Origin of the sequence: Paracoccus pacificus, from assembly GCF_042680785.1 — a bacterium.
GTDB classification, from domain to species: domain Bacteria; phylum Pseudomonadota; class Alphaproteobacteria; order Rhodobacterales; family Rhodobacteraceae; genus Paracoccus; species Paracoccus pacificus.
Map to the genome: position 1 here is coordinate 191585 of NZ_JBHUEN010000006.1, position 56479 is coordinate 248063.

A 56479-nucleotide genomic window follows, 5' to 3' on the forward strand; every position below is an offset into this window, starting at 1 on the left:
GGGCCGATGATGGCGCGGATTTCGCCCTGCCGGATGTCGAAGCTGATATCCTTGATCGCGGTGACGCCGCCAAAACGCAGGGTGATGTTCTTCAGGTCCAGCATCACGCCGCCGATCTGGCGGCCATCTGCGGTGATGCGATCTTCGGCGCGGTCCAGCATCGGATCAGTTTCCCGCAAGCCAGCCGACCAGCGCGCCATAGACGGCGACGGCGGGGCCGTACTGGATCATCTGGGTCAGCGGCAGACCGGGCCAGACCCGGCTGGCGGCGGCGACGCCGAAACCGCCGGTGATGGCCCCCGCCAGAAGCCGGGTGATCACCACCGGCATGAAATCCGGCAATAGCCACGCCAGCAGCAACCCGACCAGCGCGATCAGCCCGCCGACGATATAATTGGGTTTATAGGTTATTATCGGCCGGTTCATCGCATGGCTCCGCTTGGCTCGGTGCAGTCATCGCCGGAACCCACCGGCTGGTCGCTTTCGGCGACAATCAGGTTAAGCTGATCCGGCGACGGATCGCCCAGCGAGATCACGAAACTTAACACGCCAAGGCGGCTTCCGTCGGCGGATGCCGGGCCTTCAAACACACGCATTTCCCGGATCGCCCCGCTGTCGCAACTGGCTTTCGGTTTGAAATCCGCGTCGTGAAGCTGGCCGGCAAGCACGGTGCTGACCTGTCCGAGATCGAAGCCCTGCGTCAGATCGACCGCCAGATCGCACGAAGTCATCCCCGCGCGTATTGTCTGCACACGCATCGACATTGGACCGTCGACATTGGCATAGGTGATGTCGCTGCCGGGCGTTCCCGGCGCGGGGCTGCCCTCTGCCGCCTTCAGCCCGCTGACATCAGGCAGTTTGCCGGCCCGCATCGGCTCAAGACAGCGCTGAATGAATGTGGTGATCACCAGCCCCTCGGTGTTGCGGGTGGCAAGGGCGGGCTGTGCAAAGGCCGATGCCGCGATCAGGGTGGGTAAAACGGCGCCACGCATCATTCCGCCGCCACCTTCTGCGCTGGCGCGTCGCCAAAGACCGGCGCGTCCTCGATCTTCAGGGTGGCCTTGATGCGGCCCTTGCGGCCGTCCTCATAGGTGACTTCGGTTTCGGTATAAATGCTGTCCGAGCCATCATAAAGCGCCGCGATCAGGTCGGCGTATTTGTCGGCGATCACGCCGCGGCGGACCTTGCGGGTGCGGGTGATTTCGCCGTCATCGGCGTCCAGTTCCTTGTGCAGGATCAGAAAGCGGCGGATCTGGCATCCCGCAAGCATCGGATCCTCGGCGACCGAGCGGTTCACCTCGGCGATATGGTCGCGGATCATCGCATAGACCTGCGGATGCCCGGCCAATTCCTGATAGCTGGCATAGGCGATGTTGTTGCGCTCGGCCCAATTGCCGACCGCGGTCAGGTCGATGTTGATGAAGGCGGTGCAATAGTCACGGCCGGCGCCCAGCACGACGGCCTCGAGGATGTTCGGATAGAATTTCAGTTTGTTTTCGACGAATTTGGGCGCGAACATGCGCCCGTCGGCCATCTTGCCCACATCCTTTGCCCGGTCGATGATGCGCAACTGGCCCGTGGCCGGGTCGAAGAAACCCGCGTCCCCGGTTGCGACCCACCCCTCGGCATCCTTGGTCGAGGCGGTGCTTTCGGGGTTCTTGTAATATTCGACGAAGGTGCCGGGGCTGCGATAGAAAACCTCGCCGTTTTCGGCGATGCGAACCTCGACCCCCGGGGTCGGCACACCCACGGTATCGGACCGCACCTGCCCGTCCGGCTGCTGGGTGATGAACACCGAAGCCTCGGTCTGGCCGTAAAGCTGTTTCAGATTGATGCCGAGGCTGCGGTAGAAATCGAAGATTTCGGGACCGATCGCCTCGCCCGCGGTGTAACCGACGCGAATCCGGCTGAACCCCAGCGTGTTCTTCAGCGGACCCAGCACGAGGACCCGGGCCAACCCATAGGCCAGCCGGTCGGCCGTGCCCACCGATTTGCCGTCAAGCAAGGCCGGACCGACCCGGCGGGCGATCTTCATGCCGCGATCGAACAGCCAGCGTTTCACGCGCCCCGCATCTTCCATGCGGATCATGACGCTGGTCAACTGGCCCTCGAACACGCGCGGCGGGGCGAAGAAATAGGTCGGCCCGATCTCGCGCATATCGGTCATCATGGTCTGCGCGCTTTCGGGGCAGTTGATGGTGAACCCCGACCACATCGCCTGCGAGACCGAGAAGATGTAATCCCCGACCCATGCCATCGGCAGATAGGCGAGCATATCCTCGGACGCGGTCAGATGGTCGAATGCGCTGGTCGAACGCCCGGTTTCGATGATGTTGCGGTTCGACAGGACCACGCCCTTCGGCTTGCCGGTGGTGCCCGAGGTATAAAGCATGACGCAGGTGCTGTCGTAATCCAGCGCGGCAACCCGGGCGTCGATCTCGGCCCCCAGATCCGGGCCGGCGCTGCGGCCCATGGCCTGAACATCCTCCAGCGCGGTCATCTGGCTGTGGTCGTATTTCCGCATCCCGCGCTTGTCGGTATAGACGATATGTTCGATGTCCGGCACGTTCGCCCGAACCTCGATCACCTTGTCGACCTGCTCCTGATCGCCGCAGATCACGAAACGGGCGCCGCAATGGCCCAGAACATAGGCCATCTCGTCTGCGACGGCGTCCTGATACAGCGGCACCGGGATCGCGCCGCACATCTGCGCGGCCAGCATCGACCAGTAATGCGCCGGGCGGTTGCGGCCGATAATGGCGACGTGGTCGCCCGGCGCCACCCCAAGCGAAAGAAGGCCCAACGCAATCGACCGGACTTCCGCAGCAGCTTCGGCCCAGGTCCAGCTTTGCCAGATGCCGAATTCTTTCTCGCGAAAGGCGGGCCGCGACGCGAGATCGCGCGCGTTCCGCGCCAGCAACGCGGGAAGGGACTGCAAATCGGCGGCGGCCGTTGCGTTGGAACCCATTCTTCCTCCCTGTCGGACGATCTTCGCCGTCCTCTGTTGCCTCTTTCCATGGGTGCGTAAGCCGTCGGTGAGGCCAGTTCACGATTGCGGGCAATGGTTGCGGTACTGTTGCGCGATTCCTACGAATTGTTACAGCGCTTTTCAGCGGGCCGCCGGTGATGATAGCTGAAGGGCTATGATCGACGACAAAACCCGCGCGGAACTGACCCGATCAGGGCTGAACCTGATCCAGCAGGCTATTTCGATCTTTGACGCCGATCTGCGGCTGGTGGTCTCGAACCGGCCCTATCAGGTGATGTTCGACCTGCCCGACGCGCTGACCCGAATCGGCACCACCTTCGAGGACACGATCCGCCACATGGTCGAGCGGGGCGAATACGGCCCGCAGGACGACCCCGAGGCCGCCGTGCGCTGGCGCGTCGATCAGGCCCGCGCCTTCCAGCCCCATTACATGGAACGCGACCGCCCCAATGGCCGAACCATCAGCGTCGAGGGCTCGCCACTGAAACAGGGCGGCTGGGTGACAGTCTATACCGACATCACCGGGATCCGGACCCAGCAAGGGTTGCTGCGTGCCCGCTCGGACGCGCTGTCCGAGCAATTGCTGGACCATGCCGAGCGGCTGGCGGCGGCGAACCGCGAACTGGCCGCAACCAACGCTGCGCTGGTCGAGGCACAGCGCGTGCTGACCGAATCCGAATCGCGGATGCGGCAGGTGACCGAAATGGTGCCGGCCCATATCGCGCGGATGGACGCGGACGAGACCTATACATTCTCGAATTTTCAGCTTCCGACCGTGATGCCGGGCACCCGGGCCGATGTGGTCGGCCGCACCGGGCTGGAGGTGCTGGGACCCGAGACATGGGCCCGGATCCGCCCGCATTACCGCGCCGCGCTGGCCGGTCGCCAACAGGTGTTCGAGATGACGCATCCGCCATCCGGTCGGCGGATCCGCATCGCGCTGACGCCCGATCGCGCGGGTTCGGGCATCTTCGTGCTGTCCGCCGATGTCACCGCCGAGGTGCAATCGCGCGAGGCGCTGACCCATACCGCGCGGCGTGCGCTGGGTGCGGCGCTGACCTCGGGGATGGCGCATGATTTCGGCAATCTTCTGACCATCATCCTGGGGATGCAGGGGCGGCTCGCCGCCGCCGATCTGCCCCCGGATCTGTCTGATCACGTGCAGGCGACCCTTGCCGCCGCCCGCCGGGGCGCGGGCATTCTGGGCCGCATCGCCGATATCACCGCGCCGCGCGTGCTGGACCCGCGACCGGTCGATCCGGGCCGGCTGCTGCACGAGCTTGCGGCGATGGTGCGCCCGACGCTGGGCGACAGTATCGTTCTGGACCTGATCACCGACCTTGGTTCCGGCGCGATCCTGCTGGACCCCGCGCCGCTTCAGGATTCGCTTCTGAACCTGATCCTGAACGCCCGCGACGCGCTTGGACCCGCGGGCGGCCGGATTCAGGTGGTCGCGCGCCAGCGCCCCGGCGACTGGCTGGAGATCGCGGTACAGGACGACGGCGCCGGTTTCACCGAACAGGCGCTGAGCCAGGCGACCCAGCCGTTTTTCAGCACCAAGCCGGGTCAGGGATCGGGGCTGGGGCTGTCGATGGTCTATGACCAGACGAAATTGGCGGGCGGGACCCTGCGGCTCGAGAACCGGCCCGAGGGCGGGGCGCGGGTGACGCTGCGCCTGCCCTTTGCGCCGGCGCCCGCGCAGGCCCCGCTGATGGTGCTGCTGGTCGAGGATGACGCCGACATCCGCGCCGCCACCCGCCAGATGCTGCGCGATCTTGGCCATTCAGTCATCGAGGCGGGATCGCGTGCCGAGGCCATGGCGCTGTTCGATCTTCCCGGGCTGGACATGGTTCTGTCAGATATTCAGCTTGGCGACGGCACCGGGATCGAGCTGATGGCCGCGCTGCCGCCGGGCATCGCGCGGGTACTGATGTCCTCGCTGCCCGCGACCCATGTCTTGCGGCTGGACGCGCCCTGTCCGGTCCTGCAAAAACCCTTCGATGTGGCCGCACTTCGGGCCATGCTCACGCAGGTGCTGGATGAGTGACGAACCGCTGATCGCCATTCTGGACGACGAGCCCGAGATCCGGCGGCTGCTTTCGGCGGCGCTGGAAGAGGCCGGGTTCCGCACCGCGTCATTCGCCCGCGCCACGGAATTCGAGGCCGCGATGCGGCGCATGACGCCCGATGCGGTGCTGATCGACCTTGGTCTGCCGGACCGCGACGGGCTGGCGCTGGTCAACCGGCTGGCGGCGGAATCGGGCGCGGCCATCATCATCATTTCGGGGCGCGCTCAGGTGCAGGACCGGGTGACCGGGCTGGAGCTTGGGGCCGATGATTACATCATAAAACCCTTTGAGCCCGCCGAGGTCGTGGCCCGGATCCGGGCGCGCCTGCGCCGCCCGGCACGCGGCGGATCCGACCGGCCGAACATGGCGCGTTTCGCCGGCTGGACCGCCGATTTCGACCGTTACCTGCTGATCGGGCCGGGGGGACGCGAGGCGCCGTTCTCGCATGCCGAGGCCGAAGTTCTGCGCATGTTTCTGGATGGCCCGCGCCGGCTGATCTCGCGCGCGCAGATGCTCGAGGCGCTGGGCGGATCGGCGGGCGACAGTTTCGACCGGGCGATGGATGTCCGCATCTCGCGGCTGCGGACCAAGCTGGACGAGGATCCGAAAAACCCGCGCCTGATCAAGACGATCTATGGCGCGGGCTATATCTTTCTGGCCGAGGTGGTCTGGGGCTGATCACCAGCCCCCGATCACCAGCCCCGGACGTGCCGGGCAATCAGGCGTCCACGGTGCCGTTCTGCCCGGCCTGGGGCGCGTCGGCGTCCCAGCCCGAAATGGCCTTGGCGTCCATGAACTCCTCGATCCCGAAATAGCCGCCTTCGCGCGCCCGGCCCGAGGCCTTGACCCCGCCGAAGGGCGAGCCCGCGCCACGGGATTCCCCGTTCATCTCGACCATGCCGGCGCGCAGCTTGCGGGCCAGCCGGTTGCGACGGGTGCCGTCCTGCGACTGGACATAGTTGGTCAGGCCATAGATCGTGTCATTGGCGATCTCGACCGCCTCATCCTCGGTGTCGAAGGGGATGATCGACAGAACCGGGCCAAAGATCTCCTGACGCGCAATGGTCATTTCGTTGTTCACGTCGGCAAAGACCGTCGGGCGCACGAAATAGCCGCGGTTGACGCCTTCGGGCAGGCCGGTGCCGCCGGCGACCAGACGGGCGCCTTCGTCGATGCCCTTCTGGATCAGGTCCTGAATCTTGTCCCACTGCTGCTTGCTGACCACCGGGCCGATGTGCTTGCCGGGTTCGCTGGCCGGCGCGACCTTGGTGGCCTCGGCGACCGCGCGGGCGGTTTCGACGGCCTTTTCATAGATCGGGCGTTCGACCAGCATACGGGTCGGCGCGTTGCAGGACTGCCCCGAGTTATAGAAGCAATGCTGCACGCCGCGCTTGACCGCGTTGTCATCGGCATCGGCAAAGACAAGGTTCGCACCCTTGCCGCCCAGCTCCAGCGTCACCTTCTTGACCGAATCAGCGGCCGCCTTGGTGATCGCGATGCCGGCGCGGGTCGAGCCGGTGAAGGAAATCATGTCCACGTCGGGGTGCACCGAAAGCTGGGTGCCCACGCCCACGCCATCGCCGTTCACCATGTTGTAGACGCCCTTGGGCAGCCCGGCCTCGTCCACGATCTCGCTGAACACCATCGAGGATAGCGGCGCGATCTCGGACGGTTTCAGCACCACGGTGTTGCCGGCCAGAATCGCCGGGATCACCTTCAGCGTGACCTGATTCATCGGCCAGTTCCACGGCGTGATCAGACCGACGACCCCGATCGGCTCCCATGCGATACGGGACTTCGGGGCCTCTTTGCTTAGCGGGCGGATCCACTCGAAGTCCTTCATCGCGGTGATGAAATTCTCGATGTGATAGGTGCCGGCCTCGGCCTGATCGTTCAGGCTCATGTCGGCGGGCGCGCCCATCTCGGTCGTGATCGCGGCGGCCATATCCTTGGCGCGGCGCTTGTAGACCGCCAGAATCTTCTCGACATATTCAAGGCGTTTGGCGGGCGGCGTTGCGGCCCATGCCGGGAAAGCGGCCTTGGCCGCCGCCACCGCCTTGTCGGTGTCGGCCTGATCGCCGACCGAGATCACCGCCACGGCTTCCTCGGTCGTGGGGTCAATGACTTCCAGATCGTTGGCCTTGACCGGATCGACCCATTTGCCGTCGATGTAGAATTTGCGCTTGTCCTCAAGATTGGCCATCGCATCCCCCTTTTGTTGCAGGCGGCGACAGCCTGTCACCCCGCGCGGGCCGGCGCAAGGCCGGAATCATGGGCAGTATGCCGCGCTGTGCCGGCATTTTGACGAACCGTCGCGGGCGCCCACGACGGGCGCGTGGACGGGCTGGCATTTGCCGGCAAAAACCCTATGTTCGCGGCGAAGAAACGCACGGAAAAAGGACGCTGACATGGCGCTGCGCATCAACGACACGGCCCCGGATTTCACCGCGGAATCCACCGAGGGCACCATCAAGTTCCACGATTGGCTGGACGGTCAATACGCGATCGTGTTTTCGCATCCCCGCGACTTCACCCCGGTCTGCACGACCGAGTTCGGCGCCGTTGCCCAGCTTGCGCCCGAGTTCGAAAAGCGCAGCACCAAGGTTCTGGGCGTGTCGGTCGACAGCGTCGCGGACCATCAGAAATGGAAGGCCGACATTGAAAAGATCGCCGGTGCGCCGGCGAATTTCCCGATGATCGACGACAGCGGGCTAAGCGTCGCCAAGGCTTATGACATGCTGCCCTCGGACACGGTGCTGCCGGAAAACCGCACGCCCGCGCATACCGCCACCGTGCGCACCGTCTATATCATAGGCCCGGACAAGAAGGTCCGTCTGACCATGACCTATCCGATGTCGGTCGGCCGCAACTTCGCCGAGATCCTGCGCGCGCTGGATGCCGTTCAGGCCACCGACGGCGTTCCGGTCGCCACGCCGGCCAACTGGGTGCCCGGTCAGGATGTGATCGTCGCCTTGTCGCTGAACGACGAACAGGCGCGCGAGAAGTTCGGCGAATTGACGATCGAGCTGCCCTATCTGCGCAAGGCCAAGCTGAAAGCCTGAGGCATGTCGGACCGGCCGCTGTCGCGCAGCGTGATCCGCCTTGGCTTTCAGCTGCTTGGGCGAGCCCGTGCGCATCGACAGGACATCTGGCCGGGGCTGAGCATCGAGCGTGATTCTGGCCGTGCCATCTGGCGCGGCCAGCCTTTTTTGACGCTTTCGCATGGTTACGATCTTCTGCCGCAAGGCGCGCCTATGCTGGCCGTGGTCGGCTCGGGTCCGTCCCTGAAGGCGCAGCGCATCGCCGCCTTGGGCGACGGCACCGCGATTCTGTGCAACGGCGCGGCGATTCTGGCCGATACCATTCGTCCGCTTGCGGTGGCAGTCGAGGATGAGCGTTTCGTCTTTCGCTATCACGCCATGCTGACCCGGCTGGACCCGGCCATCCCGTTCTTCCTGTCCGCCGCCGCCATGCGGGCGCTGGCCGAGCGTGGAACGGCGGTGTTTCAGAACCGCCGCATCTGTCTGATCGACAATCTGGCAAAGCCGGTGGGTGCCCCACGCCGCGATCTGTCCGATCCCGGTCTGACGCATATCGTCATGCGCGACGGCGATGCCGCGATCTCGGTCAAGCCCGACAAGGGTGTGGTGATCACCGGCACGGTCGCCTTTTCGGCCCTGCAATTCGCGCTGGCGGCCTCGCCCGATCGGGTGCTGCTGGCGGGGATCGACCTGTCCAACGACAGCCAGCCCCGGTTCTATGAAGGGGCGGACCGCGCGCCCTCGGGGCTGTCCGCCGGGTTGGACCGTATTTTGGTGGGGTTTGGACTCGCCTTGGCGCTTGCGGAAAAACGCGGCATTGCCCTAGGCTGTGCTTCGCCGGTCTCGGCTCTGCTGGGGCTTGGTTATCCTCTGACACCGTTGCCACCCGCCAAGGAACCCTAGCGTGCCCAACGCCGCTGTAGCCCGTCCTTCGTCGCACCGCGCGCTGGTGACCGGCCATTTTTCGACTGTCGGCGATATCGAGGTCTTGCGTCAGGTCGAGGGTATGCTGGGCGCGCTGGGCATCGCCTACGCCGTCTCGCCGCTTGATCAGGATCGGGTCGGCATGGAACCGGAATGGGTGGGCGCGGCGACGCTGAACCCGGCCGATTTCACCCATCTGATCGTCGTCTGCGGCCCCTATGTGCGGGACTATCCCGCCGAATACCCCGAGGTGCTGACGCGGTTCCGCCATTGCGTCCAGATCGGGGTGAACCTGACGATGGTGGCGCCATTGTCCGAGGCCAACCCGTTCGATGCGTTGCTGGAACGGGACAGCGACCGCATGGCGCGCCCCGATCTGAGCTTTCTGCATCAGCCGCCCCGCGTCCCGGTCATCGGCCTGTGTCTGGCCCGGCCGCAGCGTGAATACGGGTCGCGCCAGCGTCATGACATGGCCGAGGAACGGCTGCGCAAACTGCTTCGCGATGCCGGTGTCGCGGTGGTCGAGCTTGATACCGTCCTGCCGCGGGCCTCGAACGATCTGGGCATCGGAACCGCGGCCGAATACGAATCGATCTGCGCACGGCTGGACGCGGTGGTGACCACGCGGCTGCACGGCGCGGTGCTGGCGCTGAAGAACGGCGTGCCGGTTCTGGCGGTGGACGCGATTTCAGGCGGCGACAAGATCACGCACCAGACCCAGGTATTGGGCTGGGCCGAGAGCTATATTCTGGACCGGACCACGGATGAGGCCCTTGCCGATGCGCTGCGCCGCTGTCTCGACCCCGAGGCACGGCGACGGGCGCAGGATTGCGCGGCGCGCGCGCGGCGGCTGCTGGCCGGGTACCAGACCGAGTTTGCCGAGGCGCTGGAAGCTCAGGCCGATGTCACGCGCCGGCCGCTGATGGCCCCCCGGCGCGGCAGGTTAAGCCAGTTGGCGGCGCGTTATCGTAAGTGGAAGCGGCACCGGTTTCCGCGACCAAGCTAGAATGCGAGATCCAGATAGCGCGCATTGAAGGCGCGCAAGGCGCGCCGGTAACGTTGGATCTGCGGCCATCGGGGCCAGTTCTTCCGCCAGCCGAGCTTTTTCCAGGGCTTGTTGGGCCCATGATAATGGATGATCGCCAGATCCGACGGCGGCGCCATCGGCAGACCCGCCTTGGCCATCAGGGACCGCTGTCGATGCAGACGCCCCCATGAACAGTTCCATGCCGGATCAATCAGCGTGGCGCGGTTCTGGAACACCCGGTTCAGGTGATCCTGATCCCCCAGCGGATAGCCCGAGGCCGTCGCCACATCCTCAAGCGCCGCCACCAGCCCGGCATCGGCCCGGATCGCCGGCATGTCCATAAGGATGACGCCGGCATTGAAGTAACGCGCCGGATCGCCCGAATATTCGGCCCAGCGTCGCAGCTTTTGCAGTGCCGTCCGTCGCCGGAACCCGTTTCGCCGCGCGCACCATTTCTGCACGACGAAATCGGGGACCGCCGCGATGGGCTGGCCGGCCAGCGCCTGCGGTTTCAGCCGCGACAGATCGCCGGTCACCAGAACGTCGCCGTCCATATACAGCACCACCCCGTCCACCAGCCGATGCAGAAACAGCCGCGCGAATGTGGCCCGCGAGATATGGGCCGATACCGCGCCCGCGTCGCCAAGCTGGGAAATGTCAAAGTCGATGCGGGTCAGGATCGTCTGTGGGAAACTGGCGACCATGCGGTCCAGCCGCGCCCAGTCCGATGCCGCGAAATCAAGGCCCACCACGATCAGCTCGACCGGGCCGGTGGCGTGCGATAACGCGCTTTCAACCGCAAGTGCGGTCGGGCGCAGGGCGTTCGGGTCGCATATGACGGCCAGCCGCAGCAATTCCTGTTATCCGGTCAGATAAAAAGGGGCCCCCCGGAAGGGAGCCCCCGATCAGTTTGAAAATCAGGCGTCGGCCGATTGCTCTTTGGCTTCCGGCGCGATTTCCTCGCCGGTTTCCTGATCGACCATCTTCATGCCAAGGCGCACCTTGCCGCGGTCGTCGAAGCCCAGCAGCTTGACCTTGACCTCCTGGCCTTCCTTCAGGATCTCGTTCGGATGCTGAAGCCGCTTGTTGGCGATCTGGCTGACATGAACCAGACCGTCGCGCTTGCCGAAGAAGTTCACGAATGCGCCGAAATCGACCAGCTTGACGACCTTGCCGGTGTAGATCTTGCCTTCCTCCGGCTCGGCCACGATCGAATAGATCATGTCATAGGCCTTTTTGATCGAATCGGCATTGGCCGAGGCGATCTTGATGACGCCGTCGTCGTTGATGTCGACCTTGGCGCCCGAGGTTTCCACGATCTCGCGGATCACCTTGCCGCCCGAGCCGATCACTTCGCGGATCTTGTCGGTCGGGATGGTCATCGTCTCAATGCGCGGGGCATGGGCCGAGAATTCACGGCGGCCTTCCGACAGCGCCTTGCCCATTTCGCCCAGAATGTGCATCCGGCCGTCCTTGGCCTGCGCCAGTGCCTGTTCCATGATCTCGGGCGTGATGCCCGCAACCTTGATGTCCATCTGCAGGCTGGTGATGCCCTCGGCGGTGCCGGCGACCTTGAAGTCCATGTCGCCGAGGTGATCCTCGTCGCCCAGAATGTCGGTCAGAACCGCGTATTTGCCATCATCTTCCAGAATCAGGCCCATCGCCACGCCGGCGACCGGCGCCTTCAGCGGCACGCCCGCATCCATCATCGACAGCGAGCCGCCGCAGACCGACGCCATCGAGGACGAACCGTTCGACTCGGTGATCTCGGACACGACGCGGATGGTATAGGGGAAGTCGGTCGGGGCCGGCAGCACCGCCTGCAGCGCGCGCCATGCCAGCTTGCCATGACCGATCTCGCGGCGGCCGGGCGAACCCACGCGGCCAACCTCGCCGACCGAATAGGGCGGGAAGTTGTAATGCAGCAGGAAGTTCGAGCGGAAATTGCCATGCAGCGCGTCGATGATCTGTTCGTCATCGCCGGTGCCCAGCGTGGTCACCACCAGCGCCTGCGTCTCGCCGCGGGTGAACAGCGCCGAGCCGTGGGTGCGCGGCAGGATGCCGACTTCGCAGTCGATCGGGCGCACGGTGCGGGTGTCGCGGCCGTCGATCCGGGCCCCGCCCGAGATGATATCGCCGCGCAGGATCGAGGATTCCAGCTTTTTCAGGGCCGAGCCGAGATTCTCGTCGGCCAGCTCGTCCTCGTTCAGCCCGGCGATGATCTGCTCGCGTGCCGCCTGAATGGCGTCGCGGCGCTCGCTTTTGTCGTGGATCGCATAGGCCGCGCGCATCGGCGTTTCGCCCAGCGTTTTGACGCGGCCATAAAGCACGCTGTAATCGGGCGATTTGAACTCGAAGGGTTCCTTCGCAGCTTCCTCGGCGAAGTCGATGATCATGTCGATCACCGGCTGCATCGCCTCATGCCCGAACTTCACCGCGCCCAGCATCTCGGCCTCGGTCAGCTCATAGGCTTCCGATTCGACCATCATCACCGCTTCCTTGGTGCCGGCGACGACCAGGTCCAGGCGCTGTTCGGGGTTCGAACGCAGTTGGTCCATGTCCTGAACTTCGGGGTTCAGCACATATTCACCATTGGCGAAACCGACGCGCGCGGCGCCGATCGGGCCACGGAACGGCACGCCCGAGATGGTCAGTGCGGCCGAAGCGGCGATCATTGCGACGATGTCGGGGTCATTGACCAGATCGTGCGACAGCACCGTGCACATCACCAGCACTTCGTTCTTGAAGCCAGGGACGAACAGCGGGCGGACCGGACGGTCGATCAGGCGCGCGGTCAGCGTTTCCTTTTCGGTCGGCCGCGCCTCGCGCTTGAAGAAGCCGCCCGGGATCTTGCCGGCGGCATAGTATTTTTCCTGATAATGCACGGTCAGCGGGAAAAAGTCCTGCCCCGGCTTTTGTTCACGTGCGAAAGTCACGTTGGCCATGACGCTGGTTTCGCCCAGGGTGGCGATGACCGAGCCGTCGGCCTGACGGGCAACCTTGCCCGATTCCAGTGTCAGGGTTTCCTGTCCCCACTGGATGGATTTTCTAACTTCATCAAACATCTGATTTCCTCTGGGTCACGCCAGCCCTCTGGTCGTACCCGTGTCATATGGCGGCCCCATTGCCGCCGCGCCCCGATCCTTACGCATGTGCCCCGGGGCGGGCCTCACGTCACAGATTGGCGGGCAATACAGCAAAAGCGAAAGTTTGGAAAGTGGAACGTCGCGGGCAGACATGCGGCCGCTGGCTTAGCGGCCGGTATCCCCGGCGTCGTGGTTTTCGCGGTCATAGCGGGCTTTCGCAGCCTCGACCGTCTGCAACTCGCGCCCGATCCAGTCGGTCAGTCGCTCCATCACCGATAAAAGCCCCTGTCCACTTGGCGTCAGGCTGTAGCTGACCTTGGGCGGCACGGTGGGCTGCACATGGCGGTCGGTCAGGCCGTTCCGGCACAGGGTTTTCAGCGTGCTGGACAGAACCCTTTCGCTGATGCCCCCGACATCGTCGCGCAACTGCCGCATAGCGCGGCGAGGAAAAAGAAAAAGCCCGCCGTAGTGGATACGGCGGGCGCGGGAAGGTATGAAGCCGGATCGCCGGATCAGTTGGCGGCTTGCTCTTTCGTGCCCGACAGGTTCAGCGCGTCGCGCATGGTGAAGAACAGGTCGGTCTGATCGGTCAGGCCGGTGACATTCGCCGCACCGGGGCCATAGGCCGCGACGCGAAGCTGGGCGCCGGTGTGGCCCTGATCGTCGGCCGCGTCGGCATTGCCATAATTGATTGCCATGACCGTGTCGTCGGCGGTGTTGACCAACTGGCTGAAGCCCGGGGTTTTCGAGTCCGGATAGACGATCTGGCTGGAATGCGCATGGTCGGCGGTGACGATGACCAGCGTGTCACCCTTTTCGCGGGCATAGTTCAGCGCGACCTGCACGGCCTCGTCCAGATCCACCGTCTCGCCGATCTGGCCGCAGGGATTGGCCGAATGGTCCTGCTTGTCGATCGAGGCGCCTTCGACCTGAAGGAAGAAGCCCTTCTCGTTTGCGCTGAGCAGGCTGATCGCCTTTTCGGTCATCTGGGCCAGCGTCGGCACTTCGGCGCCACGCTCGGGGTTGGGCTCGCAGGTGACGGCGGCCTGTTCCTGAATACCGTTCAGCACCGCCTGCGGGCCTTTCCAGCGCACCGGCATGTTACCGGCCGAGAACAGACCCAGCACCGGCTGCGCGTCATTGGCGCCGTTGATGGCATTCAGCTCGGTCAGCGTCTCGACAACCTGGAAGCCGCGCTCGCGGGCCTGGTCGATCAGCGGCTTGTCCTTCCACTCGCCGGCACGGGCCACGTCGTCGAAATACTTGCGGCCGCCGCCCAGCGTGACGTCGGGGCGGGTGTTCAGCAGCTGCTCCGAGATCGAGCCGAGGCCGCCGTTTTCCAGCGCGTTATCGGCGCATTTTTCCGCCGTCGAGGTCGGGTCATAGCATTTGCGGCCGGTCACATGGGCAACCTGAACCGCCGGGGTTGCGTCCTGAATTTCGGCGGTCGAGACATCGCCCGTCGCCAGACCGGCCTCCTTGGCCATTTGCAGCAGGGTCTTTTGCGGCGCGCCCTTGATGTCGACCGAGATGGCGCCGTTATAGGTCTTGGTGCCCGTGGCCCATGCGGTGCCCGAAGCGGCCGAGTCGGTGACGTAGTCCGGCTTGCCATCCTTCGTCAGCGCGTAATGGGTGTACTGGCCGGTCACCGGCAGCGCGTCCAGCCCCTTGAAGGCGCCGCCCGCGCCCACGGCCACGTTGCGCGCGATGGTGATTTCCGAATCACCCATGCCGTCGCCGATCAGCAGGATCACGTTCTTGGCCGGACCGGCCTTGATTTCCTTCAGGAAAGCCTCGGTAATGTCGCCGGAAAGCCGGCGCGCGCCGCCATTTTCGACGACATTGCCCTTGAGCGCGCGATCAAGAAGCGCCGCGTCATCGGCGGTCTGGGCGAAGGCACCGCCGCCAATCGCGACGGCGAAAATCGCCGAGGTTGCAAGCAAGCTGCTGAGCTTATGGGTCATGTGAATATCTCTTCCGATGTGATCGGGTTGAAGCCCCGTCGCGGGGGCGCCGCCAGCCAATGACGGTCGCCACGCGGATACGCCCGGCGCAAGACGCTTTGACGACAGAAATCTGATCGTTTCGTGACAGCGGCGCCGCGATGGACAGTCCCGCCCGGCGATGACAGGATCAGAGGCGAAAGGAAGCAACACCATGACCACAGACAGCTTCAGGGCCGGTGCTTTTTTCGCCAAGCGGACCGACTGGCGGGATGAGCTTCTGGCGCTTCGCAAGATCCTTCTGGATGCCGGGCTGACCGAGGATTTCAAATGGTCGTCGCCGGTCTATACCTATGACGGCGGCAATGTCGCGATCCTCTGGGGTTTCAAGGACCGCGCGGCGCTGGGATTCTTCAAAGGCGTGCTTCTGAAAGATCCTGATGGATTGCTGGAGCTGCCGGGCGAGAACTCACGTTCCGCGAAAGTCATGAACTTCACCGGACTGGACCAGATCGCGGCGGCCGAAAAGGCAATCAGCGGGTTCATTGCCGAAGCCATCAAGAACGAAAAGGCGGGGCTGAAGGTCGATCTGCCCAAGGATGATCTTGAATATCCCGAGGAACTGGTGTCGCGGCTGGACGGCGACGCGGCATTTCGGCAGGCATTCGAGGATCTGACGCCCGGTCGGCAGCGGGCGTGGGTTCTGCATTTTTCGGGTGCCAAACAGGCGAAAACCCGCGAAAGCCGGATCGACAAGGCCACTCCGAAGATCCTTGACGGCAAGGGCATGAACGACCGCTAGGACTCGTGGCGTCCGAATGCGGCCCGAAACCGCAAAATCCTCCGCGCCGGTTGTTGCGAAACCTTAACCGCCGACGCCCGGCCTTGGCTCGGCGGGCGCCGACGGTTGGTCGTCCCGGTCATCGCGAAGCCGCCGATCAGCTCTGCTGAAGGGTCCCGATCGGCTCGACGAACGGCTTGCCGTTCTTGGCGTGCCGAGCCGCCAGCTTACGCGCATCCCGACCCGACAGCGCCAAGCGCGCCGTTTCACGCTGATGGTTGCGCTCCAGTTCCGGGAAAATCGAAAAGATCTCGGCACGGGCGGCGGGACCGACGGATTTCAGGGCTTCCGCTCCGGTATGGAGAGTTTCGGCGGGCGCGCCGTTCGCATAAACAATTTCGTGCCGGTCGAGAAGGAAATGGACATAGGTCACGCCTTCAAGGTCATCCACCACCTCGACACCATCTTTGACAAGAAGATGCTTTACCCCGGCCAGCACCTCATCCGTCGCAAATATGCTTTGCGAAATTTTTGATCGTATGAGCACGCGGTGCTGCGGTGAGACGACAAGATCGCTGGACGGAATCCCTGTTCCAAGCGCTCCGGCGCGAATGCGCACGGGCCGCAGGTCGGGATCGTTCTTCAACTCGGTTGCGCCGAATGTGCGTCTGCCGATCCACCGGATGGGCTGATATCCGTGATCCTGCGTGCGGACCAGATCGCCGACCCGCAAAACCCCGGCACAGACCTGACCATGATCGGTCTCGATCAGTGTCGCGTCGGAAAAGCAGATGATGGGCGTCTTGGTATAGGGAAATGTCCCATCGGCATTATACGCGATATAGGCCGCGTTATCCGGTCGCACCGCGGTATAATAGGTGGCGGTCGGATCGAACGTGCCGTTCACCTGCTCGATCACGATTAAATTCGTATGGGGTCCACCGGCGTCCACTGCCGCTCCGGGCTCGGTAACCTGAAGATATGAAATCCACACCGACGACCCGTCGGCCGCCTCGACATATACCTTGCAAATGGGGTGCACGCGATTTCCGGCGGGAATCGTCGTCGTCGAGAATGTCGTATCGGCCGCCACGGTCTGGTTGGTGTCGTTATAGCCGGGGCGCTGCGGGTCATTAAAGAACGCATCGTCGTCCGACACTGACAGATACTTGCCTTGCGCCCCCGAGAAGTCGATGGGAATGCCAAAGTTGTTGTCGTTTTCCTGACTATTCAGGATAAGAGGATAGAAATACGATGGATTTGCAATGTTCGTGTTGCCGAAATCCATCACCAAAATATTAGGCATAGTGACACTCGCTACTCGTTACTCTACGACAACAAACTATAGCTATGTCGCTGACAAAGAAAAGCAAATTTTAACGAAAACGCACCTATGCTGCCGGCGCGGGGGCGCTGCCAGTACTGACGCGACGCGAGCAACGAATACCAGTCGCAGAGAGGACGGGATTTTTCTTTGGCGTTTTTCCCCGCTCCCTCACCCTCCGCCCGGACCGCGCCGCCGTTCCGCGAACCTGCGCACCCGGGGCAAGACCAGTGCCGCGCCGAAGGCCACAATGAGGACGCGCAGAAGATGCATGCCAAAGACGAACATCGTCTCGATCTTCAGGGTATAGGCGATCAGGCTCATCTCGGCGAGGCCGCCGGGGGAATATGCCAGGAGCATCGCGGTAAAGCCATAACCGCTGATCCGCCCGACGATGCCGGCAAACAGCGCGGTTATCGCCAAAAGGATCACGACGGCGCCAAGGCTCATGATCCCGATGCGCAGAACCTCGGCCGGGGCGACACCGCGAAAGCGGCAGCCGATCACCGTTCCCAGCACGACCTGCGCGGCACCGGCGGTCCAGCCGGGAAGGTTGAAATCCGTCACGCCGGTCGCGTGCAGAACGGCGCTGAACAACAAGGGCCCCAGAAAGAACCGGATCGGCAGCCGCAGCAATATCCCGACCGCACTGCCGCCGACGACGCACAGCAGCACCCAAAGCAGGTCCGTCATATCCGGCGTTCCGGCGGCGACCGGCATGGTGCTGCTGACCGGGGCGCCGGTGAAAAGGCGGATCGCGAAAGGCAGGATCATGATCACCAACAGGACACGCAGCGCATGAACCAGCGACACGGTATGGGCATCGGCCTTGTTGGCCTCGGCCATCAGGACCATTTCCACAAGCCCGCCCGGCATGCCCGCGAAATAGGCCGTCTTGAGGTCCAGCCCGCCAACGCGCACGAAATAGGCGACCGAGGCCGCTGCGCCCGCCGCAAGGAACACCGGCAGCATCAACAGCGGAAACACCCATTCGTTCAGGTGATCGAAAAGATCGGGCCTGACCGACGAACCGAGGATGACTCCGATCAGCGCGGTCATCGGAATTCGCGCCGCCGCCGGGGCAGCAACCGGCGCGCCGGCGATGGCCGCGATGCTGCTGGCCGTCATCGCCCCCAGCATCCATGCCAGGGGAACACGCAGCGCGTGGAACAGAAACCCGCCTGCGGTGCCGATGATCAGGGCAAGGCCAAAGCCCAAAAACACATGTCTGTTCAGACGCTTCGGCATGTCCGCCCGATACTGCTGTCCCCTGTCCCGCGCGCCATATCGGCCGGTCGCGGCGATTCTTGTGTCGGGGTCGGCGTTGGGCCATTGGCGCCACGAAATCGCGATGCGACCCCGGCGCAACTATAGCCAAGCAGGGGGGGACCGCCAGCCGGATCGTCACCCCGGCAAAATTGGCCGACCTTCCCCCGTCGCGCATGGGCGATCCTGCGACAGGATCCTTTCTATCCGCGAAAGAAGGAAAATCAGCGTGGCAAAGGATTCCCAAAAACGATCAGGCCACCTCGGAAGAAGATGCGAGATTCAGCGCCCCAAAGCGCACCAATCCGTGCCTTGGTTTGCCACGCGGGGCGCGCGGGGGCTTTAACGACAAGCGCGCCATCGGGCCGGACCGTCTGACCCCGTGTCGGAACCGTCTGACCCCACGCGGAAGGGTTTGCCCGCGAAACCCGCCTTATTCCGCCGCGCGCCGGGGCAGGACCCAGTTCGGGCGCGGGAAATGGCAGGTATAGCCGTTGGGGATGCGCTCCAGATAGTCCTGATGCTCCGGCTCGGCCTGCCAGAAATCGCCCACCGGCTCGACCTCGGTCACCACCTTGCCGGGCCACAGCCCCGAGGCGTCGACATCGGCGATCGTATCCAGCGCGGTCTGATGCTGCGCCTCGGAGGTGTAATAGATGCCCGAGCGATAGCTGCTGCCACGGTCATTGCCCTGTCGGTCGCGGGTCGTCGGATCGTGGATCTGGAAGAAGAATTCCAGCAACTCGCGATAGCTGATCTTCGCCGGATCGAACAGGATCTCGATCCCCTCGGCATGGCTGCCGTGATTGCGATAGGTGGCGTTCGGCACGTCGCCGCCGGTATAGCCCACGCGGGTCGCTTCGACCCCCGGCAGCTTGCGGATCAGGTCCTGCATGCCCCAGAAGCAGCCCCCGGCCAAAACAGCGCGTTCGGTCATCATTTATCCTCCACCTGATCCAGATAATCGCCGTAACCTTCGGCCGCCATCTCGTCCTTGGGGACAAAGCGCAGGCTGGCCGAGTTGATGCAATAGCGCATTCCGCCCGTCTCGCGCGGGCCGTCGGGAAAGACATGGCCCAGATGGCTGTCGCCATGGGCCGAGCGCACCTCGGTGCGGATCATCCCGTGGCTGACATCGCGCAGCTCATTGACGTTCGCATCAGCGATGGGCTTGGAAAAAGCCGGCCAGCCGCAGCCCGAGTTGAACTTGGCGCTCGATGCGAAAAGCGGCTCGCCCGAAACGACGTCGACATAGATGCCGGGTTCGAAATGTTCGTCGTATTCGCCGGTAAAGGGCCGCTCGGTCCCGTTCTGCTGGGTGACGCGGTATTGTTCCGGGGTCAGGCGGGAAATGGCGTCGTCGGATTTCGTGTAGGTCATCCTTGGTCCCCTTTTTGCTTGTTGCCCGAAATGTAGGTGGCCGCAGAGCGAAATCAATTGATCCTTTGGCGCCGATCACCGTTGCCCTTGGCCGCGCGCCGGATCTGCCGCAGCTTGGCGATCAGTGCTGCAATCCGTTTCTTGCGGGTCTTCGCCTTGGCGATCCGCGCTTATCGGCTGGAATCCGGCAAGAATTAACCATGCATGGCCGGGGCGCGCGCGGGGTTTTTGCAGGATCATGGTTGGAGGTCGTTCAGCCCGCTATTCGCGCCGGTTGCCGACGCAGGCGAGCCACGCCCAAGCAACGCCTGCGATAATTGCAGCTGCCAGACCCGCCCACAACGCGGCGCTCAGGATCGCGGCGCGGACCGGATGCCGGACATCGAAGTAGAAATCGCGGTTGCTGGAAAAGCCTATCGTATCCCCGACGCTGGCAGTCCATAGAACCGCCCAGGCAACGCCCGCCACGATCAGCCCGGCCAGCATCAGGTATTTGGTGACCCGTTTCACTTCGCGTCCTTCAACATGATGCAGCCTGTTCTACCGCCGGAACGCGGAGATATGAACATGACCAAAGCACTCCGTCGCGGACAGGTGCGGACGATGCGGGGCGGGCAGGAAGCCGATGAGACTTGCAGCGGTTCCTACGCCGGGCACCGGCGGCCCCCAAATCCAGAAGCGCCTGTCGCGGGACCGGCGTTTTCGCCGGGCGGCGCTAAAAGGTGAAAATTCAGGAACCGCAGGCGGATTGTCGCCTCTGACAGCGCTCAGCCTCGTTTGGTCAGCGAATCTGGAACCCGCCAAAATGCCTGTAAATCAACGACAAGTGGCGGAAGAGGCGGGAGTCGAACCCACCAAAGACGCCGCGCGCCTTTCGCCGGATTTGAAATCCGGGCACCCCACCGGGGATGTTTCTCTTCCGCCTATCTGGATAGGGGGACATTGGGGATGGGTCAATCGGCGCCGGCAAAACGCCGGCCACGCCGCATCAGACCAGACTTTGCCGGGACCGGGCGGTCACAGCCCTTCCAGATAGCGGTCCGCGTCAAGCGCCGCCTGACAGCCGCTTGCGGCGCTGGTGACGGCCTGACGGTAGATGTGATCCTGCACATCTCCGGCGGCGAAAACACCGGGAATGCTGGTTTCGGTGACCATGCCGTCGCGGCCGCCCCGGGTGATGATATAGCCGTTCTCCATCTTCAGCTTGCCGGCGAAAAGCTCGGTGTTCGGGTGGTGGCCGATGGCGATGAAAACGCCCGAAACCGGCAGATCCTTCTTGGCGCCGTCCAGCACATCGGTGACGCGGACATGGGTCACGCCGTCCTTGTCGTCGCCCACGATCTCGTCCACGGTGGCGTTCCATTGCAATGTGACATTGCCGTTTTCCGCCTTTTCCAGCAGCTTGTCCTGAAGGATCTTCTCGCCCCGCAGGCTGTCGCGGCGGTGGATCAGGGTGACGTTTCTGGCGATGTTGGACAGGTAAAGCGCCTCTTCCACGGCGGTATTGCCGCCGCCCACGACCGCCACGTCCTTGCCCTTGTAGAAGAACCCGTCGCAGGTGGCGCAGGCCGACACGCCGCGCCCGGCGAAGGTTTCCTCGGATGGCAGGCCCAGATATTTCGCCGAGGCGCCCGTCGCGATGATCAGCGCATCACAGCTATAGCTGCCATTGTCGCCGATCAGGCGGAACGGCTTCTGGTCAAGCTGCACTTCGTTGATGTGGTCGAAAACCATCTGGGTATCGAAACGCTCGGCATGGCGCTGAAAACGCTCCATCAGTTCAGGACCCTGCACCCCGCCGAAGTCGGCCGGCCAGTTGTCGACATCGGTCGTGGTCATAAGCTGGCCGCCCAGCGCCATGCCGGTGATCAGCGTCGGCTTCAGGTTGGCGCGCGCGGCATAGACCGCCGCCGTATAGCCCGCCGGGCCCGAGCCCAGAATGATCAGCCGTGAATGTTGGTCGGTCATGAAATCGCCTTTTCGGTTCAGCAGCGCCAAAGGAAGACCGCGATCTTCTCCGGCATCGCTGCGGTTCTTTGGTGGCATATAATGCCGGGTGGGGGGTGCTCAACACGCAAGGCGGGTTTTGCGTGAATTTGCATTGCGGGGTGCAGGTTTTCGCATGGGACATGGGTGCGGGTGCGTGGCCGCAATGGGTTGAAACGGGATGACGCCCTGCTTGCCATAACGGCGCACCCGGCGGATATGGCGGCCTTGGGCAACGAATTCATGGTCCGGGTCGGTGATCCGCCCACGCCGGGCGGCAGAAGTTTCGGGCGTCGCGCCACAGTGGTGCGGGCAGGTCAGCCGGTATCCCGTTCGGCGCCGGCAACGCGGGCGCTGGTTTCGCATGCCTCGAAATGGGCGGTGATCTCGGCGCCGGTGGCGATCCAGACGTCATCGCGCGCCGCGACCCCGGCCAGAAAGTCGCGCAGGATCCGCCAGCGCATCGGGCGGCCCGACACCTGCGGGTGCAGGACCATCGTGGTGACCCCGCCCCAGTCGTGCATCCCCTGAAACTCCTCGTCCCAGATCGGCAGGATCGCGTCCCGGCCAAAGATCGGGCGCGGATCCACCCGGCTGGTCATGCCGAAGTTCCAGTCGTCAAAGGCGTAATTGACGGGGATTTCGACGGGCCCCGGCCGGCCGTCGGGCAGCCTATGGCGATAGGGCCGGATATCGTCGCGGAATGAGCTGGAATAGCGCAGCCCCTGTTCCTGCAAATAGGCCAGAAGTGCGGCGAAATTCTCGCCCGAAGGGGCGCGGTAGCCCACCGGTGTCACGCCGAGCCGCGCCCGAAGCGCAGCCATGCCACGGTCAATCTCGTCCCGCGCCTCGTCCGGTTTGGTGGGGTCGGGGCATTTGTGAAGATAGCCGTGATGGCCGATTTCATGCCCCGCCGCGACGATGCTTTCGCACATGGCCGTATGCGCCTCGACCGTCCAGCCGGGGATGAAGAACGTCGCCCGCAGCCCAAGATCGTTCAACAACGTCAGTATCTTGGCGGTCCCGACCCGCGCATCGTAACCGCCGTGCGAGGTGGTCACCATGCGATCGGCATTCTCGGGCCGGTTCCCCATCCATGCGGTTTCGGCATCCACGTCGAAACCGATGAACAGCGCGCTTTTCTTGCCGTTCGGCCAGGGAAATTCCGGCGCGGGCGGGGCCGGGTTCAACGGGCGTGGCGTCAGGTCGGCGGGTTTGGTCATCTTAACGGAACACCGGCGGTTCGGGGCCGTCCGTCGACAAGAGGCGGGGCAGGTCGCGACAATCCGCCAAATCGTCGATCCCGAGGACGAGTTGCGCGACCCCCGCCACCCTTTCGGCGGGCAGCGCCATGCGGGCAAGCTGGCGGAACTTGTCCTGAATATCCGCCTCGGGCATCGGCCGCTCGGTCGAGCCGGTGGCCCGCGGGACCATGGCGGTGTGCTGGGTTCCGTCGGCGAAGGTCAACGTGACTTCGGGTTCGCTCATCTGGTCCATCGCCGCATCCGGATGGAAGCGGATCAGCGGAAGAAGCGCGTTGATGCGGTCGTCATTGCGCATCGCGGCGGAATATTGCGCCAGCCCGACCTGCCCGAAGGTGACCAGAGCGGCCAGCGCATAACCAAGGCTCATCTGCGCGCCGGCCAGCGTATCCAGCCGGGCGGTGCCGCACATGTCCATCAGAAACGGGCTGAGACGCAGGTCGATCGCCCGGATCGCGGCCGGCGACTGCCCGGTTTCGGCCAGCAGGTCCGCCACCGCGTCCACTGCCGAATGCGCCCCGCGGCAGGCGGCATAGGGCTTGAGCGAGGCCCGCTCGATCATCCAATCCGCGCCCAGATCGCGGGACAAGGCCGAAACCTCGCCCTGTCCCTGAACGAAACATTCGAAGAACCCGCCCCAGACCGGATCGAAGACCCGGCCCGGTCCGCTGATTCCGGCCCGCACCAGATCGGCGGCCAGCAACCCGCCCTCGGCGGCGCGCCCGGCGTGGATCTTTTTGGCCTGAGAGCCGTCATGAATGAACGCCCACAGCCCCGACGAAAAGCTGGTGGCAAGCGAGATCGCCTGCCGCGTGGCCTCGGCGTCATAGCCGCGCAGCCGCGCGACTGCCGCGGCGGCGGCCAGTGGGCCGCAGGTCCCGGTCGAATGCCAGCCGGCGCCATTGTGGACGCCATAGCCGCCCGAGGCATCCAGCACCCGGCGCCCGACTTCATAGCCCGCAACCACGGCGCACAGGAAATCTTCGCCACGGACGGGCGTATCCGCCTCGGCCATCGCTGCAAGCATGGCGGGCAGAATGACCGCGCCGGTGTGGTCGCAGCCTCCGCAATCATCCAGTTCAAAGACATGGGCGGCGACGCCGTTGACCAGCGCCGCATCGCGCGGGCTGACCTCGCGGGCGCTGCCCAGCAAAAGCGCCCGCCCCGCGGCGGGGGCAAGGTTGCGCGCGATGCGGAACTCGGCCGAACAGGTGCCGGCAAGCATCGCGCCAAGCGTATCCAGCAGATGCAGCCGGGTCCGCTGGACGACCCGCGCCGGCAGATCGCGAAGCCGCAGCCCGGCGCAAAAGCCCGCCAGCGCCTCGATATGCCGAGAGCCGGCGAACGGCGCGTCTTCGCCGGTTGAAAGGGTGTTGGATGCCATCGAAAAACCCGTGGAGAGGGCGGCCCGATACCGGGACCGGGCCGCCATATGACCTTATCTTACTTGACCGCTTCGCCGTTGATCAGCGGCGCATCGACCATGCTGCCGGCCAGCTTGTACTTGTCGAAGATCGCCTTGTATTCGCCCGATTTGATCAACTCGGCCAGCGCGGCGGCAAAGGCGTCGCGCAATTCGGGTTCCTGTTTGGAAAATCCGATGCCCTGATACACTTCGGTAAAGGGTTCGCCGATGATGACATAGGTGTCCGGCTCGAGCTCGGTCAGATAGGGCAGCGTTTCCGAACCCTGAACCGCGCCATCCAGACGCCCCTGCTTCAGTTGCGTGCGAGCGTCGGCCGAACCTTCGGTGCCAACGATCTCCAGCGCGGGCTTGCCGTTCGCCTCGCAATTCGCCGCGCTCCATTTCGCGGCCTCGTCGGGGAACGAGGTTCGGCGGCTCATCCCCACCTTCTTGCCGCAGAAATCGGTCATTTCCTTGATCTCGGCGGCGTTCTTGGTCGAGGTATAGAACTGCGCGCCCGAGCGCATGTAGTCGACGAAATCCATCGTCTCGCGGCGGGCGGGCAGGTCGCTCATCCCGCTCAGGATCAGGTCGACGCGGCCGGTGTTCAGCGACGAGACCATCTGTTCAAAACCGATCTCGGACCATTCGATTTCGGTGCCCAACTGTTTGGCCAGCGCGGCGCCAAGGTCGATGTCGACCCCCATCAGCTCGTTCGTGGCCGGGTCGCGGTATTCCATGGGCGGATAGTTCGGGGTGTTGGCGACGACCAGCTTGCCTTTTTCGGCGAATTTCGCTGGCAGTTCGGCATGGGCCGTGGCGGCGACCATGCAGGCCGAAGCGCAAAGCAGCAGTTTCAACATGTGTTGGTTCCTTCCCATTGGTTTGCTTGCTGGTTTCAGGATCGGCGGACGGCGCGGATGAAATCTGCCGTCCGCGGGTTGTCCGGCTGGCTGAGTATCCGGGCCGAGGGACCATGCTCGATCAGCTTGCCGCCGTCCATGAAGGCGGTGTTGTTGCTGACGTTGCGGGCAAAGCCCATTTCATGCGTGACCACGATCATCGTCATGCCCGAGGCGGCAAGGTCGTTCATCACGTCAAGCACCTCGGAGACAAGTTCCGGGTCAAGCGCCGAGGTTGGTTCGTCAAACAGAATAAGCGAGGGCCGCATGCCAAGGGCCCGGGCGATCGCGACGCGCTGCTGCTGGCCGCCGGAAAGCTCTGCCGGATAATTGCCCGCCTTTTCGGCAAGCCCGACGCTGGCCAGCAACGCAAGGGCGTGTTCGCGGGCGGCCTTGGGCGTTTCGCCCAGCACATGCACCGGGCCTTCGGTCACGTTTTCAAGCGCGGTCTTGTGCGGGAACAGGTTGAAGCGCTGAAAGACCATGCCGATGCCGCGCCGCTGACGGGCGATCTGGGCGTCGTTCATCTCATACAGCTTGTCGCCCTCGCGCCGGTATCCGATCAGCTCGCCATTGGCCCAGATCGCGCCGGAATCGATCCGTTCCAGCAGGTTGATGCAGCGCAGAAACGTGCTTTTGCCGGAACCGGAGGGCCCGATGATGCAGCAGACCTCGCCCTTGCGGACTTCGAGGTTCACGTTGTCGAGCGCCTTGAAGTCGCCGAAGGTTTTGCTGACATCGACGGCCTTGACCAGAATTTCATCGCTCATCCCCCGGCTCCTACAGCTTGGTGCGGCCGCGGGTGCCGCGGGCATAATGGCGTTCGATCCGGGACTGGATCATCGACAGCACCGTGACGATGACCAGATACCAGAAGCTTGCGACCAGCAGCAGTTCCAGCACGCGGGTATTGGCGTAATAGATGACCTGCGCGTTGTGCAGGATCTCGGAATACTGGATGACCGAGGCGAGCGAGGTCAGCTTGACCATGCTGATCACCTCGTTCCCGACCGGCGGCACCATGACCCGCATCGCCTGCGGCAGGACGATGCGGCGCAGCGCCTGCATGCCGGTCATGCCGATGGTCCGGGCTGCCTCGTACTGGCCGGTGTCGACGGACAGAAGGCCGCTGCGCACCACCTCGGAGGTATAGGCGCCCTGCTGGATGCCAAGGCCCAGCATCGCGGCGACGAAGGGCGTCATCACGTCGACCGTGTTGAACGAGAACAACCCCGGGATACCGATGGTCGGAAAGATCAGCGCCAGATTGAACCACAGCAAAAGCTGCAACAGCGCCGGCGCGCTGCGGAAGATCCAGACATAGATCAGCCCGATCCATTCCAGCACCGGGTTGCCCGAAATGCGCATGATCGCGATGACGACGCCCAGCACGATGCCCAGGGACATGGCGCAGACGGTCATGAGAAGCGTGTTCCAGATGCCCTTGACGATCGCCGGGGCGAACAGGAACTGCCCCACCACCGACCATTCGATCTGACCGACCACGAAGGCGCGGATCAGAAGCGCGACCAGCAAAAGCACGATCGCGGCCGAGATCATGCGCCCGTAATGCCGGCGCGGCACCAGCGTCAGGTGGGCGATGTCATGGGCGGCCCGGTTCGACTGGGGAAGATCAATATTGCTCATTGTGCCGGCGCCTTCGCGGCATCCAGCGCGGCGCCGCTGGGCACGACCTTGACCCAGTCGCGCTGTGCGTCGCAGGTCTTGCGGAACTCGGCCAGTTGTTCGCGCACCCGGACCGGCGCGGTCCCCCCCACGCCGCTGCGCGCGGCCAGCGCCCGTCGCGGGTCGATGACCTTCAGCACCTCGGGTTTCAACGCGTCGTCGATCTTGGGCAGGTCGTCGGCGGTCAGCCCGTCAAGCTCGATCCCGCGCTCCTCGCAATAGCGGACGGTGGCGCCGGAAATCTCATGGGCGTGCGAGAACGGGATGCCTTGGCGGACCAGCCAGTCGGCGACCTCGGTCGCAAGGGTGAAGCCGCGGGGGGCGTCCATCGCCATGCGCTCGGTGTCAAAGCGCAGGGTGGCGACCATGCCGGCAAAGGCGGGCAGGATCAGCTCCAGCAGGTCGAGCGTCTCGAACAGGTTGCGCTTGTCTTCGACCAGATCGCGGTTATAGGCCAAGGGCATCGCCTTCAGCGTCGCCAGCATTCCCGCCAGATTGCCGATCATCGTGCCAGACATGCCGCGGGTCAGCTCGGCGATATCCGGGTTCTTCTTCTGCGGCATGATCGACGAGCCGGTCGAATAGGCGTCGTCCAGTCTGGCCCATGCGAACTGGCGCGAGGCCCAGATGCAGATTTCCTCGGACAGGCGCGACAGGTTGACCCCCAGCATGGCGGTGGCGAACAGGAATTCGGCCACCACGTCGCGGCTGGCGACCGCGTCGATCGAGTTTTCGCAGGGGCGCGCGAAACCCAGATCGCGGGCCGAGGCCATGCTGTCGCCGACAAAGGCGGTGCCGGCCAGCGCGCCCGCGCCCAGCGGCCCACGATCGAACCGCCGGTCCCAGTCGATCAGGCGCGAGATGTCGCGGCTGAGCGATTGCGCATGCGCCATCAGGTGGTGGCCAAGCGAGACCGGTTGCGCGGGCTGAAGATGGGTAAAGCCCGGCATCAGCGTGTCGACATGATCCTGCGCCTGTGCCAGCAGCGCATCCTGCACCTTCAGCACCAGCGCCGAAAGGCTGCGGGCTTTTCGCCGCAGATAAATGCGGGTGTTGTTCGCGGTCTGGTCATTGCGCGAGCGGCCGGCGCGCAGCTTGCCGCCAAGCGGGCCCAGCCGCTCGATCAGCAGCCGTTCATGGAAGGTGTGGACATCCTCGTCGGCCGGGGTGGGTGTTTCGCGGCCGGCGGCGACATCGGCCCCGATCGCGTCCAGCGTTTCCAGCATCCTGCCAAGCTCGTCCGCCGTCAGCACACCGGCGCGTTCAAGTTCCCGGGCATGGGCGCGAGAGCCGGCCAGATCCTCGGGCGAGAGGCGGAAGAAACTGGCCGGGCTGCGCGACAGGGCGGTCAGTTCGGCCGAGGGCCCGCTGGCGAAGCGTCCGCCCCACAGAAGGTTTGACTGCTTGCTCACGGCGTTCTCCTTGCGGCTGGAATGTGACGTGACCATGACTGTTGCGCGCGGATCGAGACTTGCACAAACGCAAAGAATCACTAGGGTTATGACAAAATCGACTAGCGGACGCCGATCTGTATGCCGTTGCGTCATCCTTTTGCCCCGATGCCGTCGATGACGGCGCTGCGCGTGATGCTGGCGATCGCGCAGCGCGGCTCGACCACGGCGGCGGCAGAAAGCATCAACCTGTCGCAAAGCGCGGTCAGCAAACAGCTTTTGAAGCTTGAATCGCAGCTTGGCGGGCAGGTTTTCGCCCGGCTGCCCAGCGGCATGGTGCCGACCCGGCTTGGCCGCATCTACATCGAACAGGCGCGTATCGCGATCAAAGCGATGGACGACGCCGCCTTTCAGGCGCGCCAACTGCAACCCGATCCGAACACGCTGCGGCTGAAGCTGCTGCCGATCTTCGGCGACCGCTGGCTTTTGCCCCGGGTGCAGGAGTTCAATCAGAAGAACCCCAGCATCGACATTCAATATACGACCTTCTCGACCCAGAACCCGGGCGATCAGCCGGACGGATTTTTCCGCTTCGGCCCGGGTCCGTTCCCCGACGAGGACGCGCTTTATCTGTTCGGGCGCGATGTGTGGCTGGTCTGCGCGCCGTCTTATCTGGCGCGTCAGGGCAATCCGCAAACGCTGGAACAACTGGCGCGCTGCAACATCTTCGAGCATCCGGGCACGCCGCTGCACTGGTCCGATCTGGTGCGCTGGCACGGACAACCAGAGCTTCGGGCCCAGAACATCGCGCGTTTCGACTATTACACGCTGGTTTTGCGGGCGGCGATCTCGGGGCAGGGGCTGGCGCTGGTGCCGCCGCAACTGGTCGAGGCCGAGTTTGCCGCCGGTCAGTTGGTCAATCCCGGCGGCATCGGCTATGCCTCGGACATCGGGTATTGGTTCACCATGCCGCTGGACCGCAAGCCATCGCCGGCGCTGCGCCTGTTCCGGGGCTGGTTGCAGGGCATCAGCCAGACCGACGGAGATGGCGGGCGATAACCACCCATGCGCGGCATGTCCGGGGAACTGCTGCCGCCGGGCGGTCCGTCGTGAACGAGGGCGCGGTCAATCCGGCGTGTCGCCGCCCGAATAGATCACATAGATCTTGCGGGTCTGCTCCAGAATCTCCCAGGTGCCTTTCCAGCCGCGCGGCAGCATGATCGCATCGCCGGGGCCAAGCGTGACCCTTGTGCCGTCCAGATGGGTCATCACGATCCGGCCTTGCAGGAAATGACAGAATTCGGCGGCTTGCGAACGGTCGGCCGTGAACCTGCCCGGCGTGGCTTCCCATATGCCGATGTCCAGCTTGCCATCGGGCGTCGTGTAAAGCGATTTCGCGGCCTCCTTCTGGCCGGGATTCAGCGTCGTGGGCTTGTCGGACCACGCGCCGATATCGATTCCGGCAAGGGCGGCGAAGGTGGAAAGATCAGTCATTGTGTCGCTTTCGTTGTGATGCATGTTTCTCAGCGCCCGGTGATGCGGTTGGCAAGCGTGGCCAGACGCGAGGTCTTGCGTCCGCCTCCGGCCCGTTCGTTCCGGTCGGCCAGATGGTACAGCCAGTACATCGTGTGCACCCCCAGCCAGCGCAATGGTTCGGGTTCCCATTTGCGCGGCCGCCGGTTGACCCAAGGCAGGCCGGTGCGCTCGGTGGTCTTGTCCAGCAGCAGATCGGCCAGCGTCTGCCCCGAGAAATTCGAGGTCGAGACCCCAAGCCCGACATAGCCCCCGGCCCAGGCAATGCCGCTGTCCGCATCCAGCCCCGAGGTCGTGCACCAGTCGCGCGGGACGCCCAGCACCCCGCACCAGGCATGATCCAGCCGCAAGGGACGGGTCTGCGGCAGCATCCGGTACAGGATTTCCTTCAGCTTCTCGATCGTTTCCAGTTGCGTCTGGCCCCGCACATCGGTTTTTGAACCGTAGCGATAGGGGACACCGCGGCCACCCATCGCGATGCGATTGCCGCGCGTGCGCTGGGCATAGCAATAGGCGTGTGACGCGTCGCCCAGCAATTCGTATCCGTCCCAGCCGATTTCCCGCCACAGCGCATCGGGCACGGGTTCTGTGACCACGATGGCGCTGTTCATCGGGATCCACTCGCGTTCATTGCCGGGGATGCCGTGGGTAAAGCCCTCGGTCGCGCGGACGATCCGCTGGGCGCGGACGGTGCCCCGATTGGTGGTGACGACGCCCTTGCCGATCCGCGTGACGGTGGTCTGTTCATAGATCTTCACGCCGCGCCGCTCGACCACCTCGGCCAGCCCGCGCACCAGCTTGGCGGGCTGGATGCGGGCAACGTTATGGCGGACCAGCGCGCCTTGAGCGTTTGCGACGTTGATGCGGGCCTTGGCCTCGGCGGCGCCGATCAGTTCGATCCGGTCGGTCGGGACATCCCATGCGCGCGCCTCGGCATAGCTTGCCTCAAGACGCTCAAGCTGCGCCGGAGAGCAGGCGTAGGTCAGCAGGTCGGTCATGCGGAAATCGCAGTCGATGCCTTCCTTTTCGGTGACGCGCTTCACCTCGGCCACGGTGCCGCGCAACTGGCGTTCAAAGTCGATGACGCCCTCGCGGCTGCCGCTGGACAGGTATTTCTGCCGGCTCCAGGCGAATTCGCCCGTGCACCAGCCGCCGTTGCGGCCCGAGGCGCCGAAGCCCGCGAATTCCTTTTCGATGACGGCGATCGACAGGTCGGGCCGGGCCTCGGTCAGGTAATAGGCCGTCCAAAGCCCGGTAAAGCCGCCGCCGACGATACAGATATCCACGTCGATGTCGCCGGGCAGCGGCGGGCGATAGCCCGGAACCCCGCCGATGTCGGCATACCAGAATGAAATATCGCCGTTCTTGATCTCGTTCATTTCCGCTTTCCACAAATAGCGTTCCGATGTCCGCCTTAATGGCCGCCGACTTAATGGCCGCCGACCGAGCCATCGTCGGTCAGCAGCTTTCCGTCTTTCGGCATCCAGCCCAGTTCGATCTCGCTGCCGATGGCGAAAGGTTCGTCCGCCATGGCGGTTCTCGCCACGACGGCGGTGCCATCGGCCAGCACGACCTCGTATTTCATCGCCGAGCCCAGATAGATCACCTCACGCACACGCCCGCGCAGCAGATTGCTGCGCCCGTCGACGGCCCCGGTTCCCGGGCGTTGCACCGTCACATCCTCGGGGCGCAGCAGGATCACCTGATCGCCCGCGTCCCGGGGGCGGCCGGGGGCGGTGACCGTGGCATCGCCGATCCGCAGGGCCGTGTCGTCGCCTGCCGCGCGATGCGGGCCGCGCAGGATCGAGCTTTCGCCGATGAACTGGCCGACGAACAGGGTTTTTGGTTCGCTGTAAAGCTGATGGCCGGTGCCGATCTGCTCGATGCGGCCCTTGTTGAACACCGCGATCCGGTCCGACAGAACCAGCGCCTCTTCCTGATCATGGGTGACATAGACGAAGGTCGAGCCGAGCTCGCGGTGAATGCGGCGGATTTCCAGCTGAAGCGCCTCGCGCAGCTTCTTGTCCAGCGCCCCGAGCGGCTCGTCCATCAAAAGGACCGTCGGGTCGAAAACCATCGCCCGCGCCAGCGCCACCCGCTGTTGCTGACCGCCCGACAACTCGGACGGGTAGCGATGCGCGAAATCGGTCAGATGCACCTTGGCCAGCGTCTCGGCGACCATACGGTCACGATCGGCCCGGGCAATGCCGCGCTGACGCAGCGGATAGGCCACGTTCCTGGCCACCGTCATATGGGGGAACAGGGCGTAATGCTGAAACACCACGCCGATGTTGCGCTTATGCGCCGGGACGTTGACGATCGACCGCTCACCCAGACGGATCTCGCCGCGGCTGATCTCGGTGAAGCCGGCGATCAGGTTCAGGGTCGTCGTCTTGCCCGATCCCGAGGGGCCGAGGAACGACATGAACTCGCCCGGCTCGACTCGCAGGCTGATATCGTCCAGCGCGACGAAATTGCCATAGAGCTTGCTGCATCCCTGAATGTCGATGGCGGTGCCTTTGGGTGTTGTCGTCATTGCCTTCTGCCTTTGCGGACCCCGAACAGAAGCCCGGCTCCGATAATCACCGAGGTGGTCAGGAAAATCAGCGACCCGACGGCGGCGACCGTCGGATCGGCGTCGCGGGTCATGGATGAAAAGATCTGGACCGGCAGGGTTTTCAACTGCGGGCTGGTGATGAAAAGCGAAACGATCACCTCGTCGAATGAGGTGACGAACGCGAAAAGCGCGCCCGAAAGAATGCCGGGCAGAATCAGCGGCAGGGTGACGGTGAAAAACGTGGTCAGCCGCGACGCGCCAAGGCTTGCCGCCGCCGTCTCCAGCCGCTGGTCGAAGACGGCAAGGTTCGCGCCGACGGCGATGACCACGAACGGCACCGCCAGAAGCGTATGGGCCAGCACATAGCCGATCCATGTGCCGACCAGCCGGGTGTCCAGATAGACGGCATAGATGCCGACCGCGAGCACCACCCCCGGCACGATCATCGGGGTGATCAGAAGCGCGCGGATGATGCCCCCCGCCCGGCTTCGCATCCGTTCGATCCCCATCGCGGCCAGGGTGCCGATGATCGTGGCCGTCGCTGATACCATCACCGCAACCTTCAGCGAGACGACGAAGCTGTCGAACCACTGGGGATTGGTGAAGAAATTCCTGTACCACTGGGTCGAAAACCCGGTAGGCGGGAACACCAGCGATTTCTTGTCGGCGAAAGACATCGGGATCACGACCAGCGTGGGCGCGACCAGCCAGACCGCGATCATCAGGCAGGTCAGTCCCAGAAGCAGCTTGGACAGGGCCCGCGCGCTCATCGGCTGCCCCCGCTGATCTGATACCTGCGTTTCATAAACGGACTGGCGACGGCCAGAAGGCCAAAGGTCGCCACCAGCAGCACGACCCCCATCGCCCCGCCACGGCCCCAGTTCAGCAGCGACAGAACCTGTTGCTGGACCAGCGTCGACAGCATGGTCGAGGACGGACCGCCCAGCAGAAGCGGGGTGATGTAAAAGCCCAGCGACAGGATAAAGACGATGGTGGCGCCGGCAAAGACGCCGGGCAGCGACAGCGGCAGATAAATCTGGAAGAAGGTCTTGACCGGATGCGCGCCAAGGCTGCGGGCGGCCTGCAAAAGCCGCAGATCTATGCCCCGCATCACCGCGTACAGGGGCATGATCATGAACGGCAAAAGCACCTGCGTCATGCCGATGGTCACGCCAAGCTGGGTGCGGATCAGACGCAGCTTCTCGAACCCGAGCGACAGCAGGATCTTGTTGATGACCCCCGAATCCTGCAACAGGATCACCCAGGCAAGCGTGCGCACCACGCCTGAAACCCAGAACGGCACCAGCACGCACATGATCAGAAAAAGCCTGACTTTCGGACCGGCGGCCGTCATCGCGAAGGCATAGGGATAGGCGGTCAGCACGCAGCAAAGCGTCACCCAGAACGCGATGCTGAAGGTCCGCAGAAGCACCGTGATGTTGACCTTGGTCCCGAAGAACCAGACATAGTTCTGAAGCCCCGGCGCGGGTTCGGTAAAGCTGCGCAGCACCACGACGCCCAGCGGCACCGCCATGACCAGCAGCAGAACAGCCAGTGCGGGCAGCGTCAGAAGAACGGGGCCGCGCGGGAACGGAATGGCGGATCGGAACGACATGATGGCCCTACTGGAAAGCGTGCAACGTCGATGGCCGGGACTTGGCCGGGGACAGGCTTTCCCCGGCCATGGTCGCGATCAGCGGTCTAGTTACCAGCGATGAACTCGGCCCATTTGCTGGTGAGCTCATCGAAATTCTCGACCCAATAAGGGACGTTCTGGTTATAGGCCATCGCCTGCTTTTCGGGCGTATTGGTCATGAACGCGGCGGTCAGTTCATCGACCTTCGGCTGCGCATCGACGTTGATCGGCGAATATGAGGTGGCTTCCGCCATGATCTCCTGCGCCTGCTTGCCCAGATAGGCGTTGATCAGGGCATAGGAGGCATCGGGATCCTTGGCGCCGACCGGGATCGTCAACTGATCCTTGACCACCACCCAATCCTGCCACACCGGGGCGTAGTTCGCGCCGTTGGCCAGTGCGGCCTTGCCGCGGCCGGACCAGACCATGACCATGTCGGCCTCGCCCGATTCGATCATCTGCTGGCTTTCGGCGCCGGTGGTCCAGGGGATCAGATTGTCGCGGATGCTGCGCCATTTGTTCAGGCCGCGATCAATATCGGCGGGGAACAGATCCTCTGTCTTGACGCCGTCGTTCAGCAACCCCAGCTCGATCATGTAGCCTTCGGGATCGGCGTAGCCGGGAATGCCGCGGGTGCCGGGAAACTTCTCGACATCGAAGAAATCGGCCCAGTTCTTCGGCGGGTTATCGCCGTATTTGTCCTTGTTATACAGATACATGACGGCATAGTTCATTGCCGGAACGCTGCATTCGCCGACCTGACCCTCGGGGACTTTGGACACGTCCAGCTTGGTCATGTCCAGCTTCTGGAACAGGGTGCCGCAATGGACGAAGGGCATATAGTCCCCGGTATCGACCACGTCCCACATGACATTGCCGGATTCGACCTGTGCCTGAACCTTGGCAAGCTCGGTCGGCCCGTCGGACAGCAGCTCGACCCCGGATTTCTGGACGAAATCCGCCAGCGCCTTTTCCTGCCCCTCCTGATAGACGCCGCCATAGGACACGAAGGTCATCGTCTTGCCCTTAAGCGACCCTTCGGCCACGTCGCCCGCGACCACCTGGGCGTTCGCGGCATGTCCAAGCGCCACGACCAGCACCAGCGGCAATCCGGCGCGAAGCGTCCCTGTCATCTTTGCCATGCGTTTCATCAATAAATGCCTCCCTGCATTTTGAATGATTCTCGGTCAGTCCGGCGGTGTGTCTGCGGGCCGGCGCATGCGCTCGCGACCCGTGGACTTGAAGGCGTCCAGATAGGTCGCCGTCGACGTCGGGGGTGAGATGATATAGATGACCTCGGCAAGGTCGGCGCCGATGTTGACCACGCGATGCGGCACCGCGCTGGAATATTCGATATTGTCGCCCTTGAACAACTCATAGGTCTGATCGCCCAGTTGCAGGCGGATATGACCTTGGATCACCAGAAGCATCTCAAGCGAGTCGCCGTGGGAATAAAGCTCGTCTCCCGACGACGCCCCGGGCTCGAACTCTGAAATATAGGTCTCGAAATGGGTCAGCGGTCGGCGCGAGATCAGGCTTTTGCGCTGGCCGTTCATCTCGGGCAGCATCGGGCGCTGATTGGCCCGCATGACACGTTCCCCGGGGGTGTCGACGTCGGCGAACAGCTCCGAGATCGAGGTGCCGTAGCAATTGGCGATGCGGATCAGCGTCGAGGTGCTGGCGCCGGTCAGGCCGCGTTCAAGCTGGCTTAGAAAGCTGGCCGAGGTGCCGGTCGCGTCGGCCAGCTGGCGCAGCGACAGCCCGTTGGCCTTGCGCAGCCGGCGCAGCCGTTCGGCCACCACCAATGCGGCGTCGCGGTCGGCACGGCTTTGGGCAAGATCGTCTTTCACCTGCATCGCCTGTCATCAGCCTGACCCGAAGGTCACTTAACAAGCGTGCAGTAGAATCAAACAGTTTTCAAGTAGGCAGTTCAAACGCGCCGAAATCCGCCGGATTGAACCTCGATGACGCGGCATCACCCCCATCGGGCCAGTGCCGCGCAGCCATGCAGCGCCGTGCCGGCATGGCCTTGTTCAATGGGCGGACGGCACGGCGAACCCCGCAAGCGGGATTCCACACATCAATGATTTGCGGGTCCGGCGTCTGCTGAAACGCGGGGCTAAACGCCCTCGACGATCAGCACATGCGCATCGCAAGCGCCAAGGCGATGCTGCCACGCCTGCTGATATTCGGGGGATTGATAGCATGCCCGGGCCGTGGCCAGATCGGCAAAGCGGATAATCACATGGCGTTGGTAGGGCGCCCCTTCAAAGGTTTCCGACGCACCGCCGCGCGCCAGAAACTCGGCCCCATATTTTGCAAATGCGGCCGGGGCGAGCGCCTGATAGCCCGCATAGGCCTCGGGGTCGGTCACGGTGACATGGGCGATCCAATAGGCGCTCATCAGCGGGACAGTTTTCTGGCCTGGGCCGCATCATCGGCAAGCAGCAACCGGTTGGCGATCGCCGCGGCCTCGGTCAGATGGTCACGGACGGCCTGCGCGGCGGTTTCGGGGTCATGGGACAGGATCGCCTCGGCGATCCGGCGCATCCGGGCCTGCCCCGAGATATGCCGTTCCTTGGAAGCCAGCGTCATCGACCGCAGGCGCGAGATACGGCCGTTGAGCCGGTGGACGATTTCCCAGGCGATATGATGGCCGGCGGCGTCGAAGATCACCTCATAGAAATGCGTCGAGGCATGGATCAGCCCTTGTGAATCGCCGTCGGCATAGGCGTTCTGCAAACCGTTCAGCGCCTCGTTCAGGCGCGCTGCCGTGGCGGCGTCGCAGTTTCGCGCGCAATCGGCCGCCGCCGCCGCCTCGAGCAGCAGACGGATGTCATAGATCTGCCGCGCGCGGTCCCAGTCCATGGTCGCCACGACCGGGCCGCCACGCGGCAGGATCTCGACCAGTTCCTCGGCCTCGAGATAGCGGATCGCCTCGCGCACGACCGAACGCGAGACGCCAAGCTGGTCGACCAGCGTCCGTTCAACCAGCCGATAACCCGAGGGCAATTGCCCCGAAACGATTGCGGAGCGCAGCCGTTCGACGGCGATTTCGCGGAGTTTCTGGGGCGGTTGCTCGATTCTGAGCCCGGCGAATTCATCCTTGGTCATGAACCGATCCTATACGGGTCCGTAAAGACGCACAACATATTATTGACGGATGGTATTATGGTATGCCAACAATCGTCAACGAATCGAGATCGGGATCGAAAATGGCCGCCATCATCCGAAAGACGCTTCTGAATGTCGAAACCACGCTGATCGAGGGCGGGCGGGTTGCGGCCCAACCGCTGAAGCTGGTCGCCGCCGCCGCCGTGCTGAAGAATCCTTGGGCCGGGCGCGGGTTCGTCGACGATCTGAAGCCTGAAATCCACGCGGTCGCGCCGGAACTGGGCGCCTTGCTGACTGGGATGATTCTGGATGTCACCGGGTCGGGCTCGGCGGTCGAGGGGTATGGCAAGGCCGCCGTCGTGGGTCTGGACGGCGAGGTCGAGCATGCCTCGGCGCTGATCCATACCCTGCGCTTCGGCAACCATTACCGGCAGGCGGTCGGCGCGAAAAGCTATCTGGCCTTCACCAACACGCGCGGGCCGGCGAATTGCCCGATCATGATCCCGCTGATGGACAAGAACGACGAGGGGCGCCGGTCGCATTACCTGACCATTCAGTTCGCGATTCCCGACGCGCCCGCCGCAGATGAGATCGTGGTGGCGCTGGGGGCGTCGATCGGCGGCCGCCCGCATCACCGCATCGGCGACCGCTATCAGGACCTCAAGGATCTGGGCCATGATGTCGCGAACCCTGCCGCTGTCTGACGGCACGGCCCGGTTGATACAGGCGGGCACGGGTGAGCCCTTGCTGCTGATCCACGGGGTCGGCATGCGGGCCGAGGCGTGGGGCCCGCAGATCGAGGAGCTTGCCCGGCACCACCACGTCATCGCCGTCGATATGCCCGGCCATGGCGAAAGCACGCCGTTGTCATCCGGCGCGGGTCTGCCCGATTTCGTGGCATGGGGTGCGTCGGTAATCCGGGCGCTGGATCTGGGGCCGGTCAACCTTGCCGGGCATTCGATGGGGGCGCTGATCTCGGCGGGACTGGCGGTCGAGCATCCCGACCTGATCCGCCGGCTGGCGCTGTTGAACGCGGTCTATCGCCGAACGCCCGAGGCCCGTGCCGCCGTTCTGGCCCGCGCCGATGAGATCGCCCGCGGCCATGGCAGCGTCGACGGGCCGCTGCAACGCTGGTTTGGCACAGGCGATGTCGCGGTGCGGAACCGGGTCGCCGGCTGGTTGTCGCAGATGAATCCGCAAAGCTATGCCACCGCTTATCGCGCCTTCGCCGCGGGCGATGCGGTCTATGCCGACCGTATCGGCCGGATCGCCTGCCCCGCCTTGCTGCTGACCGGCGAGGGCGATCTGAACTCCAGCGCGCAGATGACCCGCCAGATGGCCGCCCAGATGCCCGATGCACAGGCGGTGGTCATCGCCGGTCATCGCCACATGGTCAACCTGACCGCCCCCGATCCGGTCAACGCCGCCTTGCGTGACTGGCTTTCGCGGAAGGAGATCGCCGATGACCGAGTTTGAACCGCGCGCCCTGCGCGACGCATTCGGGTGCTTCATGACCGGGGTCACCGTGGTGACCACCACCGCCGCCGACGGCCGGCCGCTTGGCTTTACCGCGAATTCGTTTTCCTCGGTGTCGATGGACCCGCCGCTTTTGCTGGTGTCGATCGCGCGCAGTTCCCGAAACTACGCCCAGTTCGCGCAGGCGCAGGGATTCGCGGTCAACGTGCTGGCGGAACGGCAGAAAGACGTCTCGGCCACCTTCGCCCGGCCGGTCGAGGATCGCTTTGCCGATCTTGACTGGCATACCGGAACCGCCGGGTCACCGATCATCGAAGGCGCCTCGGCATGGTTCGACTGCGCGGTCTGGCAGGTGGTCGAGGCCGGCGACCATGCGATCCTGATCGGGCAGATCAAGGATTTCGCTGCCTCGCAGGAACCCGGGCTTGGCTATTATCGGGGCGCCTATATCACCCCGGCGCAGACCGCCGCGCAACTGCCGGCCGGGCCGGACGTGGTGGTTTCGGTGATACTGGAATGCGGCGGCAGGGTGCTTTTGCTGGACGACGGCGAGGGCGGATATACGCTGCCGGAAACCCGGATCGGCCGCGACGGGCTGCAATCGGCGCTGAACCGGCTGTTGTCCAGAACCGCCGACGATGCCGAACCGGGCGAGATCTATGCGATCTACGAAGGCCGGGACGCGGGCCAGCAGCACATCGTTTTCAGATGCCCGGCGGCGACGACGCTGGCGCAGGAGGGCCGGTTCGTGACGCTGGATCCCGACACGCTGAAGGCCGTCGCCGATCCGGCCGTCCGGTCGATGCTAAGCCGGCTGGCCGAGGAATCGAAGCTGGGCAACTACGGCGTCTATTTCGGCTCGCATGAAAGCGGCCGGGTTTCAGGGAAATGGAAGGGCACGGCATGAAATTCTCACTTTTCGTCCATATGGAGCGCGTGTCCCCCGATCAGGACCAGGTCCGGCTTTACGAGGAGATGATCGAGCTCTGCCGGATCGCCGACGAAGGCGGCATGCACGCCATCTGGACGGGCGAGCATCACGGCATGAACTTCACCATCGCGCCGAACCCGTTCCTGAACCTGATCGACATCGCGCGCCGGACCAAGAACGTGCGTGTCGGCACCGGCACCATCGTGGCGCCGTTCTGGAACCCGATCCGTCTGGCCGGTGAGGCGGCGATGACCGATATCATCACCGGCGGCCGGCTGGATCTGGGCATCGCGCGCGGTGCCTATAGCTATGAATACGAACGGATGCTGCCGGGGCTGGACGCCTGGGGCGCGGGCATGCGCATGCGCGAGCTGATTCCGGCGGTGATCAAGCTGTGGGAGGGTGATTACGAACACCGGGGCGAGTTCTGGCAGTTCCCGAAAACCACCTCGTCCCCGATGCCGGTCCAAAAGCCGCATCCGCCGATCTGGGTGGCGGCGCGCGACCCGAACAGCCATGAATTCGCCGTGGCCAATGGCTGCAACGTGCAGGTCACGCCGCTGCATCTGGGCGATGAGGAAGTGGTCAGCCTGATGGAGCGGTTCAACGCCGCCTGCGCGAAATTCCCCGAGGTTCCGCGCCCGAAGATCATGGTGCTGCGCCACACCTATGTGGCCGGTGATGCCGCGGACGTAACGCGCGGCGCCGAGGAACTGAACATGTTCTACAATTACTTCGGGGCGTGGTTCAAAAACGAAAAGCCGGTCTCGATGGGGATGATCGAGCGGATCACGCCGGAAGATGCGGCCAATCACCCGTTCTATTCGCCCGAAGCGATGCGCAAGAACCAGATCGTCGGCGAGGCCCCCGAGGTCATCGACCGGATCAAGTCCTATGAGGCGCTGGGTTACGACGAATTCAGCTTCTGGATCGACAGCGGCATGAGCTTTGAACGCAAGCGCGCCTCGCTCGAACGGTTCATCCGCGATGTCATGCCGGCATTCGGCTGAGGCGCGCGGGGCATGGAACGGTTTCAGCACTATATCGACGGCAGGTTCGAGGACGGGGCGGGCAGCTTTGAAAGCCTCGACCCCGCCACCGGCCAGCCATGGGCGGTGACGTCGATGGCCGATGCGGGCGATGTAGACCGGGCGGTTCGCGCCGCCGCACGCGCCTTTCGCGCCCCCGAATGGGCCGGGCTGACCGCCTCGGCGCGGGGCAAGCTCTTGTTCCGGCTTGCCGATCTGGTCCAGCAGAGCGCGCCCGAACTGGCCCGGCTGGAAACCCGCGACACCGGCAAGATCATTCGCGAAACCAGTGCCCAGATCGCCTATGTGGCCGAATACTATCGCTATTACGCCGGGTTGGCCGACAAGATCGAGGGCGCCCATCTGCCCATCGACAAACCGGATATGGAGGTATGGCTTCGGCGTGAGCCGGTCGGCGTGGTGGCCGCGATCGTGCCGTGGAACAGCCAGCTTTTCCTGTCGGCGGTCAAGCTGGGCCCGGCGCTTGCGGCGGGTTGCACGGTGGTGCTGAAAGCCAGCGAGGACGGCCCGGCGCCGTTGCTGGCTTTTGCAAAACTCGTCGATCAGGCGGGGTTTCCGCCGGGCGTGGTGAACATCCTGACCGGCGGGCCGGATGCCGGGCAGGCCCTGACCGAACACCCGCAGGTCGCCCATATCGCCTTCACCGGCGGCCCGGAAACCGCGCGGCATATCGTGCGCGCTTCGGCGGTGAATCTGGCCAAGACCTCGCTGGAACTGGGCGGCAAATCACCCTTTATCGTGTTCGCGGATGCCGATCTGGACAGCGCCGCGAACGCGCAGGTGGCGGGCATTTTCGCCGCCACCGGGCAAAGCTGCGTCGCCGGGTCGCGCCATCTGGTCCAACACGCGGTCAAGGATCAAATGCTCGCACGCCTGAAGGCCGCCGCCGAGGGCGTGCGCATCGGCGCGCCCGAAGCGATGGAAACCGAGATCGGTCCGCTTTGCACCAGCCGTCAACGCGACCGGATCCAGCGGATCGTGGATGCCTCGGTTCAGGCGGGAGCCAGGCTGATCACCGGCGGTAAGCCCGTCGAGGGCGCGGGGTTTTACTATCCGCCGACGATCCTTGACTGCTCGGGCGCGCCCGACGCGCCCTGCGTCACCGAGGAACTGTTCGGGCCGGTCCTGTCGGTGGTGGGTTTCGATGATGAGACCGAGGCCTTGGCGCTCGCGAACGCAACGAACTATGGGCTCGCCTCGGGCGTTTTCACCCGCGATCTGAGCCGCGCCCATCGCATGATCCGCGGCATTCACGCGGGCATCGTCTGGGTGAACACCTATCGCGCGGTTTCGCCCATCGCGCCCTTCGGCGGCCATGGCCTGTCCGGACAGGGGCGCGAGGGCGGGATGGCCGCCGCGCTGGATTACACCACCGTCAAGACCGTCTGGCTGAGAACCTCGGACGATCCGATCCCCGATCCTTTCGTGATGCGCTGAACCGCCCGCGTGGACAACACCGGGCATCCCAACAGGAATGCAGAGGAGAAACAGAATGACCAGCAAGATAATCGCACTGGCCGCCGCGCTTAGCCTCGCCGCAGGCATGGCCTCGGCCCAGCAAATGGTCTTTACCTCATGGGGTGGGACGACACAGGACGCGCAGGCCGAAATGTGGGCGGCGCCGTTCACCGAGAAAACCGGCATCAACGTAGTTCAGGACGGCCCCACCGATTACGGCAAGATCAAGGCCATGGTCGAGGCGAAGGCCACCAACTGGGACGTGGTCGATGTCGAATTCGACTGGGCGCTGCAAGCCGGAAAGCAGGATCTGCTGGAGCCGCTGGATTTCACCATCATCGACAAGTCCAAACTGGATCCGCGTTTCGTATCCGACTATGCCGTCGGTTCGTTCTATTATTCGTTCGTGCTGGGCTGGAATGAGGGCAATTTCAGCGGCGACAAGCCGGCGACGCTTGCGGATCTTTTCGACACCACGAAATTTCCGGGCAAGCGGACCTTTTACAAATGGTCGGCGCCCGGCGTGATCGAGGCCGCGCTGCTGGCCGATGGCGTGGCCCCGGACAAGCTGTATCCGCTTGATCTCGACCGCGCCTTCAAGAAGCTGGACACCATCAAATCGGACATCATCTGGTGGGAAGGCGGTGCCCAGTCGCAGCAGCTTCTGGCCTCGGGCGAAGCGCCCATGGGGCTGTTCTGGAACGGGCGTCTGGCCGCGATGCAGGCGGACGGTCTGCCGGTCGGGATCAGTTGGGATAACAACATCACCGCCGCCGACGGGCTGGTCGTGCCGAAAGGCGCGCCCAACAAGGACGCCGCGATGAAGTTCATCGCCGAGGCGACCAGCGCGCAGGCACAGGCCGATTTCGCGACCAAGACGGGCTATGCGCCGATCAACACCGGCGCGCCCGCGCTGATGGCCGAGGATGTACGCAAGACCCTGCCCGACGCCCAGACCGCGACCCAGATCAACGCGGACATGTCCTATTGGGCCGATAACCGCGATGAAATCGGCAACCGCTGGTACAAGTGGCAGGCCGAATGACCGCCTGACGAAGCATGCGCGGCCCGCACGCGCGGGCCGTGATCTGCCGCCGATACTTTGCCGCCGAGACCGAGGTAACCGAATGCTGTCCATTTTGGCGCCATCACGACGTGGATCAGGGCTGAGCATGGCGATGCCGGCGCTGCTGCTTCTGTTGGCGTTCTTCGTGGTTCCCGTTGTCGTGCTGCTCAGCCGGTCGGTTACCGAGCCCGTGCCCGGATTGCAGAATTACCAGACGCTGCTTGGTTCCTCGACCTATCTGAAGATCTTCTTCAATACCTTTCTGGTGGCGGGGGTGGTCATGCTGGTGACGGCGCTGATCGCGTTTCCGGTATCATGGGCGCTGGTCATCATGCCGCGCTGGCTGGCCGGTCTGATATTCGCGATCATCCTGTTGAGCATGTGGACGAACCTGCTGGCGCGGACCTATGCCTGGATGGTGCTGTTGCAGCAGACCGGGCTGATCAATCGCGGGCTGATGGCGTTGGGGATCATCGAAAAACCCCTGCAACTGACCAATAATCTGGTCGGCGTGACCATCGGCATGGTCTATATCATGCTGCCGTTCATGATCCTGCCGCTGCAGGGGGTCATCCGCAAGATCGACCCCGCCATCCTGCAGGCGGCGGCATTATGCGGCGCGACGCGATGGCAGGCGCTGCGCCGGATCCTGCTGCCGCTGGCGGTGCCCGGCATCGCCTCGGGGGCGTTGATGGTTTTCGTGATGTCGCTGGGCTATTTCGTGACGCCGGCGCTGCTCGGGGGCACCTCGAACATGATGCTGGCCGAGCTGATCGTGCAGCAGGTCCAAAGCCTTGTGAACTGGGGCATGGGCGGGGCGGCGGCCTTTATCCTTCTGGTCGTCACGCTGGCGCTTTACGCGCTGCAACTGCGGCTGGTCGACGGCAGGGGGGCGGCCTGATGCTGCTGAATTTCGACAAGCTGGGGCCGTGGCGCTGGGCATTGGTCGGCATTTGCGTGGTGATGGCGCTTTTCCTGCTGTTGCCGATCGTCTTCATCATCGCGCTTTCCTTTGGCAACTCGCGCTGGCTGATCTTTCCGCCGCCCGGCTGGACGCTGAACTGGTATCGCGAGCTGTTCGCGGATCCGCGCTGGATCGGGGCGGCGCTGAACTCGGCCAAGATCGCGGTGATCGTCATGATCGTCTCGGTCGTTCTGGGCTTGCTCGCGTCATTCGCACTGGTGCGCGGCAGGTTCCGCGGGCGCGAGGTTCTGCGGGCGTTCTTCCTGACGCCGATGGTGCTGCCGGTGGTGATCATCGCGGTCGCGCTTTATGCGGCGTTTCTGCGGATCGGGCTGAACGGGACGCTGATCGGCTTTGTCATCGCCCATGTGATCGTGGCATTGCCCTTTGCGATCATCACCATATCGGGCGCGCTGGAAACCTTTGATCCGTCGATCGAGGATGCCGCGATCCTGTGCGGCGCCTCCCCGTGGGAGGCGCGTTTCCGCGTCACCTTGCCGGCGATCAGTCAGGGGCTGTTTTCGGCCGCGATCTTTTCCTTCCTGATTTCCTGGGACGAGGTGGTGCTGGCGATCTTCATGGCCTCGCCGACGCTGCAAACCCTGCCGGTCAAGGTCTGGACCACGCTGCGGCAGGACCTGACCCCGGTGATCGCCGCCGCCTCGACCCTTCTTGTTCTGCTGACCGTGGTTCTGATGATCGTGGCGGCCCTGATCCGCAAAGGCAAATCCAGATGACCAGCCCGTATCTGCACATCAACGGCGTCCGCAAGGTATTCGGCAGCGTGGTGGCGACCGATCATGTCGAGCTGGAGATCAAGGAGGGCGAGTTCATGACCTTTCTGGGCCCCTCGGGCTCGGGCAAGTCGACCACGCTTTACATTCTGGCCGGGTTTCAGGATCCGACCGCCGGCGACATCCTGTTGCGCGGCCGGTCGATCCTGTCGACCCCGTCCCACAAGCGCAACATCGGCATGGTGTTTCAGCGCTATACCCTGTTTCCGCATCTGAGCGTGGGTGAGAACGTGGCCTTTCCGCTGCGCGTGCGCCGCCTGCCCAAGGCCGAGATCGACGCCAAGGTGAAACACGCTTTGTCGCTGGTGCGTCTGGCGGGATTCGAGGACCGGATGCCCGCTAATATGTCCGGCGGCCAGCAACAGCGCGTCGCGCTGGCCCGGGCACTGGTCTATGATCCGCCGGTTCTCTTGATGGATGAACCGCTGTCGGCGCTGGACAAGAAACTGCGCGAGGAAATTCAGCTTGAGATCCGCCGCATCCATCAGGAAACCGGGGTCACCATCCTGTACGTCACCCACGATCAGGAAGAAGCCCTGCGCCTGTCCGACCGCATCGCCATCTTCAACCACGGCAAGATCGAACAGGTGGGCACCGGAAGCGCCCTTTACGCCAGCCCCGCCACCCATTTCGTGGCCGGGTTCATCGGCGACAGCGCGTTTCTGAACGGCCGCTTGGCCGGGGTGCAGGGCGGGCGCGCGGATCTGCGCTTTGCGGACGGATCGGCGCTGAACGGCATTCCGATGCACGGCGCCGGCCAGATCGACGGCAAGGCGGCGCTGATGCTGCGGCCAGAGCGGATCGAGCTTTCAGGCCAGCCGGGACCTGCGGGCGCCTCGCTTCCCGTGACCGTGCGGGACGTCACCTTTCTGGGTAACAACAACGCCGTTACCGCGCGCACCGGCTGGGGCGAAGATCTGTCGGTGCGGCTGAACTTCGGCCATCCGATGTTCGGAAAGGTGGCGCAGGGCGATCAGCTTCACGTAAGCTGGCAGCCCGAGAACGCCCATGTCTTTGCCGAGGCCTGAGCCGCCCCCCTCAGTCGCCTTCCGGCATTTCTATCCTTCGACCCTCGGCGGCCGACCGCGTGATCGCGTCGATCAGCCGATGAACCCGCAAGGCCTCGCGCCCGCTGATCGCGGGTAAGGTGCCGTTGTGGATCGCATCGGCGAAATCGGCGATGATGTCGCGGTGCCAGTCGCAGGGAAACGCCATCGGATCGGCGCCGCCACCCGTTCCGCCGGCCTGACCAAGGCTTTCGCTGCGTCCGTCCTGCCAGTTCACGGTCAGCTCGCCGCCGCGCAGATGGGCGGTGCCCAGCGTCCCCGCGACCGTAATGCTTTCCTGGCCGCCCGGAAAGTTCGCCGTCGTGGCCGTGATCGCGCCGACAGCGCCGCCGGTAAAAGTCAGCCCCGCGGTCGCGAAATCCTCGGCCTCCATCCGGTGCAGGCGCGTGGTCGCGGTCATTGCCTGAACCGCGCGGACCGGCGGCGTCATGCTGCCCATCAGGTCCAGCGTGTGAATCGCCTGACTGATCAGCACCCCGCCGCCGTCACGGGCATAACTGCCGCGACCGGGCTGGTCGTAATAGGACTGGTCGCGCCACCACGGCACGTCGACCCGGACCAGCGCCAGCGTGCCCAGCCGCCCCTCGTTCAGCAAAGCGCGCAGGCGTTGCCCCGCCGGGCGCATCCTTTGCTGAAAGACCACGCCCAGCGTCACGCCGTGGCGCTCACAGATTGCGACGATCCGTTCGGCTGCGGCCAGCGTGCGCTCGATCGGCTTTTCCAGCAGGATATGCTTTCCCGCCCGGGCCAATGTCTCGACGATCTCCAGCCGCTGATCCGGCGGCGTGGCAAGAATCACCCCGTCGGTGCCCGGATCCCCGGCGATCTGTTCGATGTCGTCAAAGACCCGCCAGCCATGCGCGGCCGCCACCGCATCGGCCTTGGCGCGGGTGCGGTTCATGCCGCCCGAGACCTCGACCCGGCCGCGCAACTGCTCCAGCGCCTCAAGATGCGGTTTCGTCGCCATCCCGAGCCCGATGACGGCCAGACGTGCTGTGGGAAAATCGTTCAACGGCGGTTCCTTTGTGTTCCTGATGCCGGGCGGCATACCCACACCCTTGTGCAGGCCGCGCAACTTGGTCTTGATAGCATAGGGGCCCGCCGCGCACGCCGGGCCCGTCGGCAGGTTAGCGGGGTTTTCGTGGAAAGCATATTCGACACGCATCTGCATCTCGTGGATCGCAGCCGCATCAGCTATCCGTGGATCAGGGATGCCGGCACGCTGGACCGCGACTGGAGCCACGCCGAATATGCGGCCGAGGCCAGCGCCTGCGGCATCACCCGCGCCCTGCATATGGAGGTCGACGCGGCCGAGGACATGATCGGCGCCGAGGTCGATTTCATCGAATCCCTGCCGCCACGCAAGGATGTGCCGATCGTCGGCATCATCAGCGCCTGCCGGCCCGAGCATGATGGCTTTGCCGCCGAAATCGAACGGGCGCAGGCGCGGCCCTCGGTCGTCGGGTTCCGCCGCGTCCTGCATGTCGTGCCGGACGCGCTGTCGCAGACGGCGCGGTTCCGGCAGAACATCCGCAGGCTTGGCCCGGCGGGCCTGCCCTTTGATATCTGCATGCTGGCCCGGCAACTGCCGCTGGCGATGGAACTGGTCGATGCCGCCCCCGAGACCCGCTTCGTGCTGGACCATTGCGGCGTGCCGGACATCGCCGGCGGTCAATTCGACAGTTGGGCGCGGGATATCTCGGCGCTGGCAAAGCGCCCGAACCTCAGCGCCAAGGTCTCGGGCATACCTTCCTATGCGGCGAAGGACTGGACCGCGGAGGACATGCGCCGCTGGATAGAACATGTCGTCGCGGCCTTCGGTTTCGACCGGGTGGTCTGGGGCAGCGACTGGTTCGTCTGCACGCAGGGCGGCGGGCTGACGAAATGGGTGGAAACCTGCCGAACCGTGCTGGCGGGCGTCTCTCCGGCCGAGCGCGTGGCGCTGTTCTCGGGGAATGCCGAAAAAATCTGGCGGGTGGGCGGCGGTTAACTTGCTCTCAACCAGTGCCGGCCTAATATGCGGTCGGCGGAAACCGGGCCCCGGTCATCGGGGTTGGGTCGTCATGTAATCGGCAAGGGAAAGGCCCGCAGTTTGTCCGCTACCTTGCTTTTGACGGGAAGATGCGCTTTAGCCTCTGACGTATTTGGGTTCCTGCACGATGGTGCGATATGAGTGGTGAACAAAAGATCACCCCGGTGATTTTGTCGGGGGGGTCGGGGACGCGGTTGTGGCCGCTGTCGCGAAAATCCTATCCCAAGCAATTCGCATCGCTTCTGGGGGATCGCACCCTGTTCCAGCAGGCCGCGCAGCGGTTCGCGGACAGCGCGAGCTATGCCGCGCCGGTGATCATCACCGGCAGCGATTTCCGCTTTATCGTGACCGAGCAACTGGCCGAAGTCGGCATCGATCCCGGCGCGGTGATAATCGAGCCAGAGCCCCGGAATACCGCGCCCGCGGTGCTGGCAGGGGCGCTTTACCTTATCTCGCAGGACCCCGACGCGGTGATGCTGATCGCACCCTCGGACCATGCGATCCCGGATTCGGCGGCGTTTCGCGATGCGGTCCGGCGCGGGCTTTCGGCGGTGGCGCAGGGCAAGCTGATCACCTTCGGGATCAGCCCCGACCGGGCCGAAACCGGCTATGGCTATCTGGAGCTTGACGGCCGGCCCGATGCGGACGGCGCCCCGGTCGATCTGCGGCGCTTTGTCGAAAAGCCCGAGCCGGCGCGGGCGGCCGAAATGGTCGCCTCGGGCAATTTCCTGTGGAACGCGGGTATCTTTCTGGCCCGGGCGGCCGATCTGGTGCAGGCGTTTCAGGCTTATGCGCCGGATGTGGTCGGCCCGGTCGAACGGTCGGTCAGGAATGCCAAGGCCGATCTGGGTTTCCTGCGGCTCGACCCGGCGGCATTTTCAGGCGCACCGTCGATTTCGGTCGATTACGCGGTGATGGAAAAGGCGCCGAATCTGGCGGTGGTGCCGTTTTCCGCCGGCTGGTCGGACCTTGGCGGCTGGGACGCGGTCTGGCGCGAGCAGGTGCCCGACGACAACGGCGTATCGCTGTCGGGACCGGCCGAGGCGGTGGATTGCCGCGACACGCTGCTGCGGGCGGAATCCGAAGGGCAGGTGCTGGTGGGGATCGGGCTTGATAACATCATCGCCATCGCCATGCCCGACGCGGTGCTGGTCGCCCCCAAGGATCGGGCCCAGGACGTGAAGAAGGCGGTCGAGATCCTGAAGGCCAAGGGCGCGGCGCAGGCGGAAACCCTGCCGCGCGACTATCGGCCGTGGGGGTGGTTCGAGACGCTGGTGCTTGGCGGCCGCTTTCAGGTCAAGCGTATCGTGGTGCACCCCGGCGCCTCGCTGAGCCTGCAAAGCCATCACCACCGGGCCGAGCACTGGATCGTGGTGCAGGGCACGGCAAAGGTGACCGTCGATGACGAGGTGCGATTGCTGACCGAAAACCAGTCCGTCTATATCCCTTTGGGCGCCGTCCACCGGATGCAGAACCCGGGCAAGGTCCCGATGGTGCTGATCGAGGTCCAGACCGGCAGCTATCTGGGCGAGGACGACATTATCCGCTATGAGGATGTTTATGCGCGCGGGCAAGGGGCCAAAGGCTGATGCCCGCGAACCGAACGCCGCTGACCTGCTTCAAGGCTTATGACATCCGTGGCCGTCTGGGTCAGGATCTGGATGCCGGCATCGCCTACCGAATCGGGCGGGGGTTTGCGCGGGCGCTGGACGCCCGCCGGGTCGTTCTTGGCCGCGACATTCGCGCCAGCAGCGCCGAGCTGGCCGGCGCCGTCGCAAAAGCGTTGCAGGATGAAGGGGTCGAGGTGCTGGATCTTGGCCTTTGCGGCACCGAAGAAATGTATTTCGCCGTCACCCATTTCGGCGCCGACGGCGGGGTCGAGGTCACGGCATCGCATAATCCGATGGATTACAACGGCATGAAGATGGTGCGCGCCGGCTCGGCGCCGCTGGACACCGCGACCGGTCTTGGCGCGATCCGCGATCTGGCCGAGGCGGATGATTTCGGGGCGCCTCGGCCCGGTGGCTCGGTCCGCGACGTGGCGGTCGAGGCGCGGGCAGCCTATGTCGCGCGGGTGATGGAATTCGTCGATGTCGCCGCCCTGCGTCCGTTGAAAATCGTCGTGAACGCCGGCAATGGCGCGGCGGGACCGACCTTTGACGCGATTGCCGCCGCCCTTGCCGAACGCGGCGCGCCGCTGGAATTCATCCGCATGCACCACCAGCCCGACGGCAGCTTTCCGAACGGCATCCCCAACCCGCTTCTGCCCGAGAACCAGCCGGCGACCGCCGATGCGGTGCGCACGGCGGGCGCGGATCTGGGGCTGGCGTGGGACGGCGATTTCGACCGCTGCTTCTTCTTCGACGAAACCGGTGCGTTCATCGACGGCGAATATATGGTCGGGCTGCTGGCCGCGGCCTTTCTGGCGCGAGAGCCGGGGGCGCGCATCATCCACGACCCGCGGGTCATCTGGAACACGCAGGATGTGGTGGCCAAGGCGGGGGGTCATGCCGTTCAGGCCCGTACCGGCCATGCCTTCCTGAAGGCGGCGCTTCGCGCCCATGATGCCGTCTATGGCGGCGAAATGTCGGCGCACCACTATTTCCGCGATTTCGTCTATTGCGACAGCGGTATGATCCCGTGGCTTCTGGTGGTCGAGTTGATGGGGCGGTCGGGGCAAGACCTCTCGCAACTGGTGGCGGCGCGGCGAGCGGCCTTTCCGTCGTCGGGCGAGATCAATTTTCTGGTCGAGGACGTGCCGGCGATCCGCCAGCGGGTCGAGGCGGAATATGGCCCCGATGCGGTTGCGCGCGACGAAATGGACGGGCTGTCGCTGGACATGGGGGAATGGCGGCTGAACCTGCGGGCCTCAAACACCGAACCGGTGTTGCGGCTCAACGTGGAATCGCGGGGCGACAGGGCGCTTCTGGAACGGAAGGTGGCCGATCTGACCCGGCTTATCACCGAAAAAGCCTAGGGCAGACACAGGATCCGACCCGCAAATCAATTCACACCGCAGGGCAGTTCGCGGCTTTGGCGGAATCGAAGGAAAGACGAATGAAGAAGGCGCTGATTACCGGGGTTACCGGACAGGACGGATCCTATCTGGCCGAGCTTTTGCTGGAAAAGGGCTATGAGGTCCATGGCATCAAAAGGCGCGCCTCGCTGTTCAACACCCAGCGCGTCGACCATATCTTTCAGGACGTGCACAGCGAAAAGCCGCGCTTTCGCATGCATTACGGCGATCTGTCGGACACCTCGAACCTGACCCGCCTGATCGCCGAGGTGCGCCCCGACGAGGTTTATAACCTTGGTGCGCAATCCCATGTCGCGGTCAGCTTCGAGGCGCCCGAATACACCGCCGACGTGGACGCCATCGGGACCCTGCGCCTGCTGGAGGCGATCCGGTTTCTCGGGCTGGAAAAGCAGACCCGGTTCTATCAGGCCTCGACGTCCGAGCTTTACGGGCTTGTTCAGGAAACCCCGCAGACCGAAAAGACGCCGTTTCACCCGCGTTCGCCCTATGCGGTGGCCAAGATGTATGCCTATTGGATCACGGTCAATTACCGCGAGGCTTACGGGATGTTTGCCTGCAACGGCATCCTGTTCAACCATGAAAGCCCGCGCCGCGGCGAAACCTTCGTGACCCGCAAGATCACCCGGGGGCTGGCCAATATCGCGCAAGGGTTGGAACCGTGCCTTTTCATGGGCAATATCGACGCGCTGCGCGACTGGGGCCATGCCAAGGACTATGTGCGGATGCAGTGGATGATGCTTCAGGGCGACACGCCCGACGATTACGTCATCGCCACCGGCAAGCAATATTCCGTCCGCGAGTTCATCATCTGGACCGCCGAAGAGCTGGGCATCACGCTGAAATTCACCGGAACCGGCGTCGATGAGATCGCGACGGTCACCGCGATCACCAGCAACAAGGCCCCGGCGTTGAAGGTGGGTGACGTGGTCATGCGCATCGACCCCCGCTATTTCCGCCCGGCCGAGGTTGAAACCCTGCTGGGCGACCCGTCGAAGGCGAAGGAAAAACTGGGGTGGGAGCCGCAGATAACCGCCCGCGAAATGTGCGCCGAAATGGTCGAAGCCGATCTGATCGTGGCGCGGCGGCACTCGCTGCTGAAAGAGCACGGCATGGAAGTGCCCGTCTCGACCGAAGCCAGTTAGACGGCGCCATGGCCAAGCGATCCGACAAACCCGTCCTTCTGATCACCGGCGCCGGCGGCATGGTGGGCCGCAATCTGCTGGCCCATCCGGCCATCGGGGACTGGCAGGTGCTGGCGCCGGCAAGTGACGCGCTTGATCTGCGCGACGGCCGGGCCGTTGCGGAATATCTGTCGCAGCACCGCCCCGATGCGGTGGTGCATTCGGCCGGGGTCGTGGGCGGCATTCAGGCCAATATGGCCGAGCCGGTGCGGTTTCTGGCGGCGAATGCCGAAATGGGGATCAACCTTGTCAACGGCTGCGTCTCGGCCGGGGTGCCGACGGTGATCAACCTCGCCTCAAGCTGCATGTATCCGCGGGCGCTGGGGCATGGTCTCAGCGAAGAAAAGGTCCTGACCGGAGAGCTTGAGCCGACGAACGAAGGTTATGCGCTGGGCAAGATCGTCACCATGCGGATGTGCGAATATGCCATGCGCGAGAACCCGGCGCTGAATTACAAGACCCTGATTCCCTGCAATCTTTACGGTAAATGGGATAAGTTCGATCCCAAGCATTCGCATCTGGTGCCGGCGATCATTCACAAGGTCCATACCGCCATGCAGACCGGCGCCGCCGAGATCGAGATCTGGGGCGACGGTACGGCGCGGCGCGAATTCATGTATGCCGGCGATCTGGCGGATGCGATCATCCGCGCTTTGGCCGCGCCGGGCGATCTGCCCGAAAGCCTGAACATCGGGCTGGGCCATGATCACAGCATCAACGACTATTACCGGATCGTCGCCGAGGTCATCGGCTGGCAGGGTGATTTCACCCATGATCTGGGCCGGCCCGTCGGGATGAAACAGAAACTGCTGGACGTGACCCGGCAAACCGCATGGGGCTGGGCCCCGCAAACCTCGCTGACCGATGGCATTCGTGCCGCTTATGAATTTTATCTGAAGGAACAGCATAAATGACCGCGCGCTTTCCGCTTGCCACCTCGTCCTGGGACAAGGATGAACTGGATGCCCTTCAGCGCGTCATCGCGTCGGACCAGTATTCGATGGGCCCCGAGGTGGCGCGGTTCGAAAAGGCCTTTGCCGATTATGCCGGCAGCCGGTATGCGGTGATGGTCAATTCGGGGTCCTCGGCCAACCTCGCCATGGTGGCGGCGCTGCGCTTTACCCGAAACCCGGCCTTGCGGCTGGAACCGGGGGCCGAGGTGATCGTGCCGGCGGTGTCATGGTCGACCACCTTCTATCCGCTGCACCAATATGGTCTGCACATGAAATTCGTCGATATCGACGCCCATACGCTGAACTATGATCTCGATGCGCTTGCGACCGCGATAACCGACAAGACCCGGGCGATCATGGTCGTGAACCTGCTTGGCAACCCGAACGATTTCGACCGCATCAAGGCGATCATCGGCGACCGCGACATCGTGCTTATCGAAGATAATTGCGAATCCATGGGCGCCACCTATGACGGCCGGCAGGCGGGCACGTTCGGTGTGATGGGCACCTATTCCAGCTTTTTCTCGCATCATATCTCGACGATGGAAGGCGGGCTGATCGTCACCGATGACGAGGAGCTTTATCACATCCTGCTGGCGCTGCGGGCGCATGGCTGGACCCGCAACCTGCCGAAATTCAACAAGCTGACCGGCGAGAAAAGCGATGATCCGTTCGAGGAGAGTTTCCGCTTTGTGTTGCCCGGCTATAATCTGCGGCCGCTGGAAATGTCCGGCGCGCTCGGCTCGGAACAGTTGAAGAAACTGCCCGATCTGGTCCGTGGGCGGCAGGCCAACGGCGCATATTGGACCGAGACCATGGCGAACCATCCGCTGTTCCGTATCCAGCAGGAAATCGGCCAGTCAAGCTGGTTCGGCTTTGCCCTGATCATGCGGCCCGATTCCGGCATGACCCGCAAGAATGCGCTGATCCGTCTTGGTGAATTGGGTTTCGAGACGCGGCCGATCGTCAGCGGCAATTTCACCAAGAACCCGGTTCTGGATCTGATGGATCACAGCCTGCACGGGCAGATGACGAATGCCGAGGATATCGACCGCAACGGCTTTTTCATCGGCAACCATCATTACGACATCACCGAGGCCATCGACGTGATCGCGGAGTTTCGCGGCTAGCCGGGCGCGGGTCCATGCGGGGGGGCGCGCGCCGATCGGTCAGACGTTGATCCGCGAGGTGAACCGGCCCGGCGTCCGTTGCCACAACAGGAAGCGGTCGCGGATATAATCGGCCTCATACTGGCGGTCGAGCTGTTCCAGCACCTTGCGATACACCTGCGAGGTGCGCAGCCCCCCCGGCACCAGCGCATCCGCATAGGCCGCCACCGACAAGGCAAGCTCGCGCGTGGCCACGCGCCGGCGCAGCACATCGGCGGTCAGGATGTGCAGCTCGACCATGTGATGCTTGATTCCGGCCAGTTCCGTGAAGATCTCGGCCGCCTTCTGCTTTTCCTCCTGCTTCAGCAGCTCAAGACCGAACTCGGCGCGGAAGCAGATCTGCGATCCCGACAGATCGGCCGCCTTTTCATATGCGGCAAGCGCCTTGGGCGGATTGTCGCGCTGCATCTCGAGCCGCGCGAAGCGTATCTGAACAAAGGGATCCTCGGGCGCGTCGACCAGCGCCGATTCGATCATCGGAATCCCCACATCGGGTTCCTCGGCCTGAATATGGAGCTGACCCAGAAACGAGCGGGTCTGCGGCTGGTCCAGCGTCCGGCGAAAGGCCGAATGAAAGAAGCCGATGATCTTCTTGAGATTGGCGATGTTATTGAACTGCGCGGGCAGGCGGGTGCTTTGCAGCCGCGCCCAATCGCGGACTTCGATCTCGAAGGGGATGAAATTCAACTGCGGCTGGCTGTTGTCCGCGCCGTCGGGCTGGGGATGGAGCCTTGTCGAGATCTGATTGAAACGCGCGATCACCGCCGGACGGTAGGTCACGAATTCCGGCGCCACCGGATAGTGGTTGTTGCCGGAAATGTGGCCGGCCGCCTCAAGCTCGCTGATCAGGATCCGGGACAAGGGCAGGATCGGCTGCAACCAGTGCCCGACATGGGCCAGACGCGCCGCGACCTGCGGCCGGTTTGCGGCAAGTGCTGCGAACCCGGCCCAGACATAGGCCGGAGAATTGGCGAGGTCCGCCAGTATCGGCCGCCCGCGCAACAGATCGACGATGCCGATCGCCGCATCGGCGTCGTTCGCCTTGAAATATTCCTCGGCCAGAAGGTCGTAGATATAGGGCAGCGCAAAGCCGTCGTCCAAATGCTGGCGCAGTATGTCGCGCGCCACCTCGGGCGTGCCCTGGCGTTCGTGAAAGGCGATAAGTTCGGGGAAGTTCTGCCCCAGATCCGCGCTGCTTGAAAAATCGTCGGGGGTTTCGCGCAGCCGCGTGGTCAGACGGTTAAGGGCGCTTTCACGCTCGGCATCGGTAAGGTCGGTGGTGATATCGACCACCCGGCTGTTTCCAAGGATGGCCGCGACCGACGAAAAGGCGCTGGCGCCGGGGGCGATGATCTGCGAGCAGCGGGACATCGCATACATTTGCAGGAAATCGCGCTGCAATTCGGTCAGCCCGCTGTCCACGACCAGATCCGAGGCCGGTATGACCCGGTCCGACAGCCGCGAGAATGCCCGCACCTCATGATCCGAATCCGAGAAAATGACGATCCGGGCCGAGGTTTCCCGCAACATCCGCGCGATATGTTCTTCATAAAACACCCGCGGCACGTATTTGCTGGGCCACAGCACGTTCGAGGCGCGCGAATTGGGGTTGATGATGTCGCCGCGCCGCAGGTGATAGGCGACCAGTTCCGCATTGCCCAGCCGGTCACGGATCCGGGCCATGGCTTCGGTCACCTCGGGGACGAATTCCACCGTGTCGAGCGTGGCGGCGACGCGGGCGCCGATCTCATGCCAGGTTTCCCAGGGCAGCGCGACAGCGCGCATGGATTCGTTGGAACGCAGGTCGGTCCCCGAGGCGACCATCTGCAAAAAGCCGTCGCGGTCGATGGTTCCCGACATGTTGTCCACCAGAACCGTGTTCTGCTGAATATCGCCGTAACCCCGCTCGAACTCGCGGTACTGCTCAAGGAACCCGGCCGAGAACAGCGTTTCGGGGTGACGAAGCTCGGGGCTGACGTTGTCATGGTCCGACCACGCAA

At 64.1% G+C, this 56479-nt stretch carries 54 protein-coding genes and 1 tRNA gene (2 of these 55 cut by a window edge); 22 read left to right on the forward strand and 33 right to left on the reverse strand.

Annotated features, from left to right (window positions below; all coding sequences use genetic code 11):
- The 4 genes in view from ACFSCT_RS02450 to ACFSCT_RS02465 are tightly spaced (at most 4 nt apart) and all read right to left on the reverse strand, a layout consistent with a single transcriptional unit that may run on beyond the window.
- Positions 1-161 carry the start of an ABC transporter ATP-binding protein gene (locus ACFSCT_RS02450; protein WP_379139857.1) on the reverse strand. The gene continues 658 nt to the left of window position 1, outside the view, so only the first 161 of its 819 coding nucleotides appear in the window; it begins with the start codon at positions 159-161; the stop codon falls past the left edge of the window.
- Positions 162-165: 4 nt separating this feature from the next.
- On the reverse strand, positions 166-426 hold the full coding sequence (locus ACFSCT_RS02455) for a hypothetical protein (protein ID WP_379139859.1): 261 nt from the start codon (positions 424-426) through the stop codon (positions 166-168).
- Positions 423-995 carry a hypothetical protein gene (locus ACFSCT_RS02460; RefSeq protein WP_379139861.1) on the reverse strand — a complete coding sequence of 191 codons (573 nt, stop codon included), beginning with the start codon at positions 993-995 and terminating at the stop codon, positions 423-425. The genes ACFSCT_RS02455 and ACFSCT_RS02460 overlap by 4 nt, the downstream gene beginning before the upstream one ends.
- Positions 992-2968, reverse strand: coding sequence for a long-chain fatty acid--CoA ligase (locus ACFSCT_RS02465; RefSeq protein WP_379139863.1), 1977 nt, complete (start codon positions 2966-2968; stop codon positions 992-994). The genes ACFSCT_RS02460 and ACFSCT_RS02465 overlap by 4 nt, the downstream gene beginning before the upstream one ends.
- Positions 2969-3143: 175 nt before the next feature.
- Here ACFSCT_RS02465 and ACFSCT_RS02470 point away from each other — a divergent pair, with 175 nt between their 5' ends.
- Together ACFSCT_RS02470 and ACFSCT_RS02475 are read left to right on the forward strand one after the other, a co-directional pair.
- Positions 3144-5036, forward strand: a complete 1893-nt coding sequence (locus ACFSCT_RS02470; RefSeq protein ID WP_379139864.1) for a PAS-domain containing protein — start codon at positions 3144-3146, stop codon at positions 5034-5036.
- Positions 5029-5736 (forward strand): response regulator transcription factor, encoded by a 708-nt coding sequence (locus ACFSCT_RS02475; RefSeq protein ID WP_379139866.1) that lies wholly within the window; start codon positions 5029-5031, stop codon positions 5734-5736. The genes ACFSCT_RS02470 and ACFSCT_RS02475 overlap by 8 nt, the downstream gene beginning before the upstream one ends.
- Before the next feature lie 40 nt (positions 5737-5776).
- On the opposite strand, the gene ACFSCT_RS02480 is transcribed toward ACFSCT_RS02475, so the two are convergent.
- Positions 5777-7261, reverse strand: a complete 1485-nt coding sequence (locus tag ACFSCT_RS02480; protein WP_379139868.1) for an aldehyde dehydrogenase family protein — start codon at positions 7259-7261, stop codon at positions 5777-5779.
- 205 nt (positions 7262-7466) lie between these two features.
- Between ACFSCT_RS02480 and ACFSCT_RS02485 the strand changes: the two genes are divergently transcribed.
- From ACFSCT_RS02485 to ACFSCT_RS02495, 3 genes are read left to right on the forward strand one after another with little or no spacing between them, the layout of a single operon-like run.
- On the forward strand, positions 7467-8120 hold the full coding sequence (locus ACFSCT_RS02485) for a peroxiredoxin (protein WP_379139870.1): 654 nt from the start codon (positions 7467-7469) through the stop codon (positions 8118-8120).
- A 3-nt stretch (positions 8121-8123) separates the two neighbouring features.
- Positions 8124-9002: a glycosyl transferase gene (locus ACFSCT_RS02490; RefSeq protein ID WP_379139871.1), complete on the forward strand. Its 879-nt coding sequence runs from the start codon at positions 8124-8126 to the stop codon at positions 9000-9002.
- A 1-nt stretch (position 9003) separates the two neighbouring features.
- Positions 9004-10029, forward strand: coding sequence for a polysaccharide pyruvyl transferase family protein (locus ACFSCT_RS02495; RefSeq protein WP_379139873.1), 1026 nt, complete (start codon positions 9004-9006; stop codon positions 10027-10029).
- Here the strand turns inward: ACFSCT_RS02495 and ACFSCT_RS02500 are convergent.
- The 4 genes from ACFSCT_RS02500 to phoA all read right to left on the reverse strand — a co-directional run bounded on the left by ACFSCT_RS02500 (position 10026) and on the right by phoA (position 15100).
- On the reverse strand, positions 10026-10904 hold the full coding sequence (locus ACFSCT_RS02500; protein WP_379139875.1) for a glycosyltransferase family 8 protein: 879 nt from the start codon (positions 10902-10904) through the stop codon (positions 10026-10028). The genes ACFSCT_RS02495 and ACFSCT_RS02500 overlap by 4 nt on opposite strands.
- A 63-nt stretch (positions 10905-10967) precedes the next feature.
- Positions 10968-13115 (reverse strand): polyribonucleotide nucleotidyltransferase, encoded by a 2148-nt coding sequence (pnp, locus tag ACFSCT_RS02505; RefSeq protein ID WP_379139877.1) that lies wholly within the window; start codon positions 13113-13115, stop codon positions 10968-10970.
- A gap of 186 nt (positions 13116-13301) precedes the next feature.
- Positions 13302-13571 (reverse strand): winged helix-turn-helix transcriptional regulator, encoded by a 270-nt coding sequence (locus ACFSCT_RS02510; protein WP_379139879.1) that lies wholly within the window; start codon positions 13569-13571, stop codon positions 13302-13304.
- Positions 13572-13648: 77 nt separating this feature from the next.
- Positions 13649-15100, reverse strand: a complete 1452-nt coding sequence (phoA, locus tag ACFSCT_RS02515; RefSeq protein WP_379139881.1) for an alkaline phosphatase — start codon at positions 15098-15100, stop codon at positions 13649-13651.
- A gap of 193 nt (positions 15101-15293) precedes the next feature.
- Between phoA and ACFSCT_RS02520 the strand changes: the two genes are divergently transcribed.
- Positions 15294-15881: a YdeI/OmpD-associated family protein gene (locus tag ACFSCT_RS02520; protein ID WP_379139883.1), complete on the forward strand. Its 588-nt coding sequence runs from the start codon at positions 15294-15296 to the stop codon at positions 15879-15881.
- A 136-nt stretch (positions 15882-16017) separates the two neighbouring features.
- On the opposite strand, the gene ACFSCT_RS02525 is transcribed toward ACFSCT_RS02520, so the two are convergent.
- The 13 genes from ACFSCT_RS02525 to argH form a co-directional block, all read right to left on the reverse strand.
- Complete coding sequence (locus ACFSCT_RS02525) at positions 16018-17148, reverse strand: Hint domain-containing protein (protein WP_379139884.1); 1131 nt, start codon at positions 17146-17148, stop codon at positions 16018-16020.
- A gap of 207 nt (positions 17149-17355) precedes the next feature.
- Positions 17356-18432, reverse strand: coding sequence for an AbrB family transcriptional regulator (locus ACFSCT_RS02530; RefSeq protein ID WP_379139886.1), 1077 nt, complete (start codon positions 18430-18432; stop codon positions 17356-17358).
- Between the two features lie 451 nt (positions 18433-18883).
- Complete coding sequence (gene msrA, locus ACFSCT_RS02535) at positions 18884-19387, reverse strand: peptide-methionine (S)-S-oxide reductase MsrA (protein ID WP_465263167.1); 504 nt, start codon at positions 19385-19387, stop codon at positions 18884-18886.
- Positions 19387-19830: a peptide-methionine (R)-S-oxide reductase MsrB gene (gene msrB, locus ACFSCT_RS02540; RefSeq protein WP_379139890.1), complete on the reverse strand. Its 444-nt coding sequence runs from the start codon at positions 19828-19830 to the stop codon at positions 19387-19389. Before msrB ends, msrA begins: the two co-directional genes overlap by 1 nt.
- 261 nt (positions 19831-20091) lie before the next feature.
- The gene (locus ACFSCT_RS02545; protein ID WP_379139892.1) at positions 20092-20340 is read right to left on the reverse strand and encodes a hypothetical protein; all 249 of its coding nucleotides are present in this window, start codon (positions 20338-20340) and stop codon (positions 20092-20094) included.
- Between the two features lie 317 nt (positions 20341-20657).
- Positions 20658-20751 (reverse strand) — tRNA-Sec (locus tag ACFSCT_RS02550).
- A 96-nt stretch (positions 20752-20847) separates the two neighbouring features.
- Positions 20848-21798, reverse strand: coding sequence for a thioredoxin-disulfide reductase (trxB, locus tag ACFSCT_RS02555; protein ID WP_379139894.1), 951 nt, complete (start codon positions 21796-21798; stop codon positions 20848-20850).
- A gap of 335 nt (positions 21799-22133) precedes the next feature.
- Positions 22134-23039: a polysaccharide deacetylase family protein gene (locus ACFSCT_RS02560; protein ID WP_379139896.1), complete on the reverse strand. Its 906-nt coding sequence runs from the start codon at positions 23037-23039 to the stop codon at positions 22134-22136.
- 1 nt (position 23040) lies between these two features.
- A complete protein-coding gene (locus ACFSCT_RS02565; RefSeq protein ID WP_379139898.1) occupies positions 23041-24462 on the reverse strand; it encodes an MmgE/PrpD family protein in 1422 nt (473 codons plus the stop codon).
- A 59-nt stretch (positions 24463-24521) separates the two neighbouring features.
- Complete coding sequence (locus tag ACFSCT_RS02570) at positions 24522-25346, reverse strand: ABC transporter substrate-binding protein (RefSeq protein WP_379139900.1); 825 nt, start codon at positions 25344-25346, stop codon at positions 24522-24524.
- Between the two features lie 35 nt (positions 25347-25381).
- Positions 25382-26155 (reverse strand): amino acid ABC transporter ATP-binding protein, encoded by a 774-nt coding sequence (locus tag ACFSCT_RS02575; RefSeq protein ID WP_379139902.1) that lies wholly within the window; start codon positions 26153-26155, stop codon positions 25382-25384.
- A gap of 10 nt (positions 26156-26165) precedes the next feature.
- The gene (locus tag ACFSCT_RS02580; protein WP_379139904.1) at positions 26166-27032 is read right to left on the reverse strand and encodes an amino acid ABC transporter permease; all 867 of its coding nucleotides are present in this window, start codon (positions 27030-27032) and stop codon (positions 26166-26168) included.
- A complete protein-coding gene (argH, locus tag ACFSCT_RS02585; RefSeq protein ID WP_379139906.1) occupies positions 27029-28483 on the reverse strand; it encodes an argininosuccinate lyase in 1455 nt (484 codons plus the stop codon). Before argH ends, ACFSCT_RS02580 begins: the two co-directional genes overlap by 4 nt.
- A gap of 156 nt (positions 28484-28639) precedes the next feature.
- Between argH and ACFSCT_RS02590 the strand changes: the two genes are divergently transcribed.
- Positions 28640-29521 carry a LysR substrate-binding domain-containing protein gene (locus ACFSCT_RS02590; protein WP_379139908.1) on the forward strand — a complete coding sequence of 294 codons (882 nt, stop codon included), beginning with the start codon at positions 28640-28642 and terminating at the stop codon, positions 29519-29521.
- 66 nt (positions 29522-29587) lie between these two features.
- On the opposite strand, the gene ACFSCT_RS02595 is transcribed toward ACFSCT_RS02590, so the two are convergent.
- The 9 genes from ACFSCT_RS02595 to ACFSCT_RS02635 form a co-directional block, all read right to left on the reverse strand.
- Entirely contained in the window at positions 29588-29956 is a 369-nt protein-coding gene (locus ACFSCT_RS02595) for a cupin domain-containing protein (protein WP_379139910.1), read from the reverse strand.
- Positions 29957-29985: 29 nt separating this feature from the next.
- Positions 29986-31374 carry an NAD(P)/FAD-dependent oxidoreductase gene (locus tag ACFSCT_RS02600; RefSeq protein ID WP_379139912.1) on the reverse strand — a complete coding sequence of 463 codons (1389 nt, stop codon included), beginning with the start codon at positions 31372-31374 and terminating at the stop codon, positions 29986-29988.
- 50 nt (positions 31375-31424) lie between these two features.
- On the reverse strand, positions 31425-32531 hold the full coding sequence (locus ACFSCT_RS02605) for an ABC transporter ATP-binding protein (RefSeq protein ID WP_379139914.1): 1107 nt from the start codon (positions 32529-32531) through the stop codon (positions 31425-31427).
- Positions 32528-33322, reverse strand: coding sequence for an ABC transporter permease (locus ACFSCT_RS02610; RefSeq protein WP_379139916.1), 795 nt, complete (start codon positions 33320-33322; stop codon positions 32528-32530). The genes ACFSCT_RS02605 and ACFSCT_RS02610 overlap by 4 nt, the downstream gene beginning before the upstream one ends.
- A complete protein-coding gene (locus ACFSCT_RS02615; protein WP_379139918.1) occupies positions 33319-34167 on the reverse strand; it encodes an ABC transporter permease in 849 nt (282 codons plus the stop codon). The genes ACFSCT_RS02610 and ACFSCT_RS02615 overlap by 4 nt, the downstream gene beginning before the upstream one ends.
- Before the next feature lie 86 nt (positions 34168-34253).
- The gene (locus tag ACFSCT_RS02620; protein WP_379139919.1) at positions 34254-35321 is read right to left on the reverse strand and encodes an extracellular solute-binding protein; all 1068 of its coding nucleotides are present in this window, start codon (positions 35319-35321) and stop codon (positions 34254-34256) included.
- A 54-nt stretch (positions 35322-35375) separates the two neighbouring features.
- The gene (locus ACFSCT_RS02625) at positions 35376-36038 is read right to left on the reverse strand and encodes a helix-turn-helix domain-containing protein (RefSeq protein ID WP_379139920.1); all 663 of its coding nucleotides are present in this window, start codon (positions 36036-36038) and stop codon (positions 35376-35378) included.
- A 269-nt stretch (positions 36039-36307) separates the two neighbouring features.
- Positions 36308-36595, reverse strand: coding sequence for a DUF1330 domain-containing protein (locus tag ACFSCT_RS02630; RefSeq protein ID WP_379140053.1), 288 nt, complete (start codon positions 36593-36595; stop codon positions 36308-36310).
- Positions 36592-37302: a GntR family transcriptional regulator gene (locus tag ACFSCT_RS02635; RefSeq protein WP_379139922.1), complete on the reverse strand. Its 711-nt coding sequence runs from the start codon at positions 37300-37302 to the stop codon at positions 36592-36594. The genes ACFSCT_RS02630 and ACFSCT_RS02635 overlap by 4 nt, the downstream gene beginning before the upstream one ends.
- Positions 37303-37403: 101 nt before the next feature.
- On the opposite strand from ACFSCT_RS02635, the gene ACFSCT_RS02640 reads away from it, so the two are divergent.
- From ACFSCT_RS02640 to ACFSCT_RS02680, 9 genes are all read left to right on the forward strand, one after another.
- A complete protein-coding gene (locus ACFSCT_RS02640) occupies positions 37404-38006 on the forward strand; it encodes an amino acid synthesis family protein (protein ID WP_379139924.1) in 603 nt (200 codons plus the stop codon).
- Positions 37978-38778: an alpha/beta fold hydrolase gene (locus ACFSCT_RS02645; RefSeq protein WP_379139925.1), complete on the forward strand. Its 801-nt coding sequence runs from the start codon at positions 37978-37980 to the stop codon at positions 38776-38778. Before ACFSCT_RS02640 ends, ACFSCT_RS02645 begins: the two co-directional genes overlap by 29 nt.
- Positions 38765-39685 (forward strand): flavin reductase family protein, encoded by a 921-nt coding sequence (locus tag ACFSCT_RS02650; protein WP_379139926.1) that lies wholly within the window; start codon positions 38765-38767, stop codon positions 39683-39685. Before ACFSCT_RS02645 ends, ACFSCT_RS02650 begins: the two co-directional genes overlap by 14 nt.
- A complete protein-coding gene (locus ACFSCT_RS02655) occupies positions 39682-40719 on the forward strand; it encodes an LLM class flavin-dependent oxidoreductase (protein ID WP_379139928.1) in 1038 nt (345 codons plus the stop codon). The genes ACFSCT_RS02650 and ACFSCT_RS02655 overlap by 4 nt, the downstream gene beginning before the upstream one ends.
- 12 nt (positions 40720-40731) lie before the next feature.
- Positions 40732-42195, forward strand: coding sequence for an aldehyde dehydrogenase (locus ACFSCT_RS02660; RefSeq protein WP_379139930.1), 1464 nt, complete (start codon positions 40732-40734; stop codon positions 42193-42195).
- Between the two features lie 55 nt (positions 42196-42250).
- Positions 42251-43261, forward strand: a complete 1011-nt coding sequence (locus tag ACFSCT_RS02665; protein WP_379139932.1) for an ABC transporter substrate-binding protein — start codon at positions 42251-42253, stop codon at positions 43259-43261.
- A gap of 127 nt (positions 43262-43388) precedes the next feature.
- A complete protein-coding gene (locus ACFSCT_RS02670; protein ID WP_379139934.1) occupies positions 43389-44183 on the forward strand; it encodes an ABC transporter permease in 795 nt (264 codons plus the stop codon).
- On the forward strand, positions 44183-44983 hold the full coding sequence (locus ACFSCT_RS02675) for an ABC transporter permease (RefSeq protein WP_379139936.1): 801 nt from the start codon (positions 44183-44185) through the stop codon (positions 44981-44983). Before ACFSCT_RS02670 ends, ACFSCT_RS02675 begins: the two co-directional genes overlap by 1 nt.
- Positions 44980-46068, forward strand: coding sequence for an ABC transporter ATP-binding protein (locus ACFSCT_RS02680; protein WP_379139937.1), 1089 nt, complete (start codon positions 44980-44982; stop codon positions 46066-46068). Before ACFSCT_RS02675 ends, ACFSCT_RS02680 begins: the two co-directional genes overlap by 4 nt.
- Before the next feature lie 10 nt (positions 46069-46078).
- Here the strand turns inward: ACFSCT_RS02680 and ACFSCT_RS02685 are convergent, their stop codons facing one another.
- Positions 46079-47119, reverse strand: a complete 1041-nt coding sequence (locus ACFSCT_RS02685; RefSeq protein ID WP_379139939.1) for a Gfo/Idh/MocA family protein — start codon at positions 47117-47119, stop codon at positions 46079-46081.
- Positions 47120-47248: 129 nt separating this feature from the next.
- Here ACFSCT_RS02685 and ACFSCT_RS02690 point away from each other — a divergent pair, with 129 nt between their 5' ends.
- From ACFSCT_RS02690 to ACFSCT_RS02715, 6 genes are all read left to right on the forward strand, one after another.
- Positions 47249-48097, forward strand: coding sequence for an amidohydrolase family protein (locus ACFSCT_RS02690; protein ID WP_379139941.1), 849 nt, complete (start codon positions 47249-47251; stop codon positions 48095-48097).
- A 179-nt stretch (positions 48098-48276) separates the two neighbouring features.
- Complete coding sequence (locus ACFSCT_RS02695; protein WP_379139942.1) at positions 48277-49728, forward strand: mannose-1-phosphate guanylyltransferase/mannose-6-phosphate isomerase; 1452 nt, start codon at positions 48277-48279, stop codon at positions 49726-49728.
- Complete coding sequence (locus ACFSCT_RS02700) at positions 49728-51116, forward strand: phosphohexomutase domain-containing protein (RefSeq protein ID WP_379139944.1); 1389 nt, start codon at positions 49728-49730, stop codon at positions 51114-51116. Before ACFSCT_RS02695 ends, ACFSCT_RS02700 begins: the two co-directional genes overlap by 1 nt.
- Positions 51117-51196: 80 nt before the next feature.
- On the forward strand, positions 51197-52318 hold the full coding sequence (gene gmd, locus ACFSCT_RS02705; RefSeq protein ID WP_379139946.1) for a GDP-mannose 4,6-dehydratase: 1122 nt from the start codon (positions 51197-51199) through the stop codon (positions 52316-52318).
- A gap of 8 nt (positions 52319-52326) precedes the next feature.
- The gene (locus tag ACFSCT_RS02710; RefSeq protein ID WP_379139947.1) at positions 52327-53271 is read left to right on the forward strand and encodes a GDP-L-fucose synthase family protein; all 945 of its coding nucleotides are present in this window, start codon (positions 52327-52329) and stop codon (positions 53269-53271) included.
- On the forward strand, positions 53268-54440 hold the full coding sequence (locus tag ACFSCT_RS02715) for a DegT/DnrJ/EryC1/StrS family aminotransferase (RefSeq protein WP_379139948.1): 1173 nt from the start codon (positions 53268-53270) through the stop codon (positions 54438-54440). Before ACFSCT_RS02710 ends, ACFSCT_RS02715 begins: the two co-directional genes overlap by 4 nt.
- Before the next feature lie 39 nt (positions 54441-54479).
- On the opposite strand, the gene ACFSCT_RS02720 is transcribed toward ACFSCT_RS02715, so the two are convergent.
- Positions 54480-56479: the 3' portion of a hypothetical protein gene (locus tag ACFSCT_RS02720; protein ID WP_379139949.1), read on the reverse strand. It continues 112 nt past the right edge of the window; 2000 of the gene's 2112 nt are visible here — the last part of the coding sequence; its start codon lies off the right edge, out of view — the gene reads right to left on this strand; the stop codon is at positions 54480-54482.

Excerpts from the sequence above, each read along its gene's own strand:
- ACFSCT_RS02455 (WP_379139859.1), bottom strand. The coding sequence starts at position 426 with ATGAACCGGCCGATAATAACCTATAAACCCAATTATATCGTCGGCGGG.
- ACFSCT_RS02460 (WP_379139861.1), bottom strand. The coding sequence starts at position 995 with ATGATGCGTGGCGCCGTTTTACCCACCCTGATCGCGGCATCGGCCTTT.
- ACFSCT_RS02465 (WP_379139863.1), bottom strand. The coding sequence starts at position 2,968 with ATGGGTTCCAACGCAACGGCCGCCGCCGATTTGCAGTCCCTTCCCGCG.
- ACFSCT_RS02470 (WP_379139864.1), top strand. The coding sequence starts at position 3,144 with ATGATCGACGACAAAACCCGCGCGGAACTGACCCGATCAGGGCTGAAC.
- ACFSCT_RS02475 (WP_379139866.1), top strand. The coding sequence starts at position 5,029 with ATGAGTGACGAACCGCTGATCGCCATTCTGGACGACGAGCCCGAGATC.
- ACFSCT_RS02480 (WP_379139868.1), bottom strand. The coding sequence starts at position 7,261 with ATGGCCAATCTTGAGGACAAGCGCAAATTCTACATCGACGGCAAATGG.
- ACFSCT_RS02485 (WP_379139870.1), top strand. The coding sequence starts at position 7,467 with ATGGCGCTGCGCATCAACGACACGGCCCCGGATTTCACCGCGGAATCC.
- ACFSCT_RS02490 (WP_379139871.1), top strand. The coding sequence starts at position 8,124 with ATGTCGGACCGGCCGCTGTCGCGCAGCGTGATCCGCCTTGGCTTTCAG.
- pnp (WP_379139877.1), bottom strand. The coding sequence starts at position 13,115 with ATGTTTGATGAAGTTAGAAAATCCATCCAGTGGGGACAGGAAACCCTG.
- ACFSCT_RS02510 (WP_379139879.1), bottom strand. The coding sequence starts at position 13,571 with ATGCGGCAGTTGCGCGACGATGTCGGGGGCATCAGCGAAAGGGTTCTG.
- phoA (WP_379139881.1), bottom strand. The coding sequence starts at position 15,100 with ATGACCCATAAGCTCAGCAGCTTGCTTGCAACCTCGGCGATTTTCGCC.
- ACFSCT_RS02520 (WP_379139883.1), top strand. The coding sequence starts at position 15,294 with ATGACCACAGACAGCTTCAGGGCCGGTGCTTTTTTCGCCAAGCGGACC.
- ACFSCT_RS02525 (WP_379139884.1), bottom strand. The coding sequence starts at position 17,148 with ATGGATTTCGGCAACACGAACATTGCAAATCCATCGTATTTCTATCCT.
- ACFSCT_RS02530 (WP_379139886.1), bottom strand. The coding sequence starts at position 18,432 with ATGCCGAAGCGTCTGAACAGACATGTGTTTTTGGGCTTTGGCCTTGCC.
- msrA (WP_465263167.1), bottom strand. The coding sequence starts at position 19,387 with ATGACCGAACGCGCTGTTTTGGCCGGGGGCTGCTTCTGGGGCATGCAG.
- msrB (WP_379139890.1), bottom strand. The coding sequence starts at position 19,830 with ATGACCTACACGAAATCCGACGACGCCATTTCCCGCCTGACCCCGGAA.
- trxB (WP_379139894.1), bottom strand. The coding sequence starts at position 21,798 with ATGACCGACCAACATTCACGGCTGATCATTCTGGGCTCGGGCCCGGCG.
- ACFSCT_RS02560 (WP_379139896.1), bottom strand. The coding sequence starts at position 23,039 with ATGACCAAACCCGCCGACCTGACGCCACGCCCGTTGAACCCGGCCCCG.
- ACFSCT_RS02565 (WP_379139898.1), bottom strand. The coding sequence starts at position 24,462 with ATGGCATCCAACACCCTTTCAACCGGCGAAGACGCGCCGTTCGCCGGC.
- ACFSCT_RS02570 (WP_379139900.1), bottom strand. The coding sequence starts at position 25,346 with ATGTTGAAACTGCTGCTTTGCGCTTCGGCCTGCATGGTCGCCGCCACG.
- ACFSCT_RS02575 (WP_379139902.1), bottom strand. The coding sequence starts at position 26,155 with ATGAGCGATGAAATTCTGGTCAAGGCCGTCGATGTCAGCAAAACCTTC.
- ACFSCT_RS02580 (WP_379139904.1), bottom strand. The coding sequence starts at position 27,032 with ATGAGCAATATTGATCTTCCCCAGTCGAACCGGGCCGCCCATGACATC.
- ACFSCT_RS02590 (WP_379139908.1), top strand. The coding sequence starts at position 28,640 with ATGACGGCGCTGCGCGTGATGCTGGCGATCGCGCAGCGCGGCTCGACC.
- ACFSCT_RS02595 (WP_379139910.1), bottom strand. The coding sequence starts at position 29,956 with ATGACTGATCTTTCCACCTTCGCCGCCCTTGCCGGAATCGATATCGGC.
- ACFSCT_RS02600 (WP_379139912.1), bottom strand. The coding sequence starts at position 31,374 with ATGAACGAGATCAAGAACGGCGATATTTCATTCTGGTATGCCGACATC.
- ACFSCT_RS02605 (WP_379139914.1), bottom strand. The coding sequence starts at position 32,531 with ATGACGACAACACCCAAAGGCACCGCCATCGACATTCAGGGATGCAGC.
- ACFSCT_RS02610 (WP_379139916.1), bottom strand. The coding sequence starts at position 33,322 with ATGAGCGCGCGGGCCCTGTCCAAGCTGCTTCTGGGACTGACCTGCCTG.
- ACFSCT_RS02615 (WP_379139918.1), bottom strand. The coding sequence starts at position 34,167 with ATGTCGTTCCGATCCGCCATTCCGTTCCCGCGCGGCCCCGTTCTTCTG.
- ACFSCT_RS02620 (WP_379139919.1), bottom strand. The coding sequence starts at position 35,321 with ATGACAGGGACGCTTCGCGCCGGATTGCCGCTGGTGCTGGTCGTGGCG.
- ACFSCT_RS02635 (WP_379139922.1), bottom strand. The coding sequence starts at position 37,302 with ATGACCAAGGATGAATTCGCCGGGCTCAGAATCGAGCAACCGCCCCAG.
- ACFSCT_RS02640 (WP_379139924.1), top strand. The coding sequence starts at position 37,404 with ATGGCCGCCATCATCCGAAAGACGCTTCTGAATGTCGAAACCACGCTG.
- ACFSCT_RS02645 (WP_379139925.1), top strand. The coding sequence starts at position 37,978 with ATGATGTCGCGAACCCTGCCGCTGTCTGACGGCACGGCCCGGTTGATA.
- ACFSCT_RS02650 (WP_379139926.1), top strand. The coding sequence starts at position 38,765 with ATGACCGAGTTTGAACCGCGCGCCCTGCGCGACGCATTCGGGTGCTTC.
- ACFSCT_RS02655 (WP_379139928.1), top strand. The coding sequence starts at position 39,682 with ATGAAATTCTCACTTTTCGTCCATATGGAGCGCGTGTCCCCCGATCAG.
- ACFSCT_RS02660 (WP_379139930.1), top strand. The coding sequence starts at position 40,732 with ATGGAACGGTTTCAGCACTATATCGACGGCAGGTTCGAGGACGGGGCG.
- ACFSCT_RS02665 (WP_379139932.1), top strand. The coding sequence starts at position 42,251 with ATGACCAGCAAGATAATCGCACTGGCCGCCGCGCTTAGCCTCGCCGCA.
- ACFSCT_RS02670 (WP_379139934.1), top strand. The coding sequence starts at position 43,389 with ATGGCGATGCCGGCGCTGCTGCTTCTGTTGGCGTTCTTCGTGGTTCCC.
- ACFSCT_RS02675 (WP_379139936.1), top strand. The coding sequence starts at position 44,183 with ATGCTGCTGAATTTCGACAAGCTGGGGCCGTGGCGCTGGGCATTGGTC.
- ACFSCT_RS02680 (WP_379139937.1), top strand. The coding sequence starts at position 44,980 with ATGACCAGCCCGTATCTGCACATCAACGGCGTCCGCAAGGTATTCGGC.
- ACFSCT_RS02695 (WP_379139942.1), top strand. The coding sequence starts at position 48,277 with ATGAGTGGTGAACAAAAGATCACCCCGGTGATTTTGTCGGGGGGGTCG.
- ACFSCT_RS02700 (WP_379139944.1), top strand. The coding sequence starts at position 49,728 with ATGCCCGCGAACCGAACGCCGCTGACCTGCTTCAAGGCTTATGACATC.
- gmd (WP_379139946.1), top strand. The coding sequence starts at position 51,197 with ATGAAGAAGGCGCTGATTACCGGGGTTACCGGACAGGACGGATCCTAT.
- ACFSCT_RS02710 (WP_379139947.1), top strand. The coding sequence starts at position 52,327 with ATGGCCAAGCGATCCGACAAACCCGTCCTTCTGATCACCGGCGCCGGC.
- ACFSCT_RS02715 (WP_379139948.1), top strand. The coding sequence starts at position 53,268 with ATGACCGCGCGCTTTCCGCTTGCCACCTCGTCCTGGGACAAGGATGAA.